Annotated in this window: 63 protein-coding genes, 2 tRNA genes and 1 riboswitch (1 of these 66 only partly in view); of the genes, 4 read left to right on the plus strand and 61 right to left on the minus strand. The window is 39.2% G+C overall.

Features of this window, described 5'->3' with window-relative positions; genetic code table 11:
- Positions 1–34: 34 nt before the first annotated feature.
- Together HMPREF2988_RS03460 and HMPREF2988_RS03465 are read right to left on the minus strand one after the other, a co-directional pair.
- Positions 35–1,810, minus strand: coding sequence for a glucosyltransferase (locus HMPREF2988_RS03460; protein WP_070769993.1), 1,776 nt, complete (start codon positions 1,808–1,810; stop codon positions 35–37).
- Between the two features lie 210 nt (positions 1,811–2,020).
- Entirely contained in the window at positions 2,021–2,923 is a 903-nt protein-coding gene (locus tag HMPREF2988_RS03465; protein WP_002308625.1) for a deoxyribonuclease IV, read from the minus strand.
- A gap of 278 nt (positions 2,924–3,201) precedes the next feature.
- On the opposite strand from HMPREF2988_RS03465, the gene HMPREF2988_RS03470 reads away from it, so the two are divergent.
- Positions 3,202–5,547 (plus strand): transglycosylase domain-containing protein, encoded by a 2,346-nt coding sequence (locus HMPREF2988_RS03470; protein WP_025477207.1) that lies wholly within the window; start codon positions 3,202–3,204, stop codon positions 5,545–5,547.
- A 162-nt stretch (positions 5,548–5,709) separates the two neighbouring features.
- Here the strand turns inward: HMPREF2988_RS03470 and HMPREF2988_RS03475 are convergent, their stop codons facing one another.
- The 7 genes from HMPREF2988_RS03475 to ccpA form a co-directional block, all read right to left on the minus strand.
- Positions 5,710–5,976, minus strand: coding sequence for a hypothetical protein (locus HMPREF2988_RS03475; RefSeq protein ID WP_002314688.1), 267 nt, complete (start codon positions 5,974–5,976; stop codon positions 5,710–5,712).
- Entirely contained in the window at positions 5,969–6,292 is a 324-nt protein-coding gene (locus HMPREF2988_RS03480; protein ID WP_002305582.1) for a hypothetical protein, read from the minus strand. The genes HMPREF2988_RS03475 and HMPREF2988_RS03480 overlap by 8 nt, the downstream gene beginning before the upstream one ends.
- 11 nt (positions 6,293–6,303) lie before the next feature.
- Positions 6,304–7,560, minus strand: a complete 1,257-nt coding sequence (locus HMPREF2988_RS03485; RefSeq protein WP_070769994.1) for a lipase — start codon at positions 7,558–7,560, stop codon at positions 6,304–6,306.
- Complete coding sequence (locus HMPREF2988_RS03490; protein ID WP_070769995.1) at positions 7,557–7,952, minus strand: hypothetical protein; 396 nt, start codon at positions 7,950–7,952, stop codon at positions 7,557–7,559. Before HMPREF2988_RS03490 ends, HMPREF2988_RS03485 begins: the two co-directional genes overlap by 4 nt.
- A 42-nt stretch (positions 7,953–7,994) precedes the next feature.
- Complete coding sequence (locus HMPREF2988_RS03495; RefSeq protein ID WP_070769996.1) at positions 7,995–8,249, minus strand: hypothetical protein; 255 nt, start codon at positions 8,247–8,249, stop codon at positions 7,995–7,997.
- Entirely contained in the window at positions 8,246–8,641 is a 396-nt protein-coding gene (locus HMPREF2988_RS03500; RefSeq protein WP_070769997.1) for a hypothetical protein, read from the minus strand. The genes HMPREF2988_RS03495 and HMPREF2988_RS03500 overlap by 4 nt, the downstream gene beginning before the upstream one ends.
- 345 nt (positions 8,642–8,986) lie before the next feature.
- Positions 8,987–9,988, minus strand: coding sequence for a catabolite control protein A (gene ccpA / locus HMPREF2988_RS03505; RefSeq protein ID WP_002291653.1), 1,002 nt, complete (start codon positions 9,986–9,988; stop codon positions 8,987–8,989).
- 209 nt (positions 9,989–10,197) lie between these two features.
- Between ccpA and HMPREF2988_RS03510 the strand changes: the two genes are divergently transcribed.
- Positions 10,198–11,301, plus strand: a complete 1,104-nt coding sequence (locus HMPREF2988_RS03510) for an aminopeptidase P family protein (protein WP_002313499.1) — start codon at positions 10,198–10,200, stop codon at positions 11,299–11,301.
- Positions 11,302–11,363: 62 nt separating this feature from the next.
- Here the strand turns inward: HMPREF2988_RS03510 and HMPREF2988_RS03515 are convergent, their stop codons facing one another.
- The 27 genes from HMPREF2988_RS03515 to HMPREF2988_RS03645 all read right to left on the minus strand — a co-directional run bounded on the left by HMPREF2988_RS03515 (position 11,364) and on the right by HMPREF2988_RS03645 (position 37,054).
- Positions 11,364–11,966, minus strand: coding sequence for a YtxH domain-containing protein (locus HMPREF2988_RS03515; RefSeq protein WP_002308610.1), 603 nt, complete (start codon positions 11,964–11,966; stop codon positions 11,364–11,366).
- Between the two features lie 2 nt (positions 11,967–11,968).
- Positions 11,969–12,409 (minus strand): DUF948 domain-containing protein, encoded by a 441-nt coding sequence (locus tag HMPREF2988_RS03520; RefSeq protein ID WP_002308608.1) that lies wholly within the window; start codon positions 12,407–12,409, stop codon positions 11,969–11,971.
- Between the two features lie 124 nt (positions 12,410–12,533).
- Positions 12,534–13,472 (minus strand): UTP--glucose-1-phosphate uridylyltransferase GalU, encoded by a 939-nt coding sequence (galU, locus tag HMPREF2988_RS03525; protein WP_002308607.1) that lies wholly within the window; start codon positions 13,470–13,472, stop codon positions 12,534–12,536.
- 14 nt (positions 13,473–13,486) lie between these two features.
- On the minus strand, positions 13,487–14,512 hold the full coding sequence (locus HMPREF2988_RS03530) for an NAD(P)H-dependent glycerol-3-phosphate dehydrogenase (RefSeq protein WP_070769998.1): 1,026 nt from the start codon (positions 14,510–14,512) through the stop codon (positions 13,487–13,489).
- A 43-nt stretch (positions 14,513–14,555) separates the two neighbouring features.
- Positions 14,556–15,386: a prolipoprotein diacylglyceryl transferase gene (gene lgt, locus HMPREF2988_RS03535; RefSeq protein WP_002308605.1), complete on the minus strand. Its 831-nt coding sequence runs from the start codon at positions 15,384–15,386 to the stop codon at positions 14,556–14,558.
- A gap of 14 nt (positions 15,387–15,400) precedes the next feature.
- Positions 15,401–16,339 (minus strand): HPr(Ser) kinase/phosphatase, encoded by a 939-nt coding sequence (hprK, locus tag HMPREF2988_RS03540; protein WP_002289568.1) that lies wholly within the window; start codon positions 16,337–16,339, stop codon positions 15,401–15,403.
- Between the two features lie 165 nt (positions 16,340–16,504).
- Complete coding sequence (locus HMPREF2988_RS03545) at positions 16,505–16,855, minus strand: phage holin family protein (protein WP_002303620.1); 351 nt, start codon at positions 16,853–16,855, stop codon at positions 16,505–16,507.
- Positions 16,855–17,163 carry a PspC domain-containing protein gene (locus HMPREF2988_RS03550; protein ID WP_002292752.1) on the minus strand — a complete coding sequence of 103 codons (309 nt, stop codon included), beginning with the start codon at positions 17,161–17,163 and terminating at the stop codon, positions 16,855–16,857. Before HMPREF2988_RS03550 ends, HMPREF2988_RS03545 begins: the two co-directional genes overlap by 1 nt.
- A gap of 175 nt (positions 17,164–17,338) precedes the next feature.
- Positions 17,339–18,907: a daptomycin-sensing surface protein LiaX gene (liaX, locus tag HMPREF2988_RS03555; protein ID WP_002292753.1), complete on the minus strand. Its 1,569-nt coding sequence runs from the start codon at positions 18,905–18,907 to the stop codon at positions 17,339–17,341.
- Positions 18,908–19,006: 99 nt separating this feature from the next.
- A complete protein-coding gene (locus HMPREF2988_RS03560; RefSeq protein WP_070769999.1) occupies positions 19,007–19,774 on the minus strand; it encodes a YibE/F family protein in 768 nt (255 codons plus the stop codon).
- Positions 19,771–20,805: a YibE/F family protein gene (locus HMPREF2988_RS03565; protein ID WP_070770000.1), complete on the minus strand. Its 1,035-nt coding sequence runs from the start codon at positions 20,803–20,805 to the stop codon at positions 19,771–19,773. The genes HMPREF2988_RS03560 and HMPREF2988_RS03565 overlap by 4 nt, the downstream gene beginning before the upstream one ends.
- Positions 20,806–20,899: 94 nt before the next feature.
- Complete coding sequence (phoU, locus tag HMPREF2988_RS03570; RefSeq protein WP_002289490.1) at positions 20,900–21,577, minus strand: phosphate signaling complex protein PhoU; 678 nt, start codon at positions 21,575–21,577, stop codon at positions 20,900–20,902.
- 12 nt (positions 21,578–21,589) lie between these two features.
- Complete coding sequence (gene pstB, locus HMPREF2988_RS03575; RefSeq protein WP_002292757.1) at positions 21,590–22,348, minus strand: phosphate ABC transporter ATP-binding protein PstB; 759 nt, start codon at positions 22,346–22,348, stop codon at positions 21,590–21,592.
- Between the two features lie 15 nt (positions 22,349–22,363).
- Positions 22,364–23,170, minus strand: a complete 807-nt coding sequence (gene pstB, locus HMPREF2988_RS03580; RefSeq protein ID WP_002308601.1) for a phosphate ABC transporter ATP-binding protein PstB — start codon at positions 23,168–23,170, stop codon at positions 22,364–22,366.
- A 14-nt stretch (positions 23,171–23,184) separates the two neighbouring features.
- Positions 23,185–24,069, minus strand: coding sequence for a phosphate ABC transporter permease PstA (pstA, locus tag HMPREF2988_RS03585; RefSeq protein ID WP_002292759.1), 885 nt, complete (start codon positions 24,067–24,069; stop codon positions 23,185–23,187).
- Positions 24,069–24,989 (minus strand): phosphate ABC transporter permease subunit PstC, encoded by a 921-nt coding sequence (gene pstC, locus HMPREF2988_RS03590; protein ID WP_002292761.1) that lies wholly within the window; start codon positions 24,987–24,989, stop codon positions 24,069–24,071. The genes pstA and pstC overlap by 1 nt, the downstream gene beginning before the upstream one ends.
- A 114-nt stretch (positions 24,990–25,103) precedes the next feature.
- Positions 25,104–25,961, minus strand: a complete 858-nt coding sequence (locus HMPREF2988_RS03595) for a phosphate ABC transporter substrate-binding protein PstS (RefSeq protein WP_002292763.1) — start codon at positions 25,959–25,961, stop codon at positions 25,104–25,106.
- 336 nt (positions 25,962–26,297) lie between these two features.
- The gene (cls, locus tag HMPREF2988_RS03600) at positions 26,298–27,746 is read right to left on the minus strand and encodes a cardiolipin synthase (protein ID WP_002292766.1); all 1,449 of its coding nucleotides are present in this window, start codon (positions 27,744–27,746) and stop codon (positions 26,298–26,300) included.
- A gap of 151 nt (positions 27,747–27,897) precedes the next feature.
- On the minus strand, positions 27,898–28,782 hold the full coding sequence (gene ftsX / locus HMPREF2988_RS03605) for a permease-like cell division protein FtsX (RefSeq protein WP_002292767.1): 885 nt from the start codon (positions 28,780–28,782) through the stop codon (positions 27,898–27,900).
- Positions 28,775–29,461, minus strand: coding sequence for a cell division ATP-binding protein FtsE (ftsE, locus tag HMPREF2988_RS03610; RefSeq protein WP_002292768.1), 687 nt, complete (start codon positions 29,459–29,461; stop codon positions 28,775–28,777). Before ftsE ends, ftsX begins: the two co-directional genes overlap by 8 nt.
- 104 nt (positions 29,462–29,565) lie before the next feature.
- Positions 29,566–30,667 (minus strand): peptide chain release factor 2 gene (prfB, locus tag HMPREF2988_RS03615; protein ID WP_096948712.1). Its coding sequence is split into 2 segments (ribosomal slippage): positions 29,566–30,594 and positions 30,596–30,667, totalling 1,101 coding nucleotides; the frame shifts between segments, so codons are not numbered across the junction.
- A gap of 126 nt (positions 30,668–30,793) precedes the next feature.
- Complete coding sequence (gene secA, locus HMPREF2988_RS03620) at positions 30,794–33,328, minus strand: preprotein translocase subunit SecA (RefSeq protein WP_070770001.1); 2,535 nt, start codon at positions 33,326–33,328, stop codon at positions 30,794–30,796.
- 221 nt (positions 33,329–33,549) lie between these two features.
- Positions 33,550–34,101 carry a ribosome hibernation-promoting factor, HPF/YfiA family gene (hpf, locus tag HMPREF2988_RS03625; protein ID WP_070770002.1) on the minus strand — a complete coding sequence of 184 codons (552 nt, stop codon included), beginning with the start codon at positions 34,099–34,101 and terminating at the stop codon, positions 33,550–33,552.
- A 127-nt stretch (positions 34,102–34,228) separates the two neighbouring features.
- Positions 34,229–34,948, minus strand: a complete 720-nt coding sequence (locus tag HMPREF2988_RS03630; RefSeq protein ID WP_070770003.1) for a ComF family protein — start codon at positions 34,946–34,948, stop codon at positions 34,229–34,231.
- The gene (locus HMPREF2988_RS03635) at positions 34,945–36,258 is read right to left on the minus strand and encodes a DEAD/DEAH box helicase family protein (RefSeq protein WP_070770004.1); all 1,314 of its coding nucleotides are present in this window, start codon (positions 36,256–36,258) and stop codon (positions 34,945–34,947) included. The genes HMPREF2988_RS03630 and HMPREF2988_RS03635 overlap by 4 nt, the downstream gene beginning before the upstream one ends.
- 80 nt (positions 36,259–36,338) lie before the next feature.
- Positions 36,339–36,659: a PTS sugar transporter subunit IIB gene (locus HMPREF2988_RS03640; protein WP_002292778.1), complete on the minus strand. Its 321-nt coding sequence runs from the start codon at positions 36,657–36,659 to the stop codon at positions 36,339–36,341.
- A 107-nt stretch (positions 36,660–36,766) separates the two neighbouring features.
- Positions 36,767–37,054: a DUF7662 domain-containing protein gene (locus tag HMPREF2988_RS03645; RefSeq protein WP_002292779.1), complete on the minus strand. Its 288-nt coding sequence runs from the start codon at positions 37,052–37,054 to the stop codon at positions 36,767–36,769.
- Positions 37,055–37,181: 127 nt separating this feature from the next.
- On the opposite strand from HMPREF2988_RS03645, the gene HMPREF2988_RS03650 reads away from it, so the two are divergent.
- Positions 37,182–37,826, plus strand: a complete 645-nt coding sequence (locus HMPREF2988_RS03650; RefSeq protein ID WP_002292780.1) for a YigZ family protein — start codon at positions 37,182–37,184, stop codon at positions 37,824–37,826.
- A 57-nt stretch (positions 37,827–37,883) separates the two neighbouring features.
- Here the strand turns inward: HMPREF2988_RS03650 and HMPREF2988_RS03655 are convergent, their stop codons facing one another.
- The 25 genes from HMPREF2988_RS03655 to HMPREF2988_RS03775 all read right to left on the minus strand — a co-directional run bounded on the left by HMPREF2988_RS03655 (position 37,884) and on the right by HMPREF2988_RS03775 (position 56,174).
- Entirely contained in the window at positions 37,884–38,591 is a 708-nt protein-coding gene (locus HMPREF2988_RS03655) for a GntR family transcriptional regulator (RefSeq protein WP_002292782.1), read from the minus strand.
- A 219-nt stretch (positions 38,592–38,810) separates the two neighbouring features.
- Complete coding sequence (locus HMPREF2988_RS13730) at positions 38,811–38,981, minus strand: hypothetical protein (protein WP_002292784.1); 171 nt, start codon at positions 38,979–38,981, stop codon at positions 38,811–38,813.
- 125 nt (positions 38,982–39,106) lie between these two features.
- Positions 39,107–39,178: transfer RNA gene (locus tag HMPREF2988_RS03665), tRNA-Gln, on the minus strand.
- A gap of 6 nt (positions 39,179–39,184) precedes the next feature.
- Positions 39,185–39,265 (minus strand) — tRNA-Tyr (locus tag HMPREF2988_RS03670).
- Between the two features lie 87 nt (positions 39,266–39,352).
- A complete protein-coding gene (locus HMPREF2988_RS03675; protein ID WP_002316425.1) occupies positions 39,353–39,589 on the minus strand; it encodes a DUF2969 domain-containing protein in 237 nt (78 codons plus the stop codon).
- 110 nt (positions 39,590–39,699) lie between these two features.
- Complete coding sequence (locus tag HMPREF2988_RS03680) at positions 39,700–40,584, minus strand: ROK family protein (protein ID WP_002329490.1); 885 nt, start codon at positions 40,582–40,584, stop codon at positions 39,700–39,702.
- Positions 40,585–40,665: 81 nt separating this feature from the next.
- Positions 40,666–41,136, minus strand: a complete 471-nt coding sequence (locus HMPREF2988_RS03685; protein WP_070770005.1) for a GNAT family N-acetyltransferase — start codon at positions 41,134–41,136, stop codon at positions 40,666–40,668.
- Between the two features lie 180 nt (positions 41,137–41,316).
- Positions 41,317–41,613, minus strand: a complete 297-nt coding sequence (gene yidD, locus HMPREF2988_RS03690) for a membrane protein insertion efficiency factor YidD (RefSeq protein WP_002329491.1) — start codon at positions 41,611–41,613, stop codon at positions 41,317–41,319.
- 131 nt (positions 41,614–41,744) lie between these two features.
- Positions 41,745–41,921 (minus strand): DNA-directed RNA polymerase subunit beta, encoded by a 177-nt coding sequence (locus HMPREF2988_RS03695; RefSeq protein ID WP_002292789.1) that lies wholly within the window; start codon positions 41,919–41,921, stop codon positions 41,745–41,747.
- 12 nt (positions 41,922–41,933) lie between these two features.
- Positions 41,934–43,235: a UDP-N-acetylglucosamine 1-carboxyvinyltransferase gene (gene murA / locus HMPREF2988_RS03700; RefSeq protein WP_002308580.1), complete on the minus strand. Its 1,302-nt coding sequence runs from the start codon at positions 43,233–43,235 to the stop codon at positions 41,934–41,936.
- 99 nt (positions 43,236–43,334) lie between these two features.
- Complete coding sequence (locus HMPREF2988_RS13170) at positions 43,335–43,565, minus strand: DUF1146 family protein (RefSeq protein ID WP_002300479.1); 231 nt, start codon at positions 43,563–43,565, stop codon at positions 43,335–43,337.
- A gap of 398 nt (positions 43,566–43,963) precedes the next feature.
- Positions 43,964–44,386, minus strand: a complete 423-nt coding sequence (locus tag HMPREF2988_RS03710; RefSeq protein WP_002289005.1) for a F0F1 ATP synthase subunit epsilon — start codon at positions 44,384–44,386, stop codon at positions 43,964–43,966.
- 13 nt (positions 44,387–44,399) lie between these two features.
- Positions 44,400–45,806 (minus strand): F0F1 ATP synthase subunit beta, encoded by a 1,407-nt coding sequence (atpD, locus tag HMPREF2988_RS03715; RefSeq protein ID WP_002289006.1) that lies wholly within the window; start codon positions 45,804–45,806, stop codon positions 44,400–44,402.
- 22 nt (positions 45,807–45,828) lie between these two features.
- A complete protein-coding gene (locus HMPREF2988_RS03720; RefSeq protein WP_002292792.1) occupies positions 45,829–46,731 on the minus strand; it encodes a F0F1 ATP synthase subunit gamma in 903 nt (300 codons plus the stop codon).
- A gap of 13 nt (positions 46,732–46,744) precedes the next feature.
- A complete protein-coding gene (gene atpA, locus HMPREF2988_RS03725) occupies positions 46,745–48,301 on the minus strand; it encodes a F0F1 ATP synthase subunit alpha (protein ID WP_002292793.1) in 1,557 nt (518 codons plus the stop codon).
- A 22-nt stretch (positions 48,302–48,323) separates the two neighbouring features.
- Positions 48,324–48,866: a F0F1 ATP synthase subunit delta gene (locus HMPREF2988_RS03730; protein ID WP_002292794.1), complete on the minus strand. Its 543-nt coding sequence runs from the start codon at positions 48,864–48,866 to the stop codon at positions 48,324–48,326.
- A complete protein-coding gene (gene atpF, locus HMPREF2988_RS03735) occupies positions 48,853–49,377 on the minus strand; it encodes a F0F1 ATP synthase subunit B (protein ID WP_002292796.1) in 525 nt (174 codons plus the stop codon). The genes HMPREF2988_RS03730 and atpF overlap by 14 nt, the downstream gene beginning before the upstream one ends.
- Positions 49,378–49,467: 90 nt before the next feature.
- Entirely contained in the window at positions 49,468–49,683 is a 216-nt protein-coding gene (gene atpE, locus HMPREF2988_RS03740; protein ID WP_002292797.1) for an ATP synthase F0 subunit C, read from the minus strand.
- 52 nt (positions 49,684–49,735) lie between these two features.
- Positions 49,736–50,455: a F0F1 ATP synthase subunit A gene (gene atpB / locus HMPREF2988_RS03745; RefSeq protein WP_002300474.1), complete on the minus strand. Its 720-nt coding sequence runs from the start codon at positions 50,453–50,455 to the stop codon at positions 49,736–49,738.
- Between the two features lie 301 nt (positions 50,456–50,756).
- Positions 50,757–51,221, minus strand: coding sequence for an SsrA-binding protein SmpB (gene smpB / locus HMPREF2988_RS13840; RefSeq protein WP_002292799.1), 465 nt, complete (start codon positions 51,219–51,221; stop codon positions 50,757–50,759).
- Positions 51,222–51,242: 21 nt separating this feature from the next.
- Positions 51,243–53,600 (minus strand): ribonuclease R, encoded by a 2,358-nt coding sequence (gene rnr, locus HMPREF2988_RS03755; RefSeq protein ID WP_002314673.1) that lies wholly within the window; start codon positions 53,598–53,600, stop codon positions 51,243–51,245.
- Between the two features lie 2 nt (positions 53,601–53,602).
- Complete coding sequence (locus HMPREF2988_RS03760; protein ID WP_180363521.1) at positions 53,603–54,358, minus strand: alpha/beta hydrolase; 756 nt, start codon at positions 54,356–54,358, stop codon at positions 53,603–53,605.
- Positions 54,359–54,460: 102 nt separating this feature from the next.
- Positions 54,461–54,697, minus strand: a complete 237-nt coding sequence (secG, locus tag HMPREF2988_RS03765; RefSeq protein ID WP_002292802.1) for a preprotein translocase subunit SecG — start codon at positions 54,695–54,697, stop codon at positions 54,461–54,463.
- Positions 54,698–54,814: 117 nt separating this feature from the next.
- Positions 54,815–55,093, minus strand: coding sequence for a GNAT family N-acetyltransferase (locus HMPREF2988_RS03770; RefSeq protein WP_002300467.1), 279 nt, complete (start codon positions 55,091–55,093; stop codon positions 54,815–54,817).
- Between the two features lie 112 nt (positions 55,094–55,205).
- Positions 55,206–56,174 (minus strand): alpha/beta hydrolase, encoded by a 969-nt coding sequence (locus HMPREF2988_RS03775; RefSeq protein ID WP_070770007.1) that lies wholly within the window; start codon positions 56,172–56,174, stop codon positions 55,206–55,208.
- A gap of 214 nt (positions 56,175–56,388) precedes the next feature.
- A riboswitch (PreQ1 riboswitch) is annotated at positions 56,389–56,433 on the plus strand.
- Positions 56,434–56,456: 23 nt separating this feature from the next.
- Between HMPREF2988_RS03775 and HMPREF2988_RS03780 the strand changes: the two genes are divergently transcribed.
- A protein-coding gene (locus HMPREF2988_RS03780) for a nucleoside hydrolase (RefSeq protein ID WP_070770008.1) crosses the window boundary here: on the plus strand, positions 56,457–57,315 show its 5' portion. 116 nt of this gene lie beyond the right edge of the window; 859 of the gene's 975 nt are visible here — the first part of the coding sequence; its start codon is at positions 56,457–56,459; its stop codon lies beyond the right edge, outside the window.

Genomic DNA, 57,315 nt, shown 5'->3' on the forward strand with positions numbered 1-57,315 from the left:
GAACTGCGACAAGACTTTTGTCACAGTTCCCTTTTTATTTAGAACATAAAGCTTTTTTCAGATTCAATTTACTGAAAACTAGCATGCTTGTTACTACGATGAATTGCGTTAATGGCACACCTGCGCCAGTGTAGACACTTAAAAAATAATCCTTTTTTTCTGGCGCATAAGAACAAAACCACGAGACGCCGAAAAGAAAAACCAATTGTGTCAGTATTAATCCGATGACTACAATCAAAGAGGAACTATAATAGGCACGATCAGCTTTTGCAAATACGGTTCCTAGTACCATAAGTAATATCCCTGCTATTGAAGCAATCAGCACGGGAATGGCCAAAACTTGGTAAATTTTTATCATGACATTCGCGACTTTTGCTGTTTTTGTCAACTGGAAATCAGGTGTTCTCGGATCACTGCTATCGATCCAATTATCCATTAGTGGAAGATTCAATAATTCTTGGGCCTGTTCGACTTGTTCTTGCGTCCCGAAACTATAATTCCCCCCTTGATGGAAATCTTTGTATCGCCATGCATAGGCATATCCTGATTTCAGAAAAGCAAATACGATTGGCAGATCATTCATCGTCTTTCCATCCCCTGATCCCATCAGATAGAATTCTTTTTTCTTTTTGATAGTTCCCTTTTGATAGGCTTCTTCTAATTCTTGATTGACTTTTTTCCAAAAATCATTGGTTTCTTTTGCATTGTTTTGGTAATAACCAGATTCGCTTACCACATCTCGCAATGCCCAAAAAATGATATCTCCTGGTAATTCTTTTACTTTTCCACCTTGGGTCCACGCATGAGTCGTATACAATTCGTCAATACGAGTAGAAACAGCATGAAATGTAGGAGATGCGTCTAATGCTTTATTTAATGCAGCATGCGAGACCCATATCTCACTGTTTTCTTTATTTAAGTTCGTTTCGTCATCTATTCGGATCAGCTGTTTCATCAAACGTCCAAATTCGCCACTCGAACGGTCATTGATAATGGCAATACCATATGTTGTCTCGTTTTTATATTCGATCCACTGATAGACGATGGAGAAACCGACTAGAGGGAGTAAAAACAATGAAAGTTTCAGCCATTCTTGTTTCGAAAGGAGAAATGGTCGTTCTTTTAACTTCTTTGCTTCTTTGAAAGAAAAGTCTTGTCCTAGCAAGATCTGGACGAAACTGATGCCTAACGCGACTACAGTAAAAGGAAGAAGCCAGATGGAATCTTCGCGAATGAACCAAAAGAAAGGAAAAGAAACAGCTAGCCCTAAAAACCACGGCAGCAATTTTTTGCTGGAACTATATTTACGGTAATAAATAGCTAGTAAACAAGCGATAATGATCTCAACAGCCGGAATCACGAGAGCATTACGATACGTTCGAGTGGAATATTCATGTGTAAAACTAATCGGAGAAAACAAAAAATAAAAATAGATACTTAAAAGAAGGTACTTGTTCTTCACGATCGGTTTAAACGCTAGTGCAACCAATATACTGGCAAGAATACTGAACATGCCGAACAAAACTGCATAAGAAAGATGCAGTTTATGTGCAAGTACTAAAAACAAGCTGTAGGAGATCCCTTTTGAAAGTGTTGTAGTCGTGTACTCCCCTAGCCATTTACCATCCAAAATATTTTGAGCATAGTGAATCAGCAGCTGATCATCATAGGTCGCCGACATATCTGTTCCATAGATTGCTTTACTATATAAATACAACCGAATAATTGTAAATAATACGGCTATGCCAAGAATAAAGTATGTATGTTTCTTTTTTAGTTGGTCGATCAAGGGGTTTAAAATGTTCAGCATCTTTTCGTCCTTTCAATCACGTTTTGCTACTTGTTTGTGAAACTTTTCGTTTTTTACTTTTCTATCAGTATACCCTGTTTGTCTGAATTTAAAAAGAGGGGGCAAAAGGAGCATGGCGAAAACGAATGCAAAAAGCACTCCTTTGTTTCTTAAACAAAAAAGGACAAGGCAGACTGCCCAATCCTTTTTTGTTGCTGTCAGGTAGAAAACTTAAAGTGTGACTTCTTCTGCTAATAACTCAGGGAACACTTCGGGATCGAATGCTTGCGCTTTGAACATGGAAATTTCTTTTCCATATGGTGCGTAAGCTTTCTTTTTATCTTTACCGACATATGGGGTTTCTAATATTTTCGAAATGTTGTCAAACATTGGATCATGGACGATTTTGTTCAATGTGTCAAATCCAATTGTTCCAAAACCGATATTGGCATGCCGATCTTTATGAGAACCTTGTGGATTTTTAGAATCATTGATATGCAGTACTTTAAGCCGATCTAATCCGATGACCTTATCAAACTCTTCCATTACACCTGAAAAATCTTCTTTTATATTATATCCGGCATCATTCGTATGACATGTATCAAAAGTAACGGATAATTTTTCATTCAATTTTACTCCATCGATGATTTGCGCTAATTCCTCAAATGTTCGACCGATTTCCGTACCTTTCCCTGCCATCGTCTCCAAAGCGATCTGTGCCGTCTGTTCTTTTGTCAAAACTTCATTCAACCCCTCAATAATTCTAGCAATCCCAGCTTCTGCCCCTGCTCCTACATGAGCGCCTGGGTGAAGGGTGATTTGAGTAGCACCTAAAGCTTCCGCACGGACAATCTCTTCTCTCAGAAATTGTACAGCAAATGGAAACATTTCTGGTTTGATCGTATTTCCCAAATTAATGATATAAGGCGCATGAACGACGATATTTGTTAGTCCGTTTTCTGCCATAAATGCTTTTCCGGCATCAATATTCATCTCTTCGATAGCTTTTCTTCTAGTATTTTGAGGAGCGCCTGTATAGATCATAAAGGTCGAAGATCCGTAACTGGCTGCTTCTTCTGCCGCGCCTAACAGCATTTTCTTTCCGCTCATGCTGACGTGTGAGCCTAATAACATGGATGGATTCCTCCTTGAAAGGCAATTGTTTCGAACAATTCCTATATATTGGTAAGATGATGTACAAAGAAAATGGTTTGTTTTTCTTTGCCCTGTTCTCCATAGTAACTGAAATTTTCTCTAAAGAAAAGCTTAAGAACTCTTTCATAAAAAAGATCATTTCCTCACGTTTTATCTCATTCGAAAAAGAAATTCCTGTCAAAAACAGCCTTGTCTGTTTTTTTGTCCTATTATTTGCTATAATTAGCGAAATAAAACCATTAGTTGAGGTGACCCTTTTGCCACGCAAAAATACTCGAAAAAAACAGAATAGAAGAAAAAAAGAAAAATGGTTTGTTCCTAAGATTATTTTTAGAGTGTTTCAATCATTGACTGTTTTTATTACTGTTCTTCTTTTGTTGTTCGCAGCTCTAGGTATCGGAATAGGTGCTGGCTACTTTGCCTATCTTGTCGAAGACACACAATTGCCGACTAAAAAAGAACTGCAGACAGAACTAGGAAACATTACGGAAACGTCAAAGATTGTTTATGCAGATAATACAGAGATATCAAAAATCCAGACAGATCTGATGCGGACGACTATTTCATCTGATAAGATTTCGCCTTTATTGAAAACCGCGATTATCAGTACAGAAGATGAATACTTCGATAAACACCAAGGTTATGTCCCTAAAGCTGTTTTACGAGCACTAGTTTCAGAAGCGACTGGCATCGGCTCGTCTGGAGGATCCACTTTGACACAGCAATTAGTCAAACAACAGATCCTAACCGATGAAACAACATTCAAACGTAAAGCAAACGAGATTGTTCTTTCTGCACAAGTAGAAAAACACTTTTCAAAAGATGAGATCATTGCTACGTATTTGAATGTCTCACCATTTGGTCGGAATAATAAGGGGCAAAATATTGCTGGAGTCCAGGAAGCTGCTAGAGGAATCTTTGGTGTAGATGCAAAGGATGTGACTCTGCCGCAAGCTGCTTATATCGCTGGTTTGCCTCAAAGCCCTATCACGTATAGTCCATACACGAATACAGGCGCGCTAAAAGAAGATCTTTCTGCCGGTCTTGCCAGAAAAGATTTTGTTTTATTCAGTATGTACCGTGAAGGACAAATTACGAAAGAACAATACGAAGAAGCGAAAGACTATGATCTTACAAAAGACTTTCTCCCACAACAAATCGCGGAACAGACTGACAGAGAATTCTTGTATTATACCGTGATGAACGAAGCAACAAGGATTATTGCACAACAATTGGCAGAAAAAGATAATGCTGATATGTCAGATTCATCGGTCAGTGAAGCTTATTATCAAAAAGCACAGCAAACGATCCAAAACAAAGGATATACGATCCATTCGACGATCGATAAAGATATCTATGCTGCATTGCAAACCGGCGTAGAAAATTATGGCTACATGTTAGATGATGGTGCTGGTAGCCAAGTGGAGACTGGAAATGTATTGATGGATAACAGAACCGGACGTATCTATGGCTTCGTGGGTGGTCGGAATTACAGCCAGAATCAAAATAACCACGCCTTTGATACAGAACGTCAAGCTGGTTCATCCATCAAACCGGTTCTTGTTTACGGTCCTGCAATCGATATGGGACTTGTCGGATCAGAATCCCGTGTATCAGATTATGCAACGACTTGGCAAGAAGGAAAAAATGCTGGTGAGAAAATCGTCAATGCGACCAATGAAGGGTCGAACACCTTCCAAACCGTCCGTGAGTCACTGGAATGGTCCAACAATATCCCAGCTTATCACTTATATCAAGATGTGTTGAATTCCGGTGGATCGAAACAATACGCTTACGAGCACTACTTGGCGAAGATGAACTACCCAGCAAATGATAATTGGGGCGTTGAATCGGCTCCTTTAGGGACAGTAGATGTAACGACGCTTCAACAGACAAATGGATTCCAGGCCTTAGCAAATGGTGGAGTCTACGAAGAAGGCTATATCATTGATTCCATCACAGATAATGCAGGTAATGTGATTTATAAACATGAAAGTAATTCTGTCCGTATTTATTCCGAAGCAACGGCATCGATCATGAATGACATGATGCGTAGTGTGATCAATGAAAAAATCACTACACCATTCAAAGATGTCATCTCAAGCTTAAACGGAAATCTAGGAAATGCAGATTGGGTCGGAAAAACTGGTTCTACCAATGAATACCGAGATTCATGGCTGATCGTCTCAACTCCATCTATCACTATCAGTAGTTGGGCAGGACACGATGACAATACTGGAATGGACAGCCAAGCAAGAATACGTTCGGCTAATTATCTTGCCAATCTAATCAATCAAGCTTACCAAGCAAACCCTGAGATTTTCGGCACTGATGAGAAATTTGACTTATCATCCGATGTGATGAAGAAAAAAGTATCTGGGTTCACAGGACAAACAGCTGGAAAAGTTACTGTCAATAAAAAATCCATCCAAACGCCAGGAAAAACAGTGGAATCACTTTGGGCAAAAAATGGTCCGAAGAAAAGCGCCTTTAAATTCGGCGTTGGCGGTACTGATGAAAACTATACAGATTACTGGAACACCGCTTCAGCTTATGCTAGAGCGAATCCAGAGACCAAAGAATCAGACGATAAAGATGATTGATCTAATAGATTAATCAGAATTAAAGGGAGCTGCGACAAAAATCTTGTCACAGCTCCCTTTTTCCGAATAAATGGTGTTCAAAAGCTTGCATCTACGATATTAAGACAAATTTATGTAAAAATGTGAAAAGCCATTTTCACAAAATTTTTCTATATAACTTTACTAACGAAACTGTTTTAATTTCTTTTCTTGTCTTTGGAATAATTCGGTTAGTTTTTCTGCAAATTGCCCTTTTACTGATTCTTTCAAGTGTACATGTCGGTTAGAAAATTCTTGAGCAGCTTCTTCTGCAGTCATTTGGTAGTTTTGATCTGTCAATCGTTTTTCTGCCCAAATTTGCTGAGATATCCCCATACCAACTGAACGTACATTTGATCGATGTAGATTTTTCTCTAATTCTTTTAGTAATTGCATTAAAAATTCATTCATAAGATGATTTCTCCATAGTTATTTGTCTGATTTTTTGACGATAGGAACGTTCTAGTTCGTCTTGCTGCTGATAGAGTTTTCGTCGTTCTACTTGTAGGGCTTGTTGATAATGCTCCTGATAATTCGAATAACTTCGTCTTGCTTGAAACAGAGGCTCATTATCTAAAGCTAAGTTCTTTAATACATGATGCAGTCGCTGCTCCTCTTGCTCCATCAATCGTAATCCTTGATTCTTAAAGTGGATCAATTCATCTTCTTGAGCTTCTAATTGTCTTCGTTCACTTCGATAATCTCTTTCCAATTCTTCTAGTTTCATCTACTTCTCCTTTAATTGAATTGCTGTGCTAATTCTCGATCTCGTGCCACGATTTCATTGATTTTGTCTTGGATCTCCTTCGCCAATGTATCAAAGGCCTCCCCCATACGTCTTGCCTTATTGATTCGTAGCAGATAGACTTCTTTCGCAGAATCGACTAAGTTCTCTTTTGTGGCGCCCACACTAGCTAATGCTTCTACGATTTCCTGTTCAGTCAACGAAGGGGCGACAACACGTGCTTGCCGCAAGCCTTCTTGCCATTTTTTCTCTAGCTCAAAAATTCCTCTTTGATTGATGCGGATAACTTCTTCCATAGCGCTTTTCATTTTTACCGATAACTTTTCCACTACTAACCTAGCTTGTGTGTCATCTAAGTAAATTTGTTCATTAACTGTCAGCCGGCCGCCACTTAATCGTAGTTTTTTACGTATGTTGTTCAGTTCTTGCAACTGATAGGAAAACAACTGGGTCGCTTGGTTTTCTTTCTGTTGTTTTCGAGCTTTAACATTGTTTTCATTTTCAGGAATAATCAGCTTTCCATTTTCATCAAACTTCCAAGAGGTTAAACTGTGGGAAGCAAGCAGATTCAAGAATGCTGTTTCCATACTGATCCGAACTTCAGCACCTGTGCCATTACCACCAAAATTACCGATAAAATCGGCGTGATTTCGGTAATTGGTGAGCATACCGGGATTTTCTTCCACCCATTTTTTTGCTTCTGGTGATAAGAGATCATACGGGTCCGGCCCATTGAAGCCGACATTTTTCCATTGTTTCTCTGCTGCTACATATAATGCTAAGAATCCACCTAATGAATGGCCGGTAGTAGAAATAGCAGCTTCTCCATATTCCTTTTTTACTTCATTAGCAAATGCAATCGCTGAATTGATTTGCCCCGCTGTTTTCAATCCACTAACGGATAAAAGCTTGTTTGTTGTTGCTTTTTCAGAAAAACTTGCTCCTGGTCTATTCCCATAGAGATTCATAATACTTCTTGCATCCGTTTCCAAATCTTTCCAATCGCTTAAGTTCGTTCCTGCAAAAGCAATCACTACTTGAGAAATATCCACTTTACCGTTCTTGATTGGCGCTACAGCCATCGCCTGCATGCCGTCGAAGGAGTTTTTGATTTTTAGGATTTGGAACTTTGTATTGCCGATTTTTTTTATTCCCCCTTCCTTATAAGTTTTGCTGTATTGTGGATGTTTAGGATCTATCCAATAAACATGTTCACTTATATATCTATACTCTTCGTCTTTTACTGTCACACTTCCTCCGCCTCTCCATTAGAATAAATAACTCTTATTTTAGGAGTAGTAACCCCTTCGTTTTGTATTTCTTCATTTTCTACGCCATAACTGCTAATTTCATTCATTTGTTTTGAAAAAAAATAATCAAAATAAACAGATTTCCCTTCATTATTTGTCATTGTCACAAGTGCCCCATAACTTCCGGTAACAAGGTTTTTTTTAAATTCTTCTACCTTCACTTCCTTGATATCCGCAAAGGTATTTTTCAGAACTTTGACGGATTGTTTTTCTACTGCGAGTAAATCTTTCTGCCTTTGTGCTTCTCTTTTGTCCATGTAAAATTTTCCTCCGATTCCTAATATGACGATTAATAAAATGGCTAAGCTGAGTTTTCTTATTTTCCGGGGCAAGAACGTGCCTCCTTTCTTTTTATGTAAGTATTGACACCTTCATTATTTAAGTACGCGAAAGTTTGCAGGAATTTTTTTATTTTTGAAATTTTTCTCCAATTTGCTATGGACGATTGGCGCTACAGCCATCGCCTGCATGCCGTCCAATGAGTCTTTGATTTGCAGGATTTGAAATTCCATACCAGCAAATTCTTTAACAGAGTTCTTTTTGTATCCCTCATTGTAGCGGGGATATTTGGGATCTAGCCAATAAACCTTCTCACTAATATCATTGTAATGCTTATCGTTTATTGTCATACTAACTCCTCCTGTCCGTTAGAAAAAATTACTTTTACTCTTTTTATAGTGACTCCTGTCTTTTGTACCGCTCTGTTCTCAATGCCAAAACCACCAAGTTCATTTCTCTCCTTCCAAAAACTATAATCAAAATAAACAGATTTCCCTTCATTATTTGTCATTGTCACAAGTGCCCCATAACTTCCGGTAACAAGGTTTTTTTTAAATTCTTCTACCTTCACTTCCTTGATATCCGCAAAGGTATTTTTCAGAACTTTGACGGATTGTTTTTCTACTGCGAGTAAATCTTTCTGCCTTTGTGCTTCTCTTTTGTCCATGTAAAATTTTCCTCCGATTCCTATAGTAAGAATGGTCAAAATGATGACTATGGTCTTTCGTCTTTTCTTAGGCAAATAGAAGTCTCCTTTCGGGTTATGTATGATGGATTGTTTCTCCTTTAAGATAAGTACGCAATCGAGCCTGGATTTTTTTGGATTTTTTAGAGTTACTTTTCTACTTTCTTTTTTATCACGTTTTCATTTTAAAGTAATTTTGATAGTAGTGAACAAAATGTAGCATCTACGCACAGATTGTGTCGTATACGATGGAAGTAAGGTTTGTTTCCGCCATTCTCTCTTTTTTTTAAAGTCACAAAAAAAGGGGTTATGACAAAATTTTGTCATAACCCCTTTTCTCGTTTAAAGGTTGTTCCAGAAGTTGACCACTTTGGGAACAACCTTTAAATGATTGATCTTTTATTATTTAGTTGATCCTTTTTCTTCGATTCCATAAGGCAAGATAATCGTTTTTTCTTCGACTTCTTCTTTATTCATCATTTTCGTCAATAGGCGCATGGATACCGCTCCTAAATCGTATAATGGTTGTGTGATACTTGTCAAACGAGGACGAGCTACTTCTGTCAGTAAAGAATTGTTGCTTGTGATGATTTCGAATTCTTCTGGTACTTTTACGCCGCGGTCTAATAAACCATCCAAGATACCAATGGCTAATTCATCGTCTGAAACATAGACAGCTGTTGCACCGCTATTATGGATCCGGTCAACTAGAGACAGACCATCTTTAAAGTTGTATTGTGCCTCAAAAATCAATCCTTCGCTATATGGTAGATTGTTTTCGCTTAATGCTTCTTTATAGCCTTTTAGACGGTTTTGGCCATTGATAGGATCAATCAGCGCACCGCTGACAAAAGCGATTTTTTTATTGCCGCTTTTTGCTAATTTATTTACTGCATCTTTTGTTGCTGATACATAATCAATGTTTACGCTACCTACTTGTTCATCTGGATCAATGGAACCAGCTAGTACAACAGGCGTTTTTGAACGTGAAAATTCTCCACGGATTTCGTCTGTGATATGGTGACCCATAAAGATCACGCCGTCCACTTGCTTAGCCAATAAATTATTCAATACATTGACTTCTTTTTGATCGTTGCCATCTGAGTTTGCTAAGATGATATTGTATTTGTACATTGTTGCCACATCGTCGATACCACGTGCTAAAGAGGCAAAGAACATATTGCTGACATCAGGAATGATTACCCCAACTGTTGTTGTTTTCTTACTTGCCAAGCCACGTGCGACTGCATTTGGACGATAATCCAAGCGATCGATAACTTCCAAGACTTTTTTTCTTGTTGCTGGTTTGACGTTTGGATTGCCATTTACGACACGTGAAACAGTAGCCATCGAAACATTTGCCTCTCTCGCTACATCATAGATAGTGATTGTTTGCTTTTCCATTTGTGTTCTCCTATTCATATTTTATATGTTTTCTGAAAATACGTCTTACATTTCTAAAATAGGATATCAAATAATCTCAACAATTGCAACCGTTTTATCTCTGTTTTCATGAAAATTTTTACTTTTTTCAGTTTTAAGAACGTTGGTCTTTTAATCAATCAGTGGTACAATTATTGAATACAAAATTAATTTAGAAAGTAGGTTGCCAAATGAATAACGTAAAAATCAATGAACTACGTCAATGGATGGCACAACACCAAGTAGAATTGGCTTATATCAGCGACCCTGGCCACATCGCTTACTTTTCCGGATATGAAAGTGATCCTCACGAGCGTGTACTAGCTCTTTTTATCCCTCTGGAACAAGATCCTTTCCTTTTCACTCCTGCTCTGGAAGTTGAAGATGCTCAAAACAGCAGCTGGGCGTACGATGTACGTGGCTACTTAGACAGCGAAAATCCTTGGGAGATCATCGGAAAAGAGCTTCGCGCACGCTATGGGCAACCTGGTAATGTAGGTATTGAAAAGAATGCTCTGACTGTCGATCGCTTCGATGCTATCTCTGATATCTTGACAGGTACAGATTCTTACACCGATCTAACTTCTATTATCCAGCGTCTGCAACTGATCAAAACGGTAGAAGAAAAAGACAAACTGATCGAAGCTGGTAAATGGGCCGATGTTGCCTTTGAAATTGGCTTCAAAACAGTAAAAGAAGGCGTAACTGAACAAGCAATTATCGCAGAAATCGAATACCAATTAAAAAAACAAGGTGTTTCACAAATGTCTTTCGACACATTAGTCCTTGCAGGAGCAAATGCTGCAAGCCCTCATGGTACACCAGGAAGCACGAAGGTTTCACCAAATGAACTAGTGTTATTCGATCTTGGCGTTATTTGGAATGGCTATTGCAGTGATGCTACTCGTACAGTTGCTTATCAAAAACCAACTGAATTCCAAGAAAAAATCTATAACATCACTCTTGAAGCACAGCTTGCCGCACAAGAGGCAGTTCGCCCAGGTGTGACAGCAGGTGAACTTGATCAAATCGCACGAAACGTGATCAACAGCTATGGCTACGGCGAATATTTCAATCACCGTTTAGGTCACGGAATCGGAACAACCGTCCACGAATTCCCTTCTCTTGTAGAAGGAAACGACTTAGTGATTGAAGAAGGGATGTGCTTCTCTCTTGAACCAGGAATCTATATTCCTGAAAAAGTAGGGGTACGTATCGAAGATTGTGTGTATGTGACAAGTGATGGTTGTGTGCCATTCACGACTACACCAAAAGAATTACTTGTTTTAGAGTAATGAAAATAAAAAAGGTGAGAGCTGGTCCGCTCTCACCTTTTTTATTCTAGAAATGAGTAATCTTAGTGATTGGTAGTCGAATCTGTCATTGTATCTTTCATTTCTTTTTTAGCTTCTTTTGCATCTTCTTTTGCCATTTTCAACATTTCTTTTGTGTCATCTGCAACTGGTTTTGCTTCTGACATTCCTTCATTGACCGTCTCTCCTGCTTTATCTGCAGCATCTTTTACATCGATCATGATATCTTCTGAAGTATCTTTAGCAATACTACCTAATTCGTCTGCTGGCTTTTTCAGATCTTCTGCTGTTTTTTTGAAACGATTAGATAAATCAGCTGATTGTTCTTTGAGGTTTAACAAGATATCATCTGATTCGCTTCCTGCTTCCTCTGCTGATTCACTTACCTTCTGCTTAACATTGCCTGCTAGATCCCCTGCTTGTTGAGAAAGATCTTGCGCTTTTTCTTTTGCAATACCTGTTAACTCAGATGATTTTTCTTTTGCCATATCTGTGTAATCTGAAGCCATGTCCATCAAATCATCTGCTTGAGCAGCCAATTCATCCCGAAGTTCTTTACCAGATTTGGGTGCTAACAATAATGCGGCGATTGCTGCGGCTGTACCTCCAACTACTGCACCTAATAAAAATCCACCTTTTTTAGCCATTCTTATTTTCCTCCTGTCGTTTCAGTATGTTTTTTGTTTTTAAAAAATTTCATCGCTGTTCCACCGACTTTTCCGGCAACAGTCGCTTTAGCTGTCGTTTTTCCGATTCCGCCGACTTTCGTCACGATGTTTTTACTAGAATGATTAAGTTCCGATACACTTTCACTTAAATCAGCAACTGCTGTGAACAATGGATCGATCGTTGCGACTTTTCCATTGATATCCAAGAGCAGCTCATTACTTTTGACTAGCAAGCCTTCTACTTGTCTAGATAAAAGATCTACGTCTTGTGTGACGATCTCAATTGTCGTATTTGCTTCTGCGACAGTCTGGTCTACTTTTTCTAAAGTTTTGGAAACTTGCAACAATACGCGAACGATGAAAACGACAAGTATCGCAAAGGCGATTGCTGCGATCAATCCTGCAATTTCTCCTCCTGACATGATCAAACTCCCTTCTTGTCTCTCTTTTCTATAAGGATAGCATTTTCGTGTTTTTTAAACAAATAAAAACGAGCTTCAACTACTTTTTATTCAATTAGCAGCTGAAGCTCGTTAGAAAAAAAGATTATTTTTTCTTTTCTTCTTTGATTTCTGTTATTCCTTTTGGATTATGATTGATCTTGCTTCCTTCTGCTTCTAATGTTTTACCTAAAGACATGATGTATTCACGCAAAGGTGCCCCTACTTCTGGATGTGTCAGACCATATTCAATACTTGTTTTCATAAAACCAAATTTGTCACCAACGTCATAACGTTTACCTGTGAATTTACGGGCAAATACGCGTTGTGTTTTATTCAACGTATCGATTGCGTCAGTTAGTTGGATCTCATTTCCAGCACCTGGTTGTTGTTCTGATAATACATCAAAGATTTCTGGAGTCAATAAGTAACGCCCAATAATAGCTAAATCACTTGGTGCTTTGCTTGGATCTGGTTTTTCAACAAAGTTTTTGACATTGTATAACCCATCTTCCAGTACTTCCCCTGGGTTGATGATTCCGTATTTTGAAGTTTCATCGTGAGGAACTTGCATAACGGCAATCGTAGAAGCGTGTGTACGCTCATAGTCATCGATCAATTGCTGTGTCAATGGTACTTCGTCTTCCATGATATCATCGCCTAGCATAACGACAAACGGTTCATTTCCAATAAAGGCTCTTGCTTGAAGAACGGCGTGTCCTAACCCCTTTGGATGAGATTGACGGATGAAATGCAAATTGACATCTGTCGTTTCTTCTACTAATTTCAATAATTCGGTTTTTCCTTTTTCACTTAGGTTTGTTTCTAATTCGATATTTGAATCAAAGTGATCTTCGATTGGTCGTTTAGCTTTTCCTGTAACGATCAAGATGTCTTCGATTCCTGATTTCAACGCTTCTTCAACGATGAATTGGATCGTTGGTTTGTCCACGATTGGCAACATTTCCTTTGCCATCGCCTTTGTTGCTGGTAAAAATCTTGTTCCTAATCCTGCTGCTGGAATAACTGCTTTTTTTACTTTCATATACATTCGCTCCTTCAAAAAATTGTTAATGAGAATTCATTTTCTTTTTTCCCATCACGTAACATGATTTCTTTTGCGGCTGTTTTGATTTCTTTTTGTTCATACAGCACTTCATAGATTGTTTGAGTGATGGGCATTTCGATTTCCATCATTTGGGCTAGTTCCATCGCTGCTTGAGTAGTATTCACACCTTCAACAACCATTCCCATATTGGCTAGCACCTCTTCTAGAGGCTGACCTTGTCCTAACAAGTTGCCTGCGCGCCAGTTTCTGGAATGAACACTTGTGCAAGTAACGACTAGATCACCTACTCCGCTTAAGCCAATAAAGGTCAGCGGGTTGGCACCCATTGCTACACCTAAACGGCTGATCTCAGCTAATCCGCGCGTCATGATTGCCGCTTTTGCATTATCGCCAAACCCTAAGCCGTGAATAGCACCAGCTCCAATGGCAATAATATTTTTCAAAGCTGCCCCCATCTCTACACCAATCACATCAGGGTTGGTATAGATTCGAAAATAATGGTTCATGAACAGCTCTTGTACATATTTTGCTGCTTTTACATCTGTGCTTGCCGCTGTGATCGTCGTAATGTCATGCTTTGCTACTTCTTCCGCATGGCTTGGCCCAGAAAGAACAGCAACAGCTTTTCTTTTTTCTGTCGGGATTTCCTCTAACAAGATTTCAGAGATTCTTTTATGCGTTCCCTGTTCTAATCCCTTACTTGCGTGGATGATCACTGGCTTCGTATTCAATTTGGCAACTAGTTCTTTTGCAACAGAACGTATCGCTTTCGTCGGGATAACGAATAGTACCGCATCTGCATCTTTTACTGCATCTTCCATATCGGTGAATGCTCGGATGGAATCGGGTAGATGATGATCTGGTAAATAACGTTGATTGGTGTGTTGGGTGTTGATTTCTTCTACTTGTGAAGCACGATGTCCCCAAATCCGAACGTCATGTCCGTTTTCAGCGAGGACTTGTGCTAAAGCAGTCCCCCAAGAGCCTGATCCTAAAACCGCTACTCTATAATTCATTTTACCACTCCTGAAATTTTTTTCATTTTTAACGCTCTAAAAATCAAATAATTTGTTGATTTTTTCCTAATGAGCGGTCATAATCCGGTAAATTTCCTTTTTTTCTACGCCAAATAAACAGAATCAATGTGCCGACAAATAAAACAGCAGACAATAATTGAGAAATGCGGATCACACCTAAAAAGTAAAGGCTGTCTGTGCGTAATCCTTCGATAAAGAAACGTCCGAAACTATACCACATTAGATAACATAAAAGGACTTCTCCTTTTTTCAAAAGATGCGGTTTCTTCCGCAAAACCAAAAGCAGAATAAATCCAATCAAACTCCAAAGTGATTCATAAAGAAAGGTTGGTTGTCGATAGATCCCTTCGATATACATGTTATCAATGATGAATTGCGGTAAATGCAGACTTTCTAAGAAACTTCGTGTCGTGTCTGGACCATACGCTTCGTGGTTCATGAAATTTCCCCATCGTCCGATTGCCTGCGCCAGTAATACACTTGGTGCAGCGATATCTAAAAAGGTCCACAAAGAAATAAAATGATATTTGGTAAAAAAGTACAGTGTGATTGCACCTGCAATCAATCCCCCGTAAATCGCTAATCCTCCTGAACGGATATTGAATATTTGGATTGGATCAGCTATATATTGGGGAAGATCGAATAAAACATAATACAAGCGGGCACCAATAATGGAAATCGGCAATCCCCACAACATAAAATCTGTCACGTCATCTGCTTTTAATCCTACCCGAACAGCTTCTCTGCTGCTGAGCCACATGGCAATAATGATTCCTGATACGATAATCAATGCATACCAGTAGATAGGAATTCCTACAAGCTCAAAAGCAACTCGATTGATTTGTGCTAACATATTGTCACTCCTTGCTAGTCATTGCCTGAGTTTTCTTCAATCAAGCGACTTAATCTTTCTTCAAATGTTTTCGTTGCGTCAAAGCCCATTGTACGCGCGCGGAAATTCATCGCGGCTACTTCAATGATAATTGCAACGTTTCGTCCTGTTTTGACAGGGATTTTTATTTGTGGAATGCCCACTTCCGCGATTTCAACGGTCGTGTCTTCAGAACCCAAACGGTCGTATTTCTTATCTTTCGCCCATGCTTCTAGATAAACAGCTAACTGGACTTGCATAGAGCCTCGTACCGCACTCGCACCGAAAAGATTCATTACATCTATGATCCCGATCCCTCGAATCTCAATCAGATGTTCCAGGATTTTAGGAGGTTCTCCGATTACCGTCAGTTCATCTTGCTGATAGACATCTACTCGATCGTCTGCGATCAATCGATGTCCGCGCTTAATCAGTTCCAACGCCGTTTCACTTTTCCCTATCCCACTGTCCCCTTGAATTAGTACACCTAATCCGTAGACATCGACTAACACACCGTGGACACTTGTTCGAGGGGCTAAGCGCCCATCTAAATAACTAGATAATTCACCTAGCAGCCGAGACGTTGAGATAGGAGAACGCAGCACAGCTATCCCATTTTCATTGGCTGCTTGGATCATTTCTTCCGGAGCCGGCAATCCTCTTGAAATAATAAATGCGGGCATATCTTCACTACATAATCTTCTCATGATGATCAAACGCTCTTCTGGGATCATCCGTTCCGCAAAACTGATTTCTTTACTGCCAAATAGCTGTAAACGATTATGAGAATAATAATTAAAATAACCGGTCAACTCTAGTCCTGGGCGTGAGATGTCCCCAGTCACGATGACGCGGTCTAAACTTTTCTCGTCGCCTGTGACGATTTCCAAAGATAATTTTTTTACTAATTGGCTAACTTTTACAACTTCTGACATTCATTCTACCTCATTTCTATTAGAGTGTTCTCTACCATTTTATCATTGTCTAGTCAAAAGTACTACCAATTAAAAAAAACGTTTTTATTTAATTACCAATGTAATAGAAAACGCATTCTTAATTATAAACAAAAAAGCTGCGCCGAGATCTCGGCACAGCTTTTTTTATTTTCTGCTGTTATGTTCACTAACGATTACATTGACAAGTGACATCAAGATAGCTACGAATAACGCTGCACCAAATGAAGAAAAACTAAAATGTTCTGCTCCTACAAAAAAGGAAGTCATTTTAAGAATCGCTGCATTGATAACAAACGTAAACAATCCCAATGTGACTAATGTAAAGGGCAGGGACAGGATCGTCAGAATCGGTTTGACAAACATGTTCAACACAGATAATACGAAGCTGGCAAGGACGGCTGTCCAAATACTGCTCACATGGACCATCGCAGGAAAAAGAACAGCCAACGATATGAATGTTAACGTATTAACCAAAATACGCTGAAAGTACGACATTAAAAGTCACTCCATTCGTCATCATCGATTTTTTCCGCTTCTTTGCGTTTTTTTGTTTGTTCACGATAATTGTTTTTTTCATAATATGCATTGTTATGTCCATAGTTTGTTCGTGCAGAACGCGCAGATGGGATAATCAAAGCTAATAAAATGTATAAAATGATTGGACTTCCAAAAGCAACTAAGCTTAGGAATACATAAAGCACACGGATAACAGTGGGATCAATCCCGATATATTCCCCAATCCCTGCTAAAGTACCTGTCAAAACAACATTTTTATTGGATTTTGTCAACTTTTTTTTCATCATGTCTCACCTCTGTTCTACTATTTTAAATGAAGAAAATCGTTGTGACAACCTTCTTCTTAATCGGTGTTCAAGAGATAGCCTATCGGCAATAAGGCACAATTTTGTAAAATAGGGGAAGCTATTTTACAAAATCGCTTCTTATTGCTCAAGGCTGAACATCTCTTTCACAACCTCTTTATTTATCTGTATCTTTTAAATAGATACTTCCTGTTGTCGTTGAAAGTTGCACTTGCGCGATCTCATCATCTGAAACACGGCGGAATTGCAACATTTGGTTTGTCCGTTCTTTTTTCTCACGAACTACTTCGTAATTGGACAGACGGCTGTTGATGCTTCCAAGACTTGTTTTAGCGTGTCCTTCCAAACCGATGGTATCTGGTAAAGCAACTTTGACATTCCCGTTCACTGAACTTGCTTCTACTTTTTTCAAATTATCTTCTTTAATCGTAAGACGTACATCACCATTTACTAAAGACACAGAAAGGTTTTCTGGTGTGGCACCAAATGTCACTGTGCCGTTTACTGTTTCGATAATAGAATCTAAGATGTTCCCGTTTCGAATATCGATATTGCCGTTTACACCTTCTACTTCCAACATCGTTGCAGTTAATTGGTTCACGATGATGTTCCCATTCGTAGATTTTGTATAAATATCTTTAGCTTCCAATGTCTCAATCATGATGTTGCCATTTAGAAGTTTGATAGCTGCATGGTCGTATACTCGTTTAGGCAAGTAGAAAACAAGGTCTGCACGCACACGCTTATTTGGAATTTGGAAGGAGATATGATCTTCATTGACCTCGATCTGGCTCCGTTCAGAGAATGCTTCAAATGGTTCAGCACCCATTTTTCCGTAAAGTTTGATCTTAGCTTCCACTTTCACATCATCACTGTCCCACGTTTTTAACGTCACGTTTCCGTTTGCTGCCTTGATATCAAGGATACTTGCTGCAGGAGCTTCATAGTAAAATTCGTGTTCAAATTTCGTTGTCGCAATTCCAGGGACACGTAAGCTGACATCTTTCCATTCCATGTTGTCATTTACTGTTTCTGAAACAGTTTGGAATGTTTTCTTCAAGAATTTGCCTAACTGTGATCCAGCTTCTGACATTTTTTCGCCTACTTGATTCAGCGTATCTGTCGCTTGATCTTTCCAATCATCTGGCAATTCAAACTTATCCGTAAACGTTTCTTTTTTCTCAGACCATTGGTTCTTGCGGATATCTTTTAATTCTGCTTCCAGCTTCAATTGTTCTTCTAATAGTGTATCGCCGGTTGCTTCTAACTCTTTGATTTCTGCTTCTAACGTTTGACGCTGTGCTAATTCTTCTTCTGTCAATTCGCCTAATTCTTCTTTTGTATTCAGCTGCATCAATGCTTCCTGTTTCTCATTACGTGCTGCCTTATTGTCAGCAAATTGAGCATTTACTTCGTCTAGACGCGCCGAAGTTTTATTCGCTTCAGTTGCTAGTTCATCTAAGATCTTTTCTAAGTTTTCTTGATCTTGTCTTTCTTTTTCTTTTGGATCAACTGGCTCAGAAATTCTTTCTTCACCGTTTTCAAGTTCATCGATCAATTGACTTGCCTGATCTTTTTCTTTATGACTAGCAGTTACCTTGTCTGCTTCTTTTTTGATTTGTTTTTCGTCTTTTTCAGTTGCCATGCTTTCTAATAAATCTAAGCCTTCTTCAGTCGAAAGGATTCCTTTTTTCACTAAGTCTAAAATACGTTCTCTTTCTTTCATGGAAATTGCCTCCTTAAGCAAAATTGTTTGCAAGCTTTTCCTTACATCCATATTATGCACTGATTCAGTAAAAATGTCATAGGACTTAAGTTGTAACTTTTACTCCATCTTGAGATGTTCTTTCTTTTTTGTAAAGAGATATGCTGTAGTCACGCAAGTTAAGGGCAGGACAAGTAGTGCGGCCAATGTGGTAAGGATAGCCATCGTATATTCCAAGACAAATGATTTTTCATTGATTATTTGCTGAAAAGGAATGTCTAAATCAATGAACCAAAGAATCAACGCTAAAGAACTCCCCATAAACGCAAAAAGAAGAGTCATCACTGTTGACGCCAATATTTTTTTAGCAATGGCAAAACTAGCATGGCGCAATTGGTTAAAAGACAATTGCGGATTTGCCTGATATACTTCGAATGTTCCACTAGAAATCGCTACACTCGCATCTAAAACAGCACCGCTAAGACTGATCAGAAGCAACGACCTCGCAAGTAGTCTAAAATCAATTGCTAACGTCTTATCTAAGCCAGATAGTTCTTCTAGTTCTATCGAAGTAAACCCTTGGATCGCTAAAAAATCAGTGATAGGAAGCAATAGTAGGAAACAAAACAAAAAGATCAGTATACTGGCAAAAGCGGCTCGCATTTTCAGATTATAACCGTTGATAAAAAATAAGATAACCACAGCGATCAATAGGAATCCTATAATCGACAATACCAATATTGGCCACTTCTGATGATAGCCGAATAATAATAGGAAAAAGATTCCTAAATTAATGAATAATCCTAAAAGAATATACATACCTTGCGTACCACCGACAAATAGCACACTAATTGCAAAAATCCCAACAAGTATAATAAGTACATTCATTTTTTTAACCTCCTTACAGCGAGAAAAAAGAGGACCGCAATGGGGATTGATAATACTATTCCTAAGCTGCCAGCAATGACGCGTAAAAATTCTAATGATAAATGTTGTTCTATCGTTTCTTTGAAAGACCATTGATTTCCTAAATATAACAGAAGCGATGGAATCGCTCCGCTGATATAGACGAATAAAAGGATATTAGCCATCGAACCAATCACATCTCGGCCCACTTGCCTTCCTGAAAGCCATAACTGTTTCGCTGATATTTTCGGTTGTTGCTTGGTCAATTCTTCTAATGTCGCAATGACTGTGATCACGGTATCCAGTGTCCCTCCAGCTGTCCCAATCAGCACGCTGGAAAGAAAAACAGAACGATACGGTCGTGTCAGATAATTCAGTTCTTCATAGCGCAGTCCTTGATCTTTCCAATGATTCATTGTCAAAAGACAAATAAAAAATGCTAAAAAAACACTTGTAACTGCAGCCGAAATTTTGGTTATACTGTTTCTATTCCATCCGTCTAATGCCAATATACTAACGATTATCCCTATAACGACAAATAAGATTGCTATATTTAAGAGAGAAATGCCTTCTGTTTTGGCAAAGAGGAGCAACAAAAGTAAAAGTAAAACGATGTTGACGATGAGACTTCCTAAAGCAAATACACCCTGTTTTCCACCAATAAGCAACATGGTGCCAATGAAGATACTTGTAAAGAAAAAAAGCCAGCCATCATTTTTTTTTGCTACTAGTTGCCATTCATCTCCATGCATTTGGACAAGATAGATTTGTCTTGTTGTTATATTTGCTGTTTCGATTTGATTTTTTTGATAAGGAGCCGATAAAGAAATCACTTCTCCTTTTTGGTCCGTGTTCATCAATCTTCCTGTAATCAATTGCTGATCCCCTTCTATTCTCACTCTTTCGATCTCGATAACAGGTATGTCATATAGAGCAGCTTGACGCTGAATAAACCATGAAGCAAGTATACAAATAAAAAATAGAGTGATGATGATGCTAATCTTTTTTTGCATTCTTTATCCTTTCTATTGGAATAATGAAAAGGGTTTGTGACATGTTTTGTCACAAACCCTTTTCCCGAATAAACAGCAGAATCACAACTTCAGTTTAGAAAATCTCATTGTGGTTCGTATTTAACTCAGTGATTTTCCCTGTAGCCAAGTAGACGATCCATTCACAGATGTTTGTCACATAGTCTCCGATTCGTTCTAGATAACTGGCAACATTCAAATAGTCTGTTCCACTGATGACTGTTTCAGGATTTTCTTGCATGTTTTTGATGGTTGCATTATAGATTCGATTGAAATAGTCATTGACTCTTTGATCCATATTGGCGATCGTACGCGCGTCTTTTTCGTCTGTTTTGACATATGCAACTAGGACGTTGTCCACCATTTTTTTCACGTAATCGGACATATCGGAGATCTCTTTTTCGATTTCCGGTATTCTCGTCTGTCCTTTTACGCGGATTGTGGATTTAGCAACGGACACCGCATGATCGGCCATACGTTCTAAATCAGAGCTAGCTTTCATGACCGTGATAATCATACGCAAGTCAGTTGTAACTGGCTGTTGCAATGCAATCATTTCAAAACTTTTTTTCTCCAAACGCGTTTCCATATTATTGATATTTATATCGTTTTCGATAACTTCTTGAGCTAAGATTTTATCGTGTTTGATGTATGCACGAACTGACTTGTGCACAGCGCTGCTCACCATCATCCCCATTTCGTAGAACTGATTATGGAGATTCAGCAATTCTTCTTCAAATTGTGTACGTAGCATTCCGTTTCCTCCTTATCCAAATCGACCTGAAATATAATCTTCTGTCTCTTGTTTTTCTGGATTCATGAATATCTTCTTCGTATCGTTGTATTCGATCAAGTGACCATCTAAAAAGAATGCCGTCTTATCTGAAATACGTGAAGCTTGAGACATATTATGGGTCACGATGATCATCGTATACCGCTCTCTTAATTCTAACAGCATACTTTCGATTTTCCCAGTAGAAACAGGATCAAGTGCACTAGTTGGTTCATCCAATAAGATGATTTCGGGATTCACTGCCAAAACACGTGCGATACATACACGCTGCTGCTGCCCACCGGATAAAGACAAGGCACTTTTATGCAGTTTATCCTTCACATCCTCCCAAACAGACGCTGCCTTCAGACTTTCTTCCACTACTTGATCAAGGACTTTTTTATCTTTTTCTCCTTTTAACTTCAATCCATAGATGACATTTTCATAAATAGAAAAAGGAAATGGATTTGGCTGCTGAAACACCATGCCGATTTCTTTTCTTAGTTCAACAACATCTGTTTTCGGACCATAGATGTCTTTGTCTTTATATAAAACACTTCCGGTGATCGTTACATTTGGAATCAGATCGTTCATTCGATTCAACGAACGTAGATAGGTAGATTTCCCGCAACCAGAAGGACCGATCATCGCTGTGATTTCACCTTGATTGAAACTTAGATCGATTCCCTTTAGTGCTTCTTTCTTTCCATAATACAGATGAAGATCTTTGGATGAGATAATTTCTTTTGTCATGTTGAGGCCTCCGTCTTAACCAAAATGACCGGACACATAATCTTCGGTTGCCTGAATTTTTGGTCTGGTAAATATCTTGTTTGTTTTGTCATATTCCATTACTTTTCCTAGATAGAAAAAGGCAGTGTAGTCGCTGATACGAGCTGCTTGTTGCATATTATGCGTCACGATGATGATCGTGTAGTCTTCTTTCAAGTTTACAAGTGTTTCTTCAACCGTTCCTGTCGAAATAGGATCCAAGGCACTTGCCGGCTCGTCTAACAGCAAGATATCGGGTTTCATCGCGATTGCACGAGCGATACACAAACGTTGCTGTTGTCCGCCAGATAAAGCCAAGGCACTTTTATCCAAGCTATCTTTTACTTGATCCCACAAAGCAGCTTGTTTCAAGCTTGTTTCAACGATTTCATCTAATTTCTTCTTGTTTTTTTCACCATGCTGTTTCAAAGCAAAAGTTATATTGTCATAAATCGATTTGCTAAAAGGGTTGGGGCGTTGGAACACCATGCCGATCCGTTTGCGCATTTCATAAACATCCACTTGAGGCGCATTGATATCCACGTCTTTATACATGATCTTTCCAGTGATTTTCGTATTAGCGATCCCATCATTCATACGATTCAAAGAACGAAGATACGTGGATTTTCCGCAGCCAGAGGGGCCAATCAATGCAGTGATCTTATTTTTTTCGAACTCTAGATCCACTCCCTTGATTGCTTCATTGTCGCCATACCAAACATGCAGATCATTCGTATATAATGCTACTTCCTTATCTTTTGGCATGGTAATGACATTTGTTTCATTCCAATTATATTTTTTCATCTTACTTCTTCTCCTTAGGCTGAAGTCATTTTTCGGTATAATCGTTTGCCAATCGCACGAGCGCCGAAGTTGAACAGTAAAACAGCAATGATCAACACGGCAGAAGCACCAGCCGAAACAGAAACACCATCAGGCATTGTACCTTCTGTGTTGATCTTCCAAATATGGACAGCCAGTGTTTCAGCTTGGCGGAAAATGCTGATCGGACTAGAAACACTTAATGGATTCCAGTTCGTAAAATCTAATGCTGGCGCGCTTTGACCAGCTGTATAAATCAATGCGGCAGCTTCACCAAAAATTCTTCCTGAACTTAGGATCACACCAGTCAAAATTCCTGGTGTTGCTTCTGGAACAACCACTTTTATCACTGTTTCCCAGCGTGACAAACCTAACGCCAATCCAGCTTCTCGTTGTGTGTAATGGACCGCTTGTAAAGATTCCTCGACCGTTCGAGTCAAAAGAGGCAAGTTGAATACGGTCAAAGCCAATGCACCAGAAATGATTGAGAAACCATACTGGAATTGAATAACGAAAACCAAGAAACCAAATAAACCGACAACAACAGAAGGTAAAGAACTCAAGATCTCGATAGACGTACGGATCACGTCTGTCAGCCAGTTTTTTCCGGCATATTCTGAAAGATAGATACCCGCACCTAAAGAAATAGGAAAACTGATGATCATGGTAATCAAAAGCAAATAAATCGAGTTAAACAGTTGAATCCCGATACCACCGCCTTCTTGGTAGGCTTTGGAAGGTTCAGTCAAGAAAGACCATGAAATGTGCGGTATTCCTCGAACTAAGATATAAAGTAATAAAGCTGCTAAGATCAATACGATGATCCCTGAAACCACATATAGAACACCTGTAGCAATTTTATCTGAGCGTTTTGCGTTCATTATTTCAGCTCTCCTTTCTTCCCAATCATACGGATCACGATATTAAAGAATAATGACATCAATAGCAAGATCAGCGCTAATGACCATAACACATTATTTTCAACTGTTCCCATGATTGTATTTCCGATTCCCATTGTCAAGATGGACGTCAATGTAGAAGCAGGAGTAGTAAGTCCTGTTGGCATTAATGCCGCATTACCAATAACCATTTGGATAGCTAAGGCTTCGCCAAACGCACGAGCCATACCAAAAACGACTGCTGTTAAAATCCCGGGCACTGCTGCTCGCAGCACCACTTTGTAGATTGTTTGCCATCTTGTGGCACCTAGCGCTAATGAAGCTTCCCGATAGTGCCGTGGCACTGCCTTTAATGCATCCACAGTCATCGTTGTGACAGTCGGTAAGATCATAACGAATAACACAAATGTACCAGCTAAGATACCGAACCCTGTCCCGCCAAAGATACTTCTAACAAAAGGAACGATAACAGATAGACCGATAAATCCGTAAACGACAGATGGAATACCTACAAGTAGTTCGATGACCGGTTGCAAGATCTTCGTTCCGTTTTTAGGAGAAATCTCCGTCATGAATACTGCTGCTCCGATAGCAAATGGTGTGGCAACGATAGCTGATAAAAAGGTCACAATAAATGAACCTGTGATCATAGGCAATGCCCCTACCATTGGTTTCCCATTTGCTCCGATTTGGCTCGGATTCCAATCTGTACCAAACAGAAAATCAAATACATTGATCTTATCAGTAAAAAAGGTGGCCAATCCTTTACTAGCGACAAAATAAAAAATAGATAATACAACCAACACGATCAGCGCGATACACAAAAAACTAATGAATTTTCCACGCTGTTCCATTTTGGAACGTTTTGATTTTGTTAATAATACTTTTTTCACATCTTCCACAGATGACTCCCCCTTAATCAGGTTTAACATACTCACTCAGTGTACAAATTGAACATCAATTTGGTTTTAATAACATGTAAAAGTTTAGCTAAGTTTGTAAATTTTGTGTAAAGATCACTCTTTAACAATGTTTCCTTGCCAATCACGTTCAACTTTCATATGTGAAACAGGGATATAGCCTAGCTCTCCGACAATATTATCTTGTACTTCATCAGATAAGATATAGTCTAAAAATTCTTTTGTCAGTTTTTTTGGATGGTCTCTTGTGTACATATGTTCATATGCCCAAATCGTCCATTTGTTCGTTGTCACATTTTCATCTGTTGGTTCCACACCGTTAACGTTCAACGTATCCACATCATCGGAAACGTAAGAAAAAGCAACATAGCTGATTGCTCCGGGTGTGTCCGCAACGATTTGGCGCACCATTCCGCTTGAATCTTGTTCTTGTGCCTGAACAGCTGTTTCTCCGTCCAATACCCATTTTTCAAACGTACTACGGGTCCCGCTTCCTGATGCACGGTTCAATATAACTACTGGCTGATCTTTCCCACCGACTTCACTCCAGTTTTTGATCTCGCCCGTAAATAATTTTTTCAGGTTTTCCATACTGATATCTTTTACGCCAATATCCTTGTTCACAATAGGAGTGATTCCAACAACTGCTACTCGATGATCGACTAATGCCGAAGCATCAATCCCTGATTTTTCTTCCGCGAATAAATCAGAATTTCCGATATCGACTGCTCCTGACTGTACTTGAGACAACCCAGTTCCGCTTCCGCCCCCTTGTACATTGATGAATTTTCCAGGATTTTCTGTCTGGTAGGTTTCAGCAACCGTTTCTACTAAAGGCTGTAAGGCAGAAGAGCCAACTGCAGTAATGGATTCTCCTCGATCAATCCACTTTGAACAGCCTGATAAAAGAATAGCTAATCCTATTATTGGTAAGAATAATTTTAGTTTTTTCATTAGAAATCTCCTTTAATCCTAAAGTATGTTTATTCTATCATTTTCATTACTTGATGAAAACGAATCAAAATCATTAAATAACAAAATAAATTCTCATAATTGCAAAAAAAGCTATCTCATTAAAAGTTTCTATGCTATACTGGCTTTGAAATGTGTCTCTTTTAATAGCATATATTAGCTTATTTCTTGCTTTCCCCAAAAAACAAGAGATACCCCAAAGTTAATTTCGCTCATGCGAGACGCTTTCTCCATTTCTGACGTACTCTCAGAAATGGCCCCGAGAGAAAAGGACACGAGATCTCCATCTATTGATGGCTCTCCTGTCCTTTTTGCATTTTAAAGGAGCGGCGAAATCAGTCTTGCTAATCCTTCTTTCATCTTGATCATCATCCCTCGGTTTTCATACACTTCTTTTGTGAGATGCGTCGAAATCTTTGAATCTTCAAAGAATGCTTTTCTTACGCGAGAAGCCATTCGTTCATCATAGATCAGTGTATTGACCTCAAAATCCAATCTAAATGAGCGAACGTCGATATTAGCTGAACCAACGGAAACGATGCCGCCATCGATAATCATCGTCTTTGCATGGATAAATCCATTTTCATATGTTTCGATTCTTGCCCCATACTCGATCAGCTCTGCAGCGAAAGAATACGTTGCCCAGTAAACGAGAAGATGATCTGGTTTGTTAGGTATTTGGATATGGACTTTTACGCCTGAGAGAAGAGCCAACTTCAATGCCTCATGAATCGATCCATCCGGTATGTAATACGGCGTTTGGATCAATATCTCCCGTTTGGCTAACGAAATCATTTTCAAATATGTCATTTTGATTTGCTCATGTTCAGTATCTGGTCCGCTTGTCACGATTTGAACAGCCATATCACCTGTAGAATGAATGGACGGGAAAAATTCCGGTGAATAGCCTACTTCTTTTGTATGCTGAGAATTCCAGTCCATCAAAAAACGGTTTTGCAAGGTGTAAACCGCTTCTCCATAGATACGCAGATGATTGTCTCGCCAATAACCAAATTTCTTTACCAATCCTAGATATTCGTTTCCAACATTGAACCCACCTGTATATCCGATTTTCCCATCAATCACTACGATTTTACGATGATTGCGATAATTGATTCGAGGATTGATATACGGAACGAATAGAGGAAAGAAAAATGCGACTTCTCCGCCAGCTTTTTTTAAATTCTGAAAAAAACTAGAAGAAACTTGTGTGGAACCCCATGCATCAAGAAGGACTCTGACTTTTACTCCGCGTCTTGCTGCCTCTGTCAATGCCTCTCGAACTTCTTCACCTAATGCATCACTGCGGTAAATATAATATTGGAAATGGATATGGTCTTCTGCCTGTTTGATATCCTCGATCAGCGCATCGAATTTTTCACGACCATCTGTAAATAAAGTGATTTCATTTTTAGTCGTATAAAGCGTACTTTCAAATACAGTAAGCATATAGATCAATTGTTTCACATCTACTTGTCCAGTAGGCGGATGAGGGTAAAGTCCTCGCATCAATGCCTGTTTGTCTTCTTCGATTTCTAGATTCTTACCGATTTTCCCTTGGATTTTCAAATCAAAGATTTTCTCTTTGGAAATCCCTCTTCCTAAAAAAATATATAAAATAAATCCTACAACTGGAATGAACATCAAAACGAGCAGCCATGCCCATGTTTGCGCGGTTTCCTTTCTTTCTCGAAAAACGATAATAAAGGAAAGCAAAATATTCATAATCAAAAGGATCGTAAAAAAATTGTCAACGATAATTTTCACGGCTTCACCTCTTTTTCTACCAACTTAAGAATACCCAAGTTGTTTTTTAAAGTAAAGGGAAAAAAGCCGCCCCATTTACTCCACTTAGCCAATAAAAAAAGAAAGCTGGAACGAAATCGTCCAACTTTCTGATTATATTTATCTTGTGACACTAGAATTTCAAGAAACGTCTCATAGAGATGATCGAGCCGAGTGAACCAATGATCACACCAATACCGACCATCAAAAGATTGATTTTCCAAACGATATTTTCTGGATGGATCAATGAATAATGAGATCGTAATAATGACGGATTGATCAATTGGTAAAACCATGCGTAGCCAAATGTAATGATCAGTATCGGAAGAATGGCACCGATTAAGCCGATCCAGCCACCTTCAAGGAAAAATGGCCAGCGGATATATCCATTTTTTGCCCCTACTAAACGCATGATCTGAATTTCACGCTGTCTAGATAAAATCGTGATCCGAATCGTGTTAGAAATGAGAAACATTGCTACAAACAACAGCAATGCCGCCGCAACTAATCCCCATGTTCGAACTGCACCAGCAATTTGGAAAATCCGATCTGAGGAAGCCCCACCGTAATCAGAACGGGAAACATTCTTCAAATCTGCCGCTTTTTCTGCTACTTGTTTTGTATAAGAAGGATCGGTAGCACTTACTACGTATACATCATATAACGGGTTATTATCCCCTTCAAACAATTTCCAAGAATCACCCATTTCGTTTTGGATTTTCTTCAATTCCTGTTCTTTGCTTGAAAATTCGACTTTTTTGACATGATCTAAGTCATTTAATTCTTTTTCTAGTTTTTTCATCTCTTCGTCTTTTGTACCAATGTCTACGAACACAGATACATCCACGTTTCCTTCTATATCTTGTGCTAGTTTGGTTGCGTTCATGATGACCGCCATGAACACACCAACTAAAGTCAACGTGATCGTTACCGCACTGACCGAAGCTACTGTCATCCAGCCGTTACGTTTCAAACTCTTGATACTTTCTAATAAATGGCGGAAAAAGGTTCTAATCATCGTATCCATATTCCCCTTCCGCTTGGTCTCGAATAATGCGGCCGTTTTCGATAGCAATTACTCGGTGTCGAATCGTATTTACGATCGTACTGTTATGTGTAGCCATCACGACAGTTGTTCCTTGTGCATTGATCCGATCTAATAGTTTCATGATTTCCCATGAGTTTTCCGGATCCAGATTCCCTGTCGGTTCATCCGCGATAAGTACTTTAGGTGTATTTACGATTGCTCGGGCAATAGAAACACGTTGTTGTTCCCCACCAGATAATTCGCTAGGAAAGACTCGGACTTTGTGTTTCAAACCAACAAGATCCAGCACTTCCATTACTCGTTTTTTGATATCCCGAGGTTTTCTGCCGATAACTTGCATGGCGTACGCAACATTTTCATATACTGTTTTTCTTGGCAATAATTTATAGTCTTGGAACACCACGCCGATTTCTCTGCGTAGATAAGGAACTTCGCGGTTTTTGATGGCTATTAGATCATGACCTGCGACGTTCAAAGTTCCTTTTGAAGCTTTTTCTTCTCGATACATCAATTTGATGAATGTAGATTTACCAGCTCCAGACGGACCAACAACATACACAAACTCTCCTTGTTCGATGACAATCGAGAGATTGCGGATAGCAGTGGTACCGTTTGAGTACTTCTTCATTACATCCTTCATTTCAATCATGGCGTTCTCTCCATATCTTTTTCAGTCTTTAGCTATTATAGCATGGCAATGTTTCAACTTGCTTGCAAAATCTTACAATTTTATTTCAATTTAACAAAGGGCTCTTATTGCAGATGCATTTTCAAATAGCCGTCAATAAATAAATCAAGATCTCCATCCATAACAGCTTGGACATTTCCTGTCTCTACGTTTGTCCGATGGTCTTTTACCATAGAATATGGATGGAAAACATAAGAACGGATCTGTGATCCCCAGCCGATTTCTTTTTGTTCTCCTCGCAGTGCAGCTGCTTCTTGTTCTTTCTTTTCCACTTCTAATTGGTAAAGCTTAGCTTTCAGCATCCCCATCGCTTGTTCCCTGTTTTTCAATTGTGAACGTTGTGCCTGACTCGCTACTACTGTTCCTGTAGGCAAGTGAGTGATTCGTACAGCGGATTCTGTCTTATTGATGTGCTGACCACCTGCGCCACTTGCCCGATATGTGTCGATTTTCAAATCATCTGGATTGATTTCTATATCGATCGTTTCATCAAGCTCTGGCATCACATCTACCGAACAAAAAGAAGTATGACGTCGTTTCGCTGAGTCAAAAGGCGAGATACGTACAAGGCGATGAACACCTTTTTCTGATTTCAGATAACCAAATGCGTTGTGTCCTTTGATCAGTAGGGTCACACTCTTGATTCCTGCTTCATCACCTGCTTGATAATCTAGTGTCTCTACTTGATACCCATGCTGCTCTGCCCAGCGTGTATACATGCGTAAAAGCATGCTGCCCCAGTCTTGGGACTCCGTTCCGCCAGCCCCTGGATGCAATTCGACGATGGCGTTGTTTCGATCATAAGGACCATCTAACAACATAGATAATTCATACGTCTTCATTTTTTCATCTAGCGCATTGATACGTGTTTCTGCTTCTTCTTGCATGGCTGCATCAGGTTCTTCCTGCAACATCTCCACCATCAATTCGATTTCTTCCAGTTCTTCAGCAAGAGAATGGAATTGATCATAAGTTTCTTTATTTGCATTGTTTTCACTAATCACTTTTTGAGCAGCTTCGCTATCATCCCAAAAACCAGGTTCAGCCATTTTTGCTTCTGCTTCCGCAATGTCTTCTTCCAGCTGGTCTAAGTCAAAGAGACCTCCTGAAGCTTGTGACCTTTTCCTGCATTTCTGTCAGGAGATTTCGAATTTCGGATATTTCCATGTTTTTTTCCTTCTTTCACTATACTTTTTTCATTATATCTAGTCTAACAGAATCAGCAAATAACAGAAAGAAGGTGAGACGAATTCTTTAAAAAAGAATTTGTCTCACCAATCCTGCTGTCAGAAATTAGTTTGCATCTTTTCCGTGACAGTTCTTATATTTTTTCCCGCTTCCACAAGGACAAGGATCATTTCTACCGACCTTGTTCACATGGATTGGTTGTTTTTTCGCGCTAGTATTACTATTTTCTTTGGCATCTCCATCTTCTGAGTGAGAAGCTGTTCCTTGAGAAACTTGCTCACGCTGTACGTTTTGACGGATCTCAGCTTTCATGAAGATACGAGTGACTTCATATTCAATGGCACCTACCATATCTTCGAACATCTTGTAGCCTTCTGTTTGGTATTCAACTAATGGATTGTTTTGACCATAGGCACGCAAGCCGATTGACTGACGTAATTGGTCCATTGCATCGATATGATCTGTCCATTTAGAATCCACGACACGTAAGATCACGACTTTTTCGAATTCTAGCAGTTGCTCTGGTCCGTTCAATTGAGCTGCTTTGGTATTGAATACTTCTTGTGCTCGTTCGTTTAGATATTCTTTGATTTCTTGAGGTTTTTTTCCTTCGATATCTGTAAGGGAAATACTGTCTTCATGGACAAGTGTGCTGCCAGCAAAATCGACGATACTTTCCAAATTCCAATTTTCTTTTTCTAATTGCGTATGCGCATCTACCACACGACTGATTGTCCGTTTGACCATATTCATCAGTGGTTTAGATAAGCTTTTTTCTTCCATGATCACTTCTTGACGCTGTTTATAGATTACTTCACGTTGCTCACGCATCACGTCATCGTATTGCAAGACGTTCTTACGTGTGTCGTAGTTGTTTCCTTCTACGCGTTTTTGTGCAGATTCTACTTGTTTCGTCAGCATCTTGCTTTGGATCACAGCATCTTCGTCACCAATCTTCATTCGATCTAAGAAAGCTTTGATTCGTTCTGAACCGAATCGTTTCATCAAATCATCTTCTAAAGACAAGTAGAATTGTGACATACCAGGGTCTCCTTGACGTCCTGCACGTCCTCGAAGCTGGTTATCGATACGACGAGATTCATGTCGTTCTGTCCCGATAACTGCTAGGCCACCAAGTTCTCTTACGCCAAGCCCTAGCTTGATATCTGTTCCCCGACCAGCCATGTTGGTAGCAATCGTCACTGCGCCTTTTTGACCCGCATTCATGATGATCTCTGCTTCTTTAAAGTGATTTTTCGCATTCAGCACTTCATGAGGAATACGTTCTTGATTCAGCATATCTGATAATAACTCAGATGTTTCAACCGCAACAGTTCCGACTAAGACAGGCTGTCCTTTGCGGTAGCGATCTTTGATATCTTGTACGACAGCATGGAACTTGCTTTGTAATGTAGGGTAAAGCAAATCTGGACGATCGTCACGGATGACCGGACGGTTTGTCGGAATCTGGTATACTTGAATATTATAAATCTCTCTGAACTCTTCTTCTTCTGTCTTAGCTGTACCAGTCATCCCTGCAAGTTTCTTGTACATACGGAAATAGTTCTGGAAAGTAATCGTCGCCATCGTTTTCGTTTCGTCTTCGATCTCTACGCCTTCTTTAGCTTCGATTGCTTGATGAAGACCATCTGAATAACGGCGTCCATCCATGATCCGGCCCGTAAATTGGTCAACAATCAATACTTTTCCATCTTGAACAACATAATCGATGTCTAAAAGCATGATGTAGTTGGCTCTCAATGCTTGATCCAAGTGATGGGTCAATGCAGTATTTTCAATGTCATATAAGTTGTCCAAACCGAATGTTTCTTCAGCTTTTTCGATCCCTGCTTCAGTTAAACTGATTGTTTTTGATTGTACATCGATTTTGTAATCTTCTTCTTCTTTCAAACGTTTCACGAAGTTGTCTGCTCTTGTATATAAAGCTGTTGATTTTTCTGCTTGCCCTGAAATGATCAGCGGCGTTCTCGCTTCATCAATCAAGATCGAGTCAACTTCATCGACAATGGCATAATTCAGCGGACGTTGTACCATTTGATGACGGTAAACGACCATGTTGTCTCTCAAATAGTCAAATCCTAATTCATTATTCGTGCTATAAGTGATATCGCAATTATAAGCCTCGCGTTTTTCATCCGAAGATTTTGAGTTGATATTCAATCCAACTGTCAATCCTAAGAAATTATAAAGCTCGCCCATTTCCGTCGAGTCACGGGTTGCTAAATATTCATTGACGGTAACTACGTGGACCCCTTCGCCAGTCAACGCATTCAGATACACCGGCATCGTTGCGGTCAAGGTTTTACCTTCACCAGTACGCATTTCAGGGATATTCCCATCGTGAAGCACGATCCCACCCATCAATTGTACGTGGTATGGATATAACCCCAATACACGTTTTGCTGCTTCCCTAACGACTGCAAAAGCTTCCGGAAGTAATTGATCTAATGTTTCTCCTTTTTGGTATCTGCCCTTGAATTCAGCAGTTTTTGCTTGTAATTGTTCATCAGTTAATGCTGCCATTTGGTCAGCGTATGATTCAACTTTTTTTGCAATGCTATCTAAACGTTTTAGTTCTTTCTTATCGTTTTCGATAAGTGAACGAATCAAATTGGCCATGCGTTGTGTAATCTCCTTTTCCTTCTGTGTATTATCCAGACTATGTAGACTCTACTTTTCATTTTATCATTAGTTATAGATAATTGAAATATCTTAATCGTATTAAAGTAAGAACTTCATAATTTATTCATATTTTAACTAAAAAAGAGACGAACTCAAAAAAACTTGCGGCAGCTATTGACAGCTGCTGCAAGTTTTTGATGTTATTTAAGTATGGCTGATCAGTCTGTTTCGATCAATCCGTATTTTCCATCTTTTCGGCGGTAAACGATACTTGTACCATTTGTTTCTGCATCTTCAAAAATAAAGAAGTTATGTCCCAGCATGTTCATTTGTAAGACTGCTTCTTCACTGTCCATTGGTTTCAATGAAAGGCGTTTTGTACGTACGATATCTAATTCAGAATCGTTGTCGTTTTCTTCCTCTCCATTGAATAAAACAGCAGCATCTGCAGTATTCATGCCCGTTTCACGGGATTTACGATTGATTTTTGTTTTGAATTTGCGGATTTGGCGTTCCAATTTGTCAACAACCAAATCGATACTTGCGTATAGATCTGGAGAAGTTTCTTCGGCACGTAATACAAGATAAGGTAATGGGATCGTTACTTCCACTTTTGCTGTTTTTTCTGTATAAACTTTTAAGTTCACATGCGCCGTAGCATCGGGTGCGTCACTGAAATAGCGTTCTAGTTTGCCTACTTTTTTCTCAACGTAGTCGCGAATCGCTTCAGTTACTTCGATATTTTCGCCGCGTACATTATATCTAAACATAAAAATTACCCCTTTCGTCTACCACAATCAAGAAGGAGAAGGACCACTCTTTCCCTCTTCTTAATTCTATTATATCGAACTCTAGGTTATTTGCAAATTAAATCGCTATCAAATTTCCACATCTGATTCATCTTGCCAAAGAAATGGTTCGGATGATTTTCGGCTGTGCGTTCTGCAAGCAATCTGCTGCATGAAAAAGCGTCTGTCCTGTTGTATAGACATCGTCAATAATCAATATTTTTTTATGTTGTATCTTAGAAAGAGGTACGGCAAGCTCAAAAGGCTGAGGCATCTCCAATCTTTCCTTTCGCGTGTTTTTTGCTTGAGCAAGCAGATGTTGCTCTCTTTTGAGCAGCATCTGAAAAGGAATTTTTGCTGCTTTCAACATCTCGCTTACTTGATTGAATCCTCTTTCTAGCCACCTTTTTTCAGATAAAGGTATTGGACAATAAATATATGCCGGGTAATCTTTTTTTATCTGAGTCCATTTATATGCAAAAGTCCCTGCTAATCGGATGTCTCCCATAAACTTGTACCGATTGATCCAAGCCTGCATCTTTTCATCGTACGTAAAAAAGGCGCGGTGTTGAAAATCATATGCAGGATATTTCTTCTTCCATTCTTGACAGTCGTTGCAGTAAACGAAACTAGTCTTTGCTTTCTTTTTCGTCTCCTCGTATTTCAAATGGATTGGTTTTTGACAACCTGCACAACCTTTTGCTTCCAATAAATGGAATTGTGCGCGGCAAACTGAACATGTCTGAGGAAGTCTATATTTCGACACACCGATGATCTCGCTGAATGTTAAATTTTGGATGATGTCTTTACTGCAACAACAACATCTCACAGCATCTTCTTCCCTTCTTCGTTCATTTCTTTGATTTCCTGACAGGCTTTTCGAATAGCTGAAGTTTTTTCTTCATAGAAAAAATAGACCCGACTGTTCGTATAAGGACCTTTACGATCAGCTCTTCCTGCGATTTGCACCAAAGAGGATTTAGTAAAAACTGGATGATCTGCTCCTAAAACGATGATAGAGATTCTTTCAAATGTGACTCCTCTTTCTAGGATCATCGTGGTTAACAGTATCTCGTATGTTGCTTCTCGCATTTCCTGAACTTTCTTTGCCCGTTGATCGTCTTGTGAAGAAACATCTGTTATCTCATATTCTGGAAAAGCTTCTTGCAGTGTGACTTTCAAACGATGCATCATCGTAATACTTGGACAAAATAAAAGGATACGGTTTTCTTTAATTAGTTGCTGAATGATCCGCACCAAAGAGTTGATTTTCTTTTTGTTCCCACATTTTTGTCGCCAATTATTCATGAAAACAAGTACGGGTTCAGGAAGCAAGCGCCGATGAAAGCGCAAGGCAAGTTTGTGGAGCTCAAATGTCTGCTTGATTTCCTTTAGTAACTTCTCATCAGGCGTGGCACTTAAGTAGATGAATCGACCGTCTGGTTTGATTGCTGTTTGCACAGCGTGAGCTAGCCCAGCGTCCCCGCTATAAGGAAAAGCATCAATCTCATCAATGACTAATAAGTCAAAGGATCGATAAAAACGGTATAGTTGATGAATCGTACAGATAACAAAAGAACTAAAGGTATAAGCTGTTGCTGTATTCCCATGGAGCAACATGATTGTTTCTTCTGGAAAAACAGGTCGATAGCGTAAAAATAATTCATTACAAACGTCGATTCGCGGTGTACAAATGGCTACTCTTCCTCCAGCTTTTAATGTTTTCACTAAAATCGGATAAAGCATTTCTGTTTTTCCTGCACCTGTTACCGCCCAAATAAGATGGTGTCTTTTTTCTGAATGATAAAGTATCCTCTCTGCGATTTCCGTTTGTTTTTCAGTAAGCTTTCCTGTCCAAGAAAAGACGACTTCTCGAGATTCTGCTTTTGGCTGATCAAATAAATATAACTCTTGTTGACTGTCGCATCGCCCTAAAGACAGGCAATGTATGCAAAAATAGCCATAGTCTGCAAGCTGTCCCTCAAAGACAGGCGTTTTCACTCCACAACGATGACAAAGAATCCTGTTACCTAAACGTTCTACTGCTGCGATCTTCTTATAATTTGGTAAGTTTCCCTCCTCACAATCCATTGCTTCAATCTCTCTCGTAAGAAGCCTTCTGCCCCAAAAATGATTCATATCATTCGCCCTAAAAAAATATACGAAAAAACAAGCAATCTTTTTTTGGATTGCTTGTTCGATAGTTCTATATAATCTATTTATTCACCAATCAATGTAATTGCTTGGTCTAATACTTTTTCGCCATTCATCATTCCATAATCAGCCATATTGATGACGTCTAAAGGAATGCCTTTTGGTTCCAGACGTTTTTCAAAATCAGCTTTCATAAAGCGAACTTGAGGTCCTAATAACAGTACATCTACATCTTTATTTGCAAGATTATTATCTGCATCAGAAGCTGACACAGCGAAAATATCAGAATCGATTCCTTTTGCTTCCGCAGCTTTTTGCATTTTTGTTACGAGCAAACTTGTGCTCATACCAGCCGAACACACAAGCATGATTGTTTTTTTAGCCATACTTTTCTCTCCTTTTTAAAACAGACTACGCAAACGTTTTCTTAGCGTCTGTTACTCTATTATATAAAAAGAAAGAAATTTGTCAACGTTTTCTAAACACGGTTTATTTAATCAAATAGCCAGCTAGATTTCACTAATTTATTGAATACGACATATTCTTTATCCAAATTGATGACCACTACTTCATAGCCTGCATTTAACCAGCCGTAGGCACCCTTTTCTGGATGTCTATAGTCATTTGCCCACCAATCTGTGCTTTCCCTGGCTGTTTTGGGAAGTCCGTTACTGGGAAACAACAGTTCATCAAATTGGGTAAAGGTTAATGTAACTTGGGAGCCGCCGTTGTTCTTCAAATAATGCGTAATTGCATCATACTTTTTCATTCGTTCCTTCATCCCCGGATCCACCTGCCTTTGTCTTTATTATCGCATACTACAGCAATTGCGCAACCGTTATAGTGTTGAAACAACCTAGAACTTTCTTTATACTGAATAAAGCAACCGAAAAAAAAGAGGTGACAAGATGATCGAACGTTATCGTACAATCAAAGAAAATGGACAAAGTGAGATCGAAATCAAGAAATCACGCTTTATCTGTTCTCTTAAACGAATAGAATCAGAAGAAGAAGCGAAAAACTTCATCCAAGAAATCAAAAAAGAACATTGGAAAGCAAACCATAACTGCAGTGCCTTCGTCATTGGCGAAAAAAATGAGATCCAACGAAGCAGCGATGATGGCGAACCAAGTGGAACGGCGGGCGTACCGATGTTGGAAGTCCTCAAAAAAAATCAACTGATCAATGTAGCTGCAGTAGTCACTCGATATTTTGGAGGAACGAAACTCGGCACGGGCGGATTGATACGAGCATACACTCATGCGGTCTCTCAAGCATTGTCCGACATTGGAATCGTAGAAGGTACCTTGCAACAGGAGATCTCCGTTGTGATCACGTATCCGCAACTAGGAAAATTACAAAATTATCTTGAACTACAGCACTTTTTCATAAAAGAAATCCAATACACTGATCAAGTCATCGTCATCTGTGCAGTGGATGAAAAAAATGCTGACAGCTTTAAAGAATCCATCATTGAGCTGCTGAACGGACAAGTCCAATTTGAAGAAGGTCCTGTTTCTTATCACGAGCAATTGGTAGCTGATCATAGATAAAAACAGGTGATTCTGATTCTCTTTTTTTCGAATAAGGAATCAGGGATCACCTGTTTTTTATTTTTCCAAATAAAACTCAAAACGATTTCCTACATATTGCGTACGCACATACTCAAATGGCGTGCCATCTTCAAAATAGGAAATCTGACGCAAACGAAGAACTGCATCTCCTCGTTTCACCTCTAAATAGTCTGCGATTTTCTCAGACGCCAATACAGCCGTGATCGTTTGATTCGCTGGACCGATTTTTTTCCCGCCTTTTTCTTCTAATGTGCGATACAACGATTCAGTAATCTCTGCTTTGCTGTAGCCATCGATCAGCTTTTGCGGAACACTGGCTACTTCAAAACAAATAGGGACATCGTCTGCAAAACGAATACGTTCCATTCGCAAGATCGTGTCATCTTTACTCAAGTTTAGTTTTTCCATTTCACTTGAGCTTGGCGAAGTCAAAAAGTAAGAGATTGTTCGACTAGACGGTACTCTATTTTGCGATTCCATGATTTCTGTAAAACTTGTCGCGCCAGACATCTTTTCTTGTACTTTTTCTCGCGCAACATATGTACCCGAACCGATCTTTCTTTCTAAGATTCCTTCATCTGCCAAGTTTTGAATTGCTTGTCTCAACGTCATACGGCTGACATTGAATTTCACTGCTAATTCTCTTTCTGAAGGAAGACGGTCTCCGACTTTCCATATACCTTGTTCGATTTCATTTTTTAATTGGTCATGAATCTGTATATATACAGGTAATTGATTCGACATAACGTACACCCGTCCTTTCGTTTCTTCTATTATAACTGGTATATACCTGATTCACAACTGAAAAAGATAAAGGATTCTATCCATAAGCAGATGATGTAGGTACAAATCCTTCTTCCCATTCCTATTAACAGAATCCATTTTCTAGATATATTCAATTGAGAAAATAACAAAAGACCCTATAATCGCTGAAAATGCCGATTTATGGATCTTTTGTTATTATTAGCGGTTTTTAGCCATCCATTTTTTTGTATGATTCGTTGGGCGTTTTGATTTTACATGGACTGCTTTTTCGCCTTTTTTAGGAATGTTCACTTCGATATCGTATTTTTCTGATTTGACCAAGTCATATAACTTTTCAGCTGCTTCGTCTACTTTTTCTTTCCACTTCATTTTGACCCCTCCAATTCTTTTTGTTAACTTAACTCTATCTTAAATTGACAGAATCTTCAAGGAACAAGGTAACAAAGCAAAAAAAAAGAGCTCTCGAACTTACGAGAGCCTACGGTTGTGCTATACTGGGGTAGCTGGATTCGAACCAACGCATGAGGGAGTCAAAGTCCCTTGCCTTACCGCTTGGCTATACCCCAATGAAATGGAGGAGAGTGGATTCGAACCACTGAACCCTAAGGAACGGATTTACAGTCCGTCGCGTTTAGCCACTTCGCTACTCCTCCGAAAGGTTTGTATCAACCTGACTTAGTTATAATACCTAATTTTCCAGATTTTTGCAACCCTTTATTGAAAGTTTTTTTGATATTTTTTTATTCGTGCAGATTCCAGTGACGAATCACTGTTTCTATCGCATTTTCAAGACTTTTTTCTTTCCCAAAATCTTCTTCACCAAAGAAAATTTCATATTCTTTTGGTCCATAGGCTAAAATTTCACCAATCATTTTTTTCCCTATAAATAACTGAGTGACTTCATAATTCTTACCTTTGATATCTTTTTTTACTTCTTCGATACGCACTTCAATATCTTTATTTTTTTTTGACATCATTTTCACCTCTCAGACATTTTATCATATTGCAGACAATAAAACATTCCTTAGGTAAAAATCTCTTGTCCATTTCATCTTCTTTTATACAAGAGGCGATTTCTCTAAAGCTCTTAATTCTCCCCTTGACCTATAGCGATATAGTTGGCCGCTGCGCCTACAAGATTAGCATCGTTTCTGTATTCACACAATAGGATCTGCGGCTCGAAATCATGCAAGTCGAATTGATCTGTCAACTTCTTCATTCTACTTTGGATCTCATCAATGAGCCCATCCTTTGCAGAAACGCCACCGCCTAATACGATAACTTCCGGATCGAATGAAAATTGGATACTGAATAAACCTTTTGCCAAGTACGTATAAAAACTCTCAACTTCTTCTTTTGCTATTTCATCCCCGGTTTCTGCTAATTCAAAGACGTCTTTTCCGGTATAAGTATTCTTATCGACTCCTTTGCGTTCACAATACCGCCAAGCCATCTGTACGGCTGTACCAAGTTTACTAAATGTCTGATCACCCTCTAAGAACATCAAACCGAATTCTCCACCATAAAGATGTGCACCTTTATTGATTTGGCCTTTCGTGAACATCGCTCCGCCAATCCCAGTTCCTACCACGACAAAAGCAACATCTTGATAATCACGAGCAGCTCCTTCATAAAACTCAGCCATTCCGGCACAGTTGGCGTCATTTTCAATCGTTACCGGAAGTTGAAACAAAGTTTCCAAATCTCTAAAAATATTAAAGCCATGAATATAAGGAATCGCACTGATTCCCTCAATTACCTGTTTCTCATTATTCACTACTCCAGGTGAGCTGATCCCAATTCCTTCAATCTCAAAAGAAAGACACATGTCTTTATAGACTTGTAATAATTGCGCTTTCATTTCTTTCCAAGATTCAGGCGTTGCAAATTGGCCCTTGCCTTTGACATCTTTACTATCCCAACAACCATATTTGACAGCCGACCCGCCAAAATCAAAAACTAATATCCCCATAAAAACATTCTCCTTTTTGCTTGCTAAAGCTATTGTAATGTATATGTTTAGTATTTGAAAGCATTTTCTCGGATCACTAGTCTATTCGTTAAAGCTGGTTTTGTGTAAGTGAATCGCTAAAATCACTTGATCTCGCAATTGTTCTCCGTTCTCAAAAATCGGTTTAGAATAATGATGGATAAAATAGTCTTTGACTCGACCAATCTCCACATAGCCCATTTTTTGATAGAGATGTAACGCCGCACTGCTAGTACTGCCGGTTCGTATGATGATCTGAGTTTGACTGGAAGCGAGTTGTGAAAGCTTCTGAAAAGCTGTCTCAAGGAGTTTCCCACCAATCCCTTTTCCTTGATGCGAAGGTTCTACAGCTACGTTAACGATTTCGAATTCTTTTTCCCTTACTATATAGATCAGTATACCTATTGTTTTTTCTTTTTCTTTCCATATCCAGCCGTTCCCCTTTGAAACATATACCTGAACTTTTTCTTTATCAGGATCTGCATCTAATAACAAGGACCATGGTACATCTATCTTATTGAGTTCTTCGATCATTTTTGACCTCCATATATGTAGTCATGAAGTCGTTGCTTTGATAGTCACTCTCTCTTTTCTTTATTGCTCAGTGCTACCCGTATTTTTCACAACCTTTTTTGACGGTGTTCAAAATCCAGCACTTCGGCAATCACTCACAATTTTGCAAAATATGGGAAGCTATTTTCCAAATTGTTTTCTTTATTGCTCAGTGCTACCCGTATTTTTCACAACCTTTTTATAATCTGGTTCTTTTTTATCTTTCTTATTTCTCGTTAATTGAAAGGTCAAAGGTACATAATCGATGCCGCCTTTGACAAAGGGATGACAGCGCAAGATCCGAGCCGTCCCCATTACCGTCCCTTTTAGCGCACCATGAGTTTGAATTGCTTTTATCATATAATTAGAACAGGTTGGGTAATAGCGGCAACTAGGCGGAAATGCAGGCGAAATAAAGCGCTGATATCCTCTAACTAAATAAATCAATATCTTCTTCATCAACTAGATTCCTTCTTTTCTTTTACTAAAAAAAGGGATCGCGACTAAAGTCAACGTTCCCTTCTGTTTTCTTTTATCCTATGCTGCTTCATGGCTCATTTCCTATCGACTAGAACCACCGTAATTAATTATCAATGAAAAAAGTCTCGAATATGAATCCACAAGCTGGGTTGAAATACTTTAAATGGATTGCCACCACCGATGACACCATATCCAATCATCGTTCCGGCTACAAAAAGAAGGATAAGCAATAAGATCACCACTAAAATCTTTATCAGAGTTAATAAGATATATCGTTGGTTACTCATTCAGCCACTTCCTTATGCAATCGTTTGTGCTGTTTTTTCAGCAGGAGTTTGATCCATGTCTACACGTTCAACATCTGCACCTAATTTTTGTAGTTTGATATGGAAGTTATAATAGCCACGATCTAGATAATTCAAGTTACGGACACGTGTGATTCCATTGGCTTTCAAGCCAGCTAAAACTAATGCTGCTGCTGCACGCAAGTCTGTTGCATACACTTCCGCACCTTGCAATTCATGGTTTCCATCCATGATTGCTACATTTCCATCGATTTTGACGTGGGCGTTCATACGGCGCATTTCTTCTAAATGTTGGAAACGATTTTCAAAAACTGTTTCAGTTACTACGCTTGTACCTTCTGCCACTAATTGGATGGCTGTCATTTGCGCTTGCATATCTGTAGGGAAACCAGGATGAGGCATCGTTTTTACATCTGTAGGTAAGATATGTTTTGGTCCGATGACACGGATTCCGCCTTCTTCTTCAATGATTTCTGCACCCATTTCGATCAATTTAGAAATCAATGGGCGGTTATGTTCAGAGATAGCATCAGCAATCAGTACATTGCCTTCTGTCATTGCAGCAGCGACCATAAAGGTACCAGCTTCGATACGATCTTGTACGATTGAATGGTTGACTGCATGTAAATGATCAACGCCTTCGATACGCATTGTTTCAGTACCCGCTCCATAGACATGCGCACCCATTTTATTCAAAATATTTGCTAAATCAACGATTTCTGGTTCGCGAGCTACGTTTTCAATGATGGTTGTTCCTTTTGCTTTTACGGCAGCCATCATGATATTTTGAGTAGCACCTACACTAGGAAAATCTAAATAAATCGTGTTACCGATCAATTCATCTGCAATTGCTTCAATATAGCCGTTTTTTTGAATAATTTTTGCTCCTAAAGCTTGAAATCCTTTTAAATGTAAATCGATTGGGCGTTTACCAATCGCACATCCACCAGGCATAGCCACTTTTGCATGTCCATTTCTAGCAAGTAGCGGTCCCATCACAACGATTGAAGCACGCATTTGACTAACATACTCATAAGGCGCTTCGATTTCTAATTGTCTTGAAGCGTCGATTGTTACTTGATTCTTTTGTTCATCAAAATCTACATCTACATTTAAGTGACGAATCACTTGATTCATAGTGAAGACATCAGAAAGAATCGGGACGTTGTCTAATGTCGTAATACCTTCTTCTGCTAACAAACTGGCAGCTAAAATAGGCAATACAGCATTTTTAGCTCCTTCAATTCTTACTGTTCCATTTAATTGATTGCCACCTCTTACGATGATCTCTTCCATGTTGTTGTTCCCTCCAAAAAATTCCAATGAGCATACACTTACTCAAAATCTTTTCTATTATAACACCCTTCCTTTTAAAATAGTACCTTTTTTTAAAATTTACAGGCTAACGAAAAGATTTCGGCATAAAGCGATAACTTCTAAGAAAAAATTACTTGCAGTGTACCCTAAAAAGATTGAAAAAAGTACGATTGCCATTCTAATTTGCGTATTATGCATTGGTCTAAAAAAAGTCTCAATGCGTAACGAACGTAAAGACCAGAAGGCTAAGTAGATAAACGCCAAATGACTCACGATTCGAAGTATCGCATCAATTCCGTATACTTGCATAATGACGTCCTTTCTAACAGTTGTTTTTATAATAACTAATAAAATGATAATACCATAAAATGTATAAAAGGAAAAACAAGTATACTTAAAAATAGAGGAATACCCTTACATTTTTAGGAAATAAGGGGAAAAATATGCAAAAAAAGAGACTGAGACAAAAGTCTTGTCTCAGTCCTTTATTCCTAATAAAGGGTGTTCTCCTGCCAACTCCTCGGTCACAAGTCACAATATTCATCAAACATGAGAAGCTGTTTTTTGAAATTGTTCCTTGTGACTCGGAGCTGAACGGCAGGCTCACGATCTCTGATTCACGGTGTTCCAGAAGTAGCTTCTTCGAAAAATAAGCTGACCACTTCTGTCGCAACCTCTGATACACGGATAAACATCCGCTTCTCATTTTATGAGTGCTTAGATACTTTAATACGATTGATTGCTCGATGCAACGCAACAGTTGCCCGCTTCAATTCGTTCGTATCTTGTTTTGCTTTTGCTTCTTCGATTTGGCGTTCTGCACGTTGTTTTGCACGTTCCGCACGAGATACATCGATATCCCGTTCACGTTCCGCACTATCAGCAACGATTGAAACAACATTATCACGCACTTCCATAATTCCGCCATTCACAGCAATCCAATCGACATGGGTATCCGAATCTGTCCGTTTTACACGAACTTCATCAATCGTCAAAGGAACGATGATCGGTGCATGTTTAGGCAAAATCCCAAGCTCACCAGCTGTCGTACGTGCGACGACGATAGCTGCATGGTGATCATAGACCAAACCGGCAGGAGTTACCACATTTACTGTTAAATATTGATCCATGGGGCACCCCTTTCTAGTAGCCTAGTGTTTTCGCTTTTTCTACGACGTCTTCGATTCGGCCAACACTTCGGAAAGCTTCTTCAGGAAGATCATCGTATTTGCCTTCCAAGATTTCGCGGAATCCTTTCACTGTTTCTTCTACAGGAACATAAGAACCTGGAAGACCAGTAAATTGTTCAGCCACGTTAAAGTTTTGTGACAAGAAGAATTGGACTCTGCGGGCACGAGAAACTAACACTTTTTCCTGATCGGATAATTCATCCATACCTAAGATAGCAATAATATCTTGTAATTCACGATATCGTTGCAATACGTGTTGGACTTCTGTTGCTACTTTATAGTGTTCTTCTCCCACGATTTCAGGTGCTAAAGCACTTGAAGAAGAAGCCAATGGATCTACCGCTGGATAAATCCCTTGTTCTGTTAATTTACGTTCCAAGTTGGTTGTCGCATCCAAATGGGCGAATGCTGTTGCCGGCGCCGGGTCAGTGTAGTCATCGGCTGGCACATAGATGGCTTGGATCGATGTAATCGAACCTTTTTTCGTAGATGTGATACGTTCTTGCAATTGACCCATTTCTGTTGCCAATGTTGGTTGATAACCAACCGCAGAAGGCATCCGTCCTAACAAGGCTGATACTTCAGATCCAGCTTGAGTGAAACGGAAAATATTGTCGATAAACAACAATACATCTTGGCCTTCTACATCACGGAAATATTCCGCGATCGTCAAACCAGTTAACGCAACACGCATACGTGCACCTGGTGGTTCGTTCATTTGACCGAACACCATGGCTGTCTTTTCGATAACTCCTGAATCTTTCATTTCATAATACAAGTCATTACCTTCACGAGTCCGTTCACCGACACCGGTAAATACAGAAATACCACCGTGTTCTTGGGCGATATTATGGATCAGTTCTTGGATCAGTACGGTTTTACCAACACCGGCACCACCAAATAGTCCAACTTTCCCACCTTTTAAATATGGGGCAAGCAAGTCGATAACTTTGATCCCTGTTTCCAAAATTTCTGTACTTGTACTTAATTCGTCAAAGGCTGGTGCTTTTTTATGAATTTCGCTTCTTTCCGCATCCTCTGGGAAAGGTGTTTCTAAATCGATCGTATCTCCTAGTACGTTGAATACGCGACCTAATGTTTCTTTACCTACAGGAACAGAGATTGCTTTGCCTGTATCAATGACTTCCATTCCTCTTTGTAAACCATCTGTTGATTCCATCGCAATGGTCCGGATCACTCCGTCCCCTAATTCTAATGCTGCTTCAAGAACAACTTTTGATTTATTTTCGTCATTTTTATAAACAACTAATGCGTTGTTGATATCTGGTAAGGATTGGTCTAAAGAAAATTCCACGTCGACAACGGGACCGATTACTTGAACAATCTTGCCTGAACTCATCTTTTTTCCTCCAATCTCAATACTATTCTAGTGCCGAAGCTCCGGCAACAATTTCGGTAATTTCTTGGGTAATAGCCCCTTGTCTTGCACGGTTATAAGAAACCGTCAGCTCATCAATGATATTAGCAGCATTATCAGTTGCTGTTTTCATTGCTGTCATACCAGCAGCATGTTCTGCTGTTTTGGCGTCAACGATCGCACCGTAGATCAAACTTTCAGCATACTGAGGCAATAACTGAGACAAGATTTCTTCTTTTGAAGGTTCAAAAATATATTCTTGTTCGAAAGTCGTTGCTTCTTCTGGATCTAAGTCTGAGATTGGCAGCATTTTTTCTACACGAAACTGACTAGTTAGCGAATTGATATGATGGTTATAACATACGTATAATTCATCGAATACTTCGTTTTGGTACATAGTTGTTGCCATATTTACGATTTTGCGGACTTCATCAAAGCTTGGCTGATCAGATAAATTGCGCAGCTCATATGCTAGGTTGATACCGCGTGCTTTAAAGAAGTCTGCACCAGTTCCGCCAATTGCGATCATCACGTAATCATCGGGTGATTGGTGGTCTTCTTCTAAAATAGACATCGTTTGTTTCAATATCGAACTGTTATATCCACCGACCAGACCGCCATCTGCAGTGATGACGATATAACCGGTTTTCTTCACAGGACGGCTGAGCAGCATGCTGTTGTAATTGATATCCCCTCTTGGATTTTCTGAGGCAATATCATTTAACTGAGTAGCAGTCAAATGCGTAACGATTTCTCTTACTTTTGTTGCATAAACCTGAAACTTCTGTGAAGAAGCTTCAGATTTTGTCAACTTAGAAGCAGACACCATCTGCATTGCCCGCGTGATTTGGCTCGTTTTTTTCGTTGAAGCGATACGTGTCTTGATTTCATTTAATGAAGCACCCATTCATCTCACCTCACTATGCATTTTGAATGGATTTCAATTTATCTTCTGTAGAAGAATTATTCCCTTTTGTAGCTAAGAACATGTCTTTATATTCCTGAATCGCACTGTTCAACGTTTCTTCTTCTGGAAGATCTTTTGTTGTACGGATTGTTTCAAAAATATCTGAATGATTGGTATCCAGATATTCGAATAATTCATGTTCGAAGTCTAAAATACTGTCTACAGGGATACTGTCCAAGAATCCATGTGTCAAGGCATACAAAATCACTACTTGTTTCTCAACAGCTAGCGGTGCATGCAGTTTTTGTTTCAAGATTTCTACTGTACGGCGTCCACGATTTAGTTTTGCTTGTGTTGCCGCATCCAAATCAGAACCGAATTGTGTAAATGCTTCTAATTCACGATAACTTGCTAAGTCTAGACGTAAAGTCCCAGCAACTTTTTTCATTGCTTTGATTTGCGCAGAACCCCCTACACGAGAGACAGATAGTCCGGCATCAACCGCTGGACGAGTACCCGCGTAGAACAAGTCGCTTTCTAAGAAGATTTGTCCGTCAGTGATTGAGATAACGTTTGTTGGGATATAAGCAGAGATATCTCCAGCTTGTGTTTCAACAAATGGCAAAGCAGTCATTGAACCGCCGCCTAGATCATCACTTAATTTTGCTGCACGTTCTAATAAACGTGAGTGCAAGTAGAAAACATCCCCAGGATAAGCTTCACGACCTGGTGGACGGCGAAGTAGCAAGGAAAGTTCACGATAAGCAACAGCTTGTTTTGAAAGATCATCAAAAATGATCAATACATGTTTACCGTTGTACATGAATTCTTCACCCATTGCAGTACCAGCATATGGTGCGATATAAAGCAATGGTGCTGGTTGAGACGCACCGGCATTCACAACGATTGTGTAATCCATTGCGCCATATTTTTTTAATGTTTCAACTTGTGTACGAACTGTAGAATCTTTTTGTCCGATTGCTACATAGATACAGATCATATCTTGACCTTTTTGGTTGATGATCGTATCGATCGCAATAGAAGTTTTCCCTGTTTTACGGTCACCGATGACTAATTCACGTTGTCCGCGTCCGATTGGCACAAGGGCGTCGATCGCTTTTAGCCCTGTTTGCATTGGTTCGTTAACAGATTTACGTTGCATAACACCTGGTGCCATCGCTTCTACTGGACGAGCTTTGTCAGTAACGATTTCACCTAGTCCGTCGATTGGTTGACCTAGCGGATTGACTACCCGACCGATCAAGGCCTCTCCAACTGGAACTTCCATGATCTTACCTGTTCGTTTTACTTTATCTCCTTCACGAATGGACTCGAAATCGCCAAGGATAATGATACCTACATCATTTGACTCTAAGTTTTGCGCCATTCCGTATGAGCCGTTTGAAAATTCAAGCAACTCACCACTCATCGCGTTTTCTAAACCATGTGCACGAGCGATCCCGTCACCTACATAAGTTACGGTACCGATTTCTTCGACTGAAAGCACGTTTTGATAATTTTCAATTTGTTCTTTAATCAAGGCACTAATTTCTTCTGCTTTGATGGCCATTCGATTCACCTACCTCTTTGTACTATCTGTTTAATTGATTACGCATTTTTTCTAATTGCGTGCGAATGCTTCCGTCGATTACTCGATGGTTGGCTTCAACAATCGCGCCACCAATAATAGAAGAATCAACGATTTGTTTTAATTCAACTGATTGATAGTCCATTGTTTTTGCAACATTCTTTTCTAATTGTATTCGTTGTTCGTCTGAAAGTGGGACTGCTGTTGTGACACTTCCCAATAGTAACCCTTGATGTTCATCATATCGACGTTCATATTCTTCGATCATGAACAAAAGGTCATCCATTCGGTTATACTCATAAACAACTTCTAAAAAGTTTTTAACGATCCCATCATAACCGCTGACAAGCTTGTCCATGATTTCTCGTTTTTCATGAGGTTCTAGACGAACATCACTTAACATATTTCCTAATCCAGGTACTTGTTCATAGATTTGACGTAAACTTACGAGATCTTGATAGATTTCTTCTGCTTGATTTGAATCGATCGCCAGTTCAAATAAAGCTTTCCCGTAACGTCTTCCTACTGTATATTTATCTAGTTTCATTTGAAGAACCTAGACCTTCAATGTATTGATTGATTAATGATTCATGCATTTCTGGAGATAATTCTTTGTTCAAGATTTTTTCCGCGATTTGAAGAGAGAGTTCTGCAACGTCGTCTTTTACAGAGTTCAGCGCTGAATCACGTTCTACAGTGATATCAGCTTGGGCTTTGCTTTTTAGACGAGCTGCTTCTTCTTGAGCATCCTTCAAAATATTTTGGCGGCTTAATTCTCCACTTTCTTTCGCATTTTTGATGATATCAGCTGCATCAGAACGAGAGGCTAACAATTGTTGTTCGCGTTCTTGTTCCATTTTCGCTGAGTTGATGCGAGATTGTTCTGCAGAATCTAAATCATTGGCGATCTTGTCTTCACGTTTTTTCAAAATATCGCTGATTGGTCCCCAAGCAAAGTGCTTCAAGAGAGCCAGTAGTATCAAAAATGAGCCGCTGACAACGATGATATTACCTAACATCGCATTGCCAACTTCTGCAATTGCCAATTGATTCAGCATAGGCGAGCCTTCCTTTCTTTGGAGTATTTCTAGTTTCCATGTAAAAAAGCAGTAACAAACGATGTTGTTTCTGCCTTAATACTGATTCAATTAAACGGCAAAAACTAGAATCAAGGCGATAACTACCCCTAAGATAGGAACAGCTTCAACTAGAGCTACCCCGATAAACATTGTTGTACGGAATTGACCAGACATTTCAGGTTGGCGAGCCATTGATTCGATTGTTTTAGAGATAACTTGACCGTTACCATAACCGGCTCCGATTGCTGCTCCCATGATTGCGATTGCTGCTGCGATATAATTCATAATTGTTTTCCTCCTAAAATAGATAAATAGTAGTTTGTTTTTTAACCGAGTATTATTCTTCTACTTCAATCTTATGGCTCATATAAACCATTGACAAAGTGACAAAGACAAATGCTTGGATGCTCCCAATAAACAAGGAGAACGCGATCCAGACCATCTCTAATGGAATTGCTAATGGTAATGAGAACCAGCCTAAGCTTGTCATCATTTTTGCAATCAAGGTTAGCAAAACTTCCCCCGCATAAATATTCCCATAAAGACGTAAAGCAAGTGTTAATAAGTTTGTAAATTCTTCAATCAGTTTCATCGGAAACATAAAACTATAGGGTTTCAAGAACGAATTTACGAAATATCCTTTGAAGCCTAACTTTTTCACCCCGAATAAGTGAGTAAGTAAGATCATTATAAATGCCAGAGTTAAAGTAACAAACGGGTCTGCTGTCGGGCTTTTCCAAAGTGTTGTTTCGTTAGGTAAGACGATTTTTGTTACTAAACCGATGTTGTTTGCAACAAAAACAAATAAAAACAATGTAAATGCCAACAAATGGAAATTGCTCAATTCTTTTCTAGGCAGATTATCTGTTACGATTCCTCGACTAAAATCAATGACCCATTCTATCGCATTTTGTTTGCCTGTTGGTTTCAACTTAAGATTTCTTGTAAAAAAGTAAGCTAAGAAGAAAACAATCAAACAGGTCAGTAACACCATTATACAAACTGTACCATCAAACCAAATTGGTCCAATGTGGAACGTTAGCGAGCGTTCATCCAATCCATTTCACCTCTTTTCCCCGAAATTCACATAAAATCAATTCATGTGCGTATCTGGTTTTTTCCAATCGGTTTCTAACCACACGGTATCATACCACCATGAAACAGAAAATTCAAAACATTTTCATGAAAATTAGACACTTTTTTATTTCAGTCAAAAACGAAGCGAATTTTTCCCCATGCACGGTGCTCCTGATCTAAGAAAAAACCTGTGATAATCATGTTTTATCAGATTAAATGCTAACAAATTTTATCATTAAGTAAAAGCAAAAGCACCGAATATGCGAAAAAGGATAATGAAATTATCTAGAGAAATTTTTTAATGTTCGATCAATTTGTCGATCGATATCTTTTCGTTTCAAATCTTCCCGTTTATCATACGATTTTTTCCCTTTTGCCAGACCAATCAATACCTTGGCATAGCCGTTACGAATATAGACTTTTAAAGGAACAACAGTGATTCCCGTGTTTTTCAATTCGTTTTCAAGACGAACGATTTGTTTCTTGTGCAATAATAGTTTTCTCGTGCGCAACGGATCATGATTAAAAATATTTCCTTGTTCATAAGGACTGATATGAACATTATGCAAGAAAGCTTCCCCGTTGCGGACGCGAATAAATCCATCTTTCAGATTGATCCGGCTGTTTCGTATCGACTTGATCTCCGTTCCTTGCAAGACCATCCCTGCTTCCATCGTGTCGATGATCGAATAATCATGGCGAGCTTTCTTGTTTTGTGCAATTAGTTTTCCCTCGCCTTTTGGCATAGCTGTTTCCTCCAACTCATTTTATTTTTTCTTTTTCTTCTTTTTGACACCTTTGTAAAATGGCTTTTTCCCTTTTTTCTTACCGAACGTTTGCTTACTATCACTATATCGTTTGTTCTTCTTGCCATTTTTTTCTGAGCGTTTGCCTGCTTGTTTTCCTTCTCGTTTTCCAGATTTTCCATTGCGTGCTTTTGGACGTTCCAACGCAGTGACCTCTTCTGCGGAAACGAGTTCAAAATCCACTGCTCGTTCATCTGGATCAGCTTTGACTACTTTTACGCGCACTTTTTGTCCGATTTTAAAAGTCAGACCAGTTCTTTCACCTACAAGCGCTAAATGATTTTCAATAAAATGGAAGTAGTCTTGTTTCAATTCATTGATATGGATCAATCCTTCTACTGTATTCGGTAGTTCGATAAACAGTCCGAATTTCACAACAGAGCTGATGATCCCGTCGAATTCTTCTCCCACTTTGTCCATCATGAATTCTGCTTTCTTCATCGCATCTACTTCACGTTCTGTTTCTACTGCGCGACGCTCCATCTTAGAACTATGATCCGCGATTTCAGGAAGTTCCTCAGCCCATAAACTTTGATTGCTTTCACTTTTATCTTGGCTATAAGAACGGATCAGCCGATGGACGATCAGATCGGGATAGCGTCGAATAGGAGATGTAAAATGTGTGTAGTAATCTGCTGCTAAGCCATAATGCCCAAAATTGTCTTCTGAATAGCGTGCTTGTTGCATACTTCTTAGCAACATAGTATTGATAACTGCCGCTTCTGGTTTATCTTCTACTCCTTCGATCACATGCTGTAAATCTTTCGGTGTGATCGTTCCTTTCGTTCCTCGTACCAGAATGCCCAAAGCTGAAGCAAAATCAAAGAAGCGCTGCATTTTTTCTTCTTTTGGCTGTTCATGGATTCGATAAATAAACGGAAGATTTAATTTATTATAATGTTCAGCTACCGTTTCGTTGGCGGCAAGCATAAAGGATTCGATCAAGCGTTCACCTATCCCTCTGCTTCTTAGCTGGATATCATTTGGGTGTCCTTCAGCATCAACAAGGATCTTCGCTTCACGATCCTCAAAAGAAATCGCTCCACGTTTGATTCGCATCGTTTCAAGGATTCGATGCAATTCACCCATTTCTTGGAACATAGGCACGAGCTGAGCATAGCGTTGCATCGTTTCTTCATCTTGATCTTCTAAGATTTGATTGACAGCTGTGTAGGTCATCCGTTCTGTTGTTTGGATCACACTTGGAAAAATCTCATGAGAGACAACTTGTCCATTTGGATCGATCTCCATTTCACAACTCATGGTAAGTCGTGGAACATGGGGATTCAATGAACAGATACCATTGGATAAACGTTGTGGAATCATCGGAATCACTCGATCGGTCAAATAGACACTTGTTCCTCTTTCGTATGCTTCTCTGTCCAGTTGACTGCCTTGCGTCACATAGTAAGATACATCTGCAATGTGTACTCCAAGAAAATAATTACCATTTTCTAATTTTTTGACCGTCACTGCATCATCTAGATCTTTTGCATCTTCTCCATCAATCGTAACGATGAGCTGATCTCTTAAATCTCTGCGTCCAACAATATCCTTTTCGCTGATCTGGTCTGGAACTTCATCTGCCTCAGATAACACATCATCAGGAAATTTTGTAGGAATACCGTTAGCCACGACAATCGAGAGGATATCCATGCCAGGGTCATTCTTATGACCAATCACTTGCTTGATTATCCCTTCTAAACTAGTCGCATACCCTTTTTCAGGGTAATGGGTCAGTTCGATCAATACAATACTTCCGTCAACTGGACGAACTCCCTCTGCCGCTGCATACACTTTGAATTGGTTAAGCTTTCTATCTTTCGGGATGACCACACCATAAAGATCCGTTTCCTGTATCTCTTCGTCTGAATAAGCAACAAATTCTCCGGCTAACTGAGTAGTCGCTCGGTCTCGAATCTCCACTACTTTTCCCTCTGCTCCGCGATCCATATCTGTATTTGCTCGCTTCATGATATCAATTGCTACGGTATCCCCATCCATTGCAAAGCCAGTCGCTTCTTTCGGGATATAGATATCATCTTCTTCGGGATCAATCGTTACAAATCCAAATCCTCGTTCATTTGCCCGAAATGTCCCTTCGACCAAGATCGGTTTTAAAGGAAGTTTGACTTTTCCTTTTTTATTGAAAACGATACTCTGTTCTCTTTCCATTTGAGCAATCGTTTGTACTAGTAATTTAAAATCATCGCTTTTTTGAAAGCCTAGACCTTCAGCGATTTCTTCCATAGAAAAACTACGTTTGCGACTGCTTTCCATGAAAAAGAGAATTTTCTCTTTTATTGTTTCTTTTGTCATATTTATTCCTCATTCCAAGGTAATTTTTCTAAAAATTCCAACACGTCTTTTTCTAATTCGCGTCTTGCTGTGCCAACTGTAATCACATGACCGCTTTCAGGATACCACTGAAGTGTCACCCGTTGGCGGCTCAATTTGCGTGCCGTTTCAAATACACCATTTGGGTCGATCATTTCATCTTTCCCAGCTTGAGCTAAAAATATCGGCTGTTGGATATCTGATAGTCTACTTTCTGCGATTGCTGCTTGGTCTTGTATATCCATTAATTGATGTTCAGCTAACGAGCGGTAAGCCACAGCTTTTTCATTGATTTCTTTTTCTGATTTGCCTGCTATCTTCAGCACTTGACGTACATATTTTTCAAAATTTTCAGGCACGTTTGTTTCTACAGGAGACAGGGGCGAACAGAAAAAACCGCCGCCAATTACTGATTCTTCTTCTAGTGCTCGTACAGCAAAGATGCCACCCATCGATAATCCCAATACGGCAATATCAGAAAACTGTTCAGACTGTAAAAAATGGATAGCTTTTTTAGTATCTGCCCACCAGCTTTCTGCTTTTTCTTGCAAGATATCATATGGCTCCATCGTTCCATGTCCTTTAAATAGCGGCGCATAGACTGTATAATCTGCTTTTTCTAAAAACCGTGCGAGCATCCGGACATCATTTGGACTTCCTGAGTACGCATGAAGCAGCAAAACTGCTCGTTTTCCATGTTTTGCATAAAGGGGTTTTGGTAATTGTTTCACTCGTTTCACCTCTTTCGCCTCATTTTACCATAGTTTCTTTCATAACTTCTTCTTAAGCGTTCTCTTTGCAATAAAAAAAGCCGCCCGCCGTTGTGCGAGAGGCTTATTCGACTACTTCGAAGATAAAAATGCTAGGACAAATAATAAGATCATCCAGACAGCTCCCATGACTGCAGTTGATCGCTGCATGACAGCTTCAAAGCCGCGAGCTTTTTGTTTGCCGAATAGTTGATCCGCACCGCCGGTAAATGCACTCGCTGCACTATTTTGCTTGCTTGGCTGCATCATAATCGCAATGACCATAACAATCGATAAAACGATCACGATTCCCAAAATTAAATTATACATATAGCAGCCTCCTTCCCAAAAGATATCGTCTCTTTAACTTTATCATAGATAAAACTCCGTGACAACTCTATATAAATGGAAAAACAGCTGAAAGTGCAAATCTTTCAGCTGTTATTATTATGATTGGCGTAAGACGTCATGATACTCTGGTTTCTTCTCAAACTCTTTTTTTGCGTAAGGGCATAAAGGGATAATCTTTTTCCCCTCTCGTCTTGCTAGTTCTACTCCAGTATACACTAGCTTTTCAGCTAATTTTTGACCACGATATGCTGGATCGACAAATGTATGGTCAATGATCATGATGTCTGGCCCCGCATCCGACCATGTCATTTCTCCGATTTCTTGTTGCTCATCATTGAATAAAGCAAGACGATTTTTTTCCTCTTTGATTTCCATATGCCGCACTCCTCAAATAACTGATATTTTTTTATTCCTACCTTATTTTAACAGTCTCATGGTCTATAAACAATTATTTATCCTCGGGTTGCTTACAAAAAGGAAGAGAAAATCAATCCATCGTTATTCTTTGTTCAATAAATGAAAAAATCACTGTCCAATAGGTTTTCGGATCTTTCATCGATGCTTCCAAATGTTCTGCTTCTGGAACAAGCAGTAATGCTTTATCCCCTGCTGTAGCGTTTTGAATCGTGTATGCTGCTTCTGTAGGAACAAAATGATCTCTTTCACCATGGATGACTAACAAAGGCAAATGGTTACTACCAAGCTGTCTTGTAGCTGATGCTTGCTTTAAAGAATAACCTGCGTATTTCTGAGCATAGTGATTCGCATATCTCATGATCATTTTTTTAGGAAAGACCGTGATTTTACTTAACATGTACCGAAATTCCGCATAAACAGAAACATATCCGCTGTCTAAGATAAATCCTTTGACTGCAGATGGAAGCTTTTCACCACTTGCCATCATAATCGTAGAAGCGCCCATCGAACCGCCGTGCAAAATAATGGAGGCATCTGGTTGTTCATCTAAGATGAGTTGGATCCATGCAATTAAATCTAGCCGGTCTAGCCATCCCATTCCGATGATTTCTCCTTCACTTTCTCCATGCGCACGTAAATCGGGTATAAGAACGTTGAATCCTTTCTCTGCATATCTTTTACCTATATGAGACATATCTCTTTTCCCTGTACTTCGATAATCATGTACACAAATGACCCATTTATTCTGCTGAGTTGGTTGGATGAACATCTGTCCAGCTAGTTTCAACCCGTCATAACTTTTAATCGTTTTCGGTATTCCTTGTTCCCAGAAGCTTTCACACTCTTCTTCTAATTTTTGTCGCTTTTTTTCTACTGACGTGACTGCAGCAGGATCCATCAAGCGGTGCCCAGTGTCTTCATACCAGTTATAGCCTCTCTGTACTCCCGCTCTTACTAATTTCTTTGCATAAAAATAAGAAAGAAAATGGTAACTGATTCCTATAATTATCAGAATAAGAATGAAATAAAAAATAACCATCGTACACCCGCCGCTTTCTGCCAAACTATAATCTATTTATTATACAATATACCGATCAATAGGATTCTTTTTCTTCGGCACACGTAAATTCTATTTCCTTCTCATTGTATCATTTACTTAAAGTTCTTCTCAATAGATTTACTTGTAAGAGAGCATTTACATTCACAATAAAAGCCAGTATACTAATTTCGTGCATTATAAACAAGACGCTCGTCTTGGACTGGTTCGGAAACTTCCCAGAATAAAAAACTAAGTATCTCTAAAGAAAGGAGATTGGAAATAATGCGTAAAGTAATTATTGATTGCGATCCAGGGATTGACGACACTTTAGCTTTATCACTAGCTGTCAAATCCCCTGATATCGAAGTAGTTGCTATTACCGTCGTTTGCGGGAATGTCCCTGTAGATATCGGTACGCAGAATGTGCTGAAATGTTTGGAACGCTGTGATCGTTTAGATATCCCTGTTTATCAAGGAATGGAAAAACCTTTGAAGCAACCTTTCATTAGTGCGCAAGACACTCATGGGTTGGATGGATTAGGGGACGCAAATTTCCCGATGGTCTTAGCCAAACAGGCAGAATCGCTCCATGCAGTTGATTTTCTGACTGATTATTTCAAAGAAAAAACAGATACATCAGTCATTGCTTTGGGGCCTTTGACCAATATCGCTTCTGCTTTGAAAAACAACCCATCTGTTGGGAAACATATGGATCGTTTTGTCTCAATGGGCGGAACTTACAAAGTCCATGGTAACTGTTCACCAGTTGCTGAATACAATTACTGGTGTGATCCTGAAGCAGCTTCTTATGTATTCGAAAAGCTCAAACAACCGATAGAAATGGTTGGGTTAGATGTGACAAGAGAAATCGTCTTGACACCGACTATCCTTGAATATTGCTGCCAAATGAATCCTGAAGAGGGAGAGTATCTAAAAGCGATCACTCGTTTTTATTTTGACTTTCACTGGAAACAAGAAAGAATCTTAGGATGTGTCATCAATGATCCATTAGCTGTTGCTTATTTTATCGATGAGTCCATCTGTGAAGGTTTTAAAAGCTTCACTGCTGTAGAAACTCAAGGAATAAGTCGCGGACAAACATTGGTTGACCGTTATGAATTTTGGCAGAAATCTGCTAACA

Origin of the sequence: Enterococcus sp. HMSC061C05 (assembly GCF_001814765.1) — a bacterium.
GTDB lineage: Bacteria > Bacillota > Bacilli > Lactobacillales > Enterococcaceae > Enterococcus_B > Enterococcus_B lactis.

Excerpts from the sequence above, each read along its gene's own strand:
- HMPREF2988_RS13730 (WP_002292784.1), bottom strand. The coding sequence starts at position 38,981 with ATGAAGTGGAAAGAAAAAGTAGACGAAGCAGCTGAAAAGTTATATGAC.
- HMPREF2988_RS03465 (WP_002308625.1), bottom strand. The coding sequence starts at position 2,923 with ATGTTATTAGGCTCACACGTCAGCATGAGCGGAAAGAAAATGCTGTTA.
- pstA (WP_002292759.1), bottom strand. The coding sequence starts at position 24,069 with ATGAACGCAAAACGCTCAGATAAAATTGCTACAGGTGTTCTATATGTG.
- HMPREF2988_RS03595 (WP_002292763.1), bottom strand. The coding sequence starts at position 25,961 with ATGAAAAAACTAAAATTATTCTTACCAATAATAGGATTAGCTATTCTT.
- secA (WP_070770001.1), bottom strand. The coding sequence starts at position 33,328 with ATGGCCAATTTGATTCGTTCACTTATCGAAAACGATAAGAAAGAACTA.
- atpD (WP_002289006.1), bottom strand. The coding sequence starts at position 45,806 with ATGAGTTCAGGCAAGATTGTTCAAGTAATCGGTCCCGTTGTCGACGTG.
- HMPREF2988_RS03775 (WP_070770007.1), bottom strand. The coding sequence starts at position 56,174 with ATGGTTATTTTTTATTTCATTCTTATTCTGATAATTATAGGAATCAGT.
- hprK (WP_002289568.1), bottom strand. The coding sequence starts at position 16,339 with ATGTCAGAAGTTGTAAAAGTTAGCCAATTAGTAAAAAAATTATCTTTG.
- HMPREF2988_RS13170 (WP_002300479.1), bottom strand. The coding sequence starts at position 43,565 with ATGCAAGTATACGGAATTGATGCGATACTTCGAATCGTGAGTCATTTG.
- phoU (WP_002289490.1), bottom strand. The coding sequence starts at position 21,577 with ATGCTACGTACACAATTTGAAGAAGAATTGCTGAATCTCCATAATCAG.
- HMPREF2988_RS03565 (WP_070770000.1), bottom strand. The coding sequence starts at position 20,805 with ATGCAAAAAAAGATTAGCATCATCATCACTCTATTTTTTATTTGTATA.
- HMPREF2988_RS03640 (WP_002292778.1), bottom strand. The coding sequence starts at position 36,659 with ATGGCTAAAAAAACAATCATGCTTGTGTGTTCGGCTGGTATGAGCACA.
- HMPREF2988_RS03475 (WP_002314688.1), bottom strand. The coding sequence starts at position 5,976 with ATGAATGAATTTTTAATGCAATTACTAAAAGAATTAGAGAAAAATCTA.
- HMPREF2988_RS03655 (WP_002292782.1), bottom strand. The coding sequence starts at position 38,591 with ATGTCGAATCAATTACCTGTATATATACAGATTCATGACCAATTAAAA.
- HMPREF2988_RS03560 (WP_070769999.1), bottom strand. The coding sequence starts at position 19,774 with ATGAATGTACTTATTATACTTGTTGGGATTTTTGCAATTAGTGTGCTA.
- HMPREF2988_RS03520 (WP_002308608.1), bottom strand. The coding sequence starts at position 12,409 with ATGTCAGGAGGAGAAATTGCAGGATTGATCGCAGCAATCGCCTTTGCG.
- atpA (WP_002292793.1), bottom strand. The coding sequence starts at position 48,301 with ATGGCCATCAAAGCAGAAGAAATTAGTGCCTTGATTAAAGAACAAATT.
- HMPREF2988_RS03685 (WP_070770005.1), bottom strand. The coding sequence starts at position 41,136 with ATGATCGAAGAACTCAATAAGATAGATGTACCATGGTCCTTGTTATTA.
- HMPREF2988_RS03515 (WP_002308610.1), bottom strand. The coding sequence starts at position 11,966 with ATGGCTAAAAAAGGTGGATTTTTATTAGGTGCAGTAGTTGGAGGTACA.
- pstB (WP_002308601.1), bottom strand. The coding sequence starts at position 23,170 with ATGAAAAAATATAATTGGAATGAAACAAATGTCATTACCATGCCAAAA.
- hpf (WP_070770002.1), bottom strand. The coding sequence starts at position 34,101 with ATGTTTAGATATAATGTACGCGGCGAAAATATCGAAGTAACTGAAGCG.
- HMPREF2988_RS03710 (WP_002289005.1), bottom strand. The coding sequence starts at position 44,386 with ATGGATCAATATTTAACAGTAAATGTGGTAACTCCTGCCGGTTTGGTC.
- yidD (WP_002329491.1), bottom strand. The coding sequence starts at position 41,613 with ATGAAGAAGATATTGATTTATTTAGTTAGAGGATATCAGCGCTTTATT.
- liaX (WP_002292753.1), bottom strand. The coding sequence starts at position 18,907 with ATGAAAGAAAGAGAACGTATTTTAGACTTAGTGAAAAAAGGAATCCTT.
- HMPREF2988_RS03635 (WP_070770004.1), bottom strand. The coding sequence starts at position 36,258 with ATGAATCATTTTTGGGGCAGAAGGCTTCTTACGAGAGAGATTGAAGCA.
- HMPREF2988_RS03695 (WP_002292789.1), bottom strand. The coding sequence starts at position 41,921 with ATGAGTAACCAACGATATATCTTATTAACTCTGATAAAGATTTTAGTG.
- HMPREF2988_RS03720 (WP_002292792.1), bottom strand. The coding sequence starts at position 46,731 with ATGGGTGCTTCATTAAATGAAATCAAGACACGTATCGCTTCAACGAAA.
- ccpA (WP_002291653.1), bottom strand. The coding sequence starts at position 9,988 with ATGGAAAAGCAAACAATCACTATCTATGATGTAGCGAGAGAGGCAAAT.
- HMPREF2988_RS03650 (WP_002292780.1), top strand. The coding sequence starts at position 37,182 with ATGATCGAACGTTATCGTACAATCAAAGAAAATGGACAAAGTGAGATC.
- ftsX (WP_002292767.1), bottom strand. The coding sequence starts at position 28,782 with ATGATTAGAACCTTTTTCCGCCATTTATTAGAAAGTATCAAGAGTTTG.
- HMPREF2988_RS03675 (WP_002316425.1), bottom strand. The coding sequence starts at position 39,589 with ATGATGTCAAAAAAAAATAAAGATATTGAAGTGCGTATCGAAGAAGTA.
- HMPREF2988_RS03680 (WP_002329490.1), bottom strand. The coding sequence starts at position 40,584 with ATGGGGATATTAGTTTTTGATTTTGGCGGGTCGGCTGTCAAATATGGT.
- ftsE (WP_002292768.1), bottom strand. The coding sequence starts at position 29,461 with ATGATTGAAATGAAGGATGTAATGAAGAAGTACTCAAACGGTACCACT.
- murA (WP_002308580.1), bottom strand. The coding sequence starts at position 43,235 with ATGGAAGAGATCATCGTAAGAGGTGGCAATCAATTAAATGGAACAGTA.
- lgt (WP_002308605.1), bottom strand. The coding sequence starts at position 15,386 with ATGTTAGCACAAATCAATCGAGTTGCTTTTGAGCTTGTAGGAATTCCT.
- HMPREF2988_RS03460 (WP_070769993.1), bottom strand. The coding sequence starts at position 1,810 with ATGCTGAACATTTTAAACCCCTTGATCGACCAACTAAAAAAGAAACAT.
- HMPREF2988_RS03550 (WP_002292752.1), bottom strand. The coding sequence starts at position 17,163 with ATGATGAAAAAAAAGTTGACAAAATCCAATAAAAATGTTGTTTTGACA.
- HMPREF2988_RS03730 (WP_002292794.1), bottom strand. The coding sequence starts at position 48,866 with ATGAAACTAGATAAATATACAGTAGGAAGACGTTACGGGAAAGCTTTA.
- HMPREF2988_RS03770 (WP_002300467.1), bottom strand. The coding sequence starts at position 55,093 with ATGGAAATCAAAGAGGAAAAAAATCGTCTTGCTTTATTCAATGATGAG.
- atpE (WP_002292797.1), bottom strand. The coding sequence starts at position 49,683 with ATGAATTATATCGCAGCAGCAATCGCAATCATGGGAGCAGCAATCGGA.
- galU (WP_002308607.1), bottom strand. The coding sequence starts at position 13,472 with ATGAAAGTAAAAAAAGCAGTTATTCCAGCAGCAGGATTAGGAACAAGA.
- HMPREF2988_RS03480 (WP_002305582.1), bottom strand. The coding sequence starts at position 6,292 with ATGAAACTAGAAGAATTGGAAAGAGATTATCGAAGTGAACGAAGACAA.
- HMPREF2988_RS03645 (WP_002292779.1), bottom strand. The coding sequence starts at position 37,054 with ATGAAGGAACGAATGAAAAAGTATGATGCAATTACGCATTATTTGAAG.
- HMPREF2988_RS03530 (WP_070769998.1), bottom strand. The coding sequence starts at position 14,512 with ATGAATTATAGAGTAGCGGTTTTAGGATCAGGCTCTTGGGGGACTGCT.
- rnr (WP_002314673.1), bottom strand. The coding sequence starts at position 53,600 with ATGACAAAAGAAACAATAAAAGAGAAAATTCTCTTTTTCATGGAAAGC.
- HMPREF2988_RS03510 (WP_002313499.1), top strand. The coding sequence starts at position 10,198 with ATGAATAACGTAAAAATCAATGAACTACGTCAATGGATGGCACAACAC.
- smpB (WP_002292799.1), bottom strand. The coding sequence starts at position 51,221 with ATGCCAAAAGGCGAGGGAAAACTAATTGCACAAAACAAGAAAGCTCGC.
- HMPREF2988_RS03545 (WP_002303620.1), bottom strand. The coding sequence starts at position 16,855 with ATGTCGTACTTTCAGCGTATTTTGGTTAATACGTTAACATTCATATCG.
- atpF (WP_002292796.1), bottom strand. The coding sequence starts at position 49,377 with ATGCTGAATCAATTGGCAATTGCAGAAGTTGGCAATGCGATGTTAGGT.
- pstB (WP_002292757.1), bottom strand. The coding sequence starts at position 22,348 with ATGACAAAAGAAATTATCTCATCCAAAGATCTTCATCTGTATTATGGA.
- HMPREF2988_RS03495 (WP_070769996.1), bottom strand. The coding sequence starts at position 8,249 with ATGACAATAAACGATAAGCATTACAATGATATTAGTGAGAAGGTTTAT.
- secG (WP_002292802.1), bottom strand. The coding sequence starts at position 54,697 with ATGTATAATTTAATTTTGGGAATCGTGATCGTTTTATCGATTGTTATG.